This window comes from Acidocella sp. MX-AZ02, assembly GCF_000306035.1.
Classification (GTDB): domain Bacteria; phylum Pseudomonadota; class Alphaproteobacteria; order Acetobacterales; family Acetobacteraceae; genus Acidocella; species Acidocella facilis.
Window position 1 is genome coordinate 158,749 of the sequence record NZ_JH976207.1, and the last position, 40,846, is coordinate 199,594.

A 40,846-nucleotide genomic window follows, 5' to 3' on the forward strand; every position below is an offset into this window, starting at 1 on the left:
CTCTAAATCCGGTGACGAGCTCTCCAAAGGAAGGACAGCCTGCATCGGGAATGGCCGCGGGCAACACGAATAATCGTCTCGTGCAGCCTGCGGAGATGCGCACCGGATGCTAGGCTTTCATTTCGAATCTACGCGTCCAGATGCGGGCCGATCAGCACCAGATCGGCCGGTGAAAGCCGGTCGGACGCGGTGGCCTTCTGGTGCCAGTACGGATAGAGCAATGGCGGCCGGCTGACGGCCTCCAACGCCGCGATCTCGCCCGGTTCCAGAACCAGCGCGGCGGCTTGAAGATTATCCTCCAGCTGCGCCTCGGTGCGTGCACCGACGATCACACTCGAGACACCAGGGCGCGTCAGCAGCCAGGCCAATGCCACCTGCGCCGAAGTCACGCCCCGCTTTGCGGCAATCTCCACGATTTTCTCAATGATATCGTAGAGCGCCTCAACATCGCGCACAGGCGGCTCCTGCCATTGCGCGGCACGGCGCGTGCCGTCGGGCTCCGGCTTGCCGCGACGATATTTGCCCGAGAGCAGCCCGCCGGCGAGAGGTGACCAGATGATCGCGCCCACCCCCTGGTCCACCGCGATCGGCAGCAGCTCATATTCCGCATCGCGCGCTTGCAGGCTGTAATAAATCTGTTGCGCAATCGGCCGTACCAGCCCCTCCGTCTTGGCGGCGCCCAGCATCTTCATCACATGCCAGCCGGAGAAATTGGAAACGCCTACATAGCCGATCTTGCCTGCGCGGGTCAGATCGTCCAGCGCGCGCAATATCTCTTCCACCGGCGTCTGCCCATCCCATTCATGGCACCAATAGAGGTCGATATGGTCGGTTTTCAGCCGCTTCAGACTGTCCTCGCAGGCGCGGATGAGATGCTGGCGGGAAAGGCCACGGTCATTCGGCCCTTTCTCACGCATCGGAAACCGCGCTTTGGTGGCGAGCAGCAATTTGTTGCGCCGCCCGGCGATGGCTTGACCGATGATCTCCTCCGAGACGCCGTTGGAGTAGATATCGGCCGTGTCCAGCATGTTCACCCCCGCCTCCAGGCTCATGTCAATTTGGCGGCGCGCCTGTTCGAGGCCGGCATTTCCGACCTTGGAGAAATTGCCCTGGCCGCCGAAGGTCATCGTACCCAGAATGAGCGTTGAAACTTTCAGGCCGGAATGGCCCAGCACGCGATATTCCATCTTCCCTCTCCTCGAACTGAATGAATGGCGTCACTTGGACCAATATGTGTTTATCTTGACGCGGCAGCCTCAAGATAAAACACATGAAATTTCTCGCCGAAATAAAAGTTGGGGCATCAAGCTAAAAGCTTGAAGCGCTAAACCTGTTCCGGACGCTTGCGCGGCGGCGCCATGAATTCCGGGCCTACCGGAGACTTGATGCAGCGCGCGAGAATGGCTTCGATCTCCGTCTTGCCTTCGGCATCCAAAGTCCAGCCCATGGCATCCTTCGCGGGGTCGAGTTGGCTGGGATTGCGCGCGCCCCAGAGCGCGATGGTCGGCCCCTGGTCCAGCACCCAGCGGAGGGCCAGCGCCAGCACGGATTTGCCGTAACGCCTTTGCGCCAGCTCGCGGAGTTCCTCCACCGCCTGGAGATATTGGGTGAAACGCTCGCCATTGAATTTCGGGTCGTTACGGCGCAGATCGTCGCCTTCGAACACGGTATCCGCTTTCATCCGCCCGCTCAGCAGGCCGCGGCACAGCGCGCCATAACTCAGCACGGTCAGGCCGGTATTGGCGGCATATGGTAACTCAGCCGCCTCAATCCCACGCTCGAACAGATTATAGGGTGGTTGCATCGCGTCGAGCTGTGCGGCGGTACGGAACGCGTCCATCTGCGCGGGCGAGAAATTGCTGACGCCGATGGACAGGATCTTACCCTCGCGGCGCAATGTCTCCAGCGTTTCGGCGGTTTCCTCAAGCGGCGTTTCCAGGTCCGGCCAATGCACCTGGTAGAGGTCGATCCGGTCGGTGCGCAGGCGGCGCAGGGAGTCCTCGATTTCCTGGCGGATACGCGCCCGGCGCCCATCGCGGAACACCTTGCCGTCCTTCCAGGCCAGGCCGAGCTTGGTGGCGATCTGCACCTTATCCCGCAGCCCGCCCTCCGCAATGGCCTTGCCGACAATCTCCTCCGACCGACCGAAGCCATAGACGGGCGCCGTGTCGATCAAGGTGATCCCGCGCGCCACAGCGCTCTGGATGGTGGCGATGGACTCCGCCTCATCCGTGCCGCCCCACATCCAGCCGCCAATGGCCCAGGTGCCGAGCCCGATGCGCGAGGTGACGACGGCACTCTTGCCGATGGTGATGGTTTCCATGTCTCACTCCTGTCAGATTCAGTCCGGGCGCTCTGGCACCACCGGCACTGCGATGGGGTCCAGCCCACAAGATAGACCCCCATGCAGGATCTTCCACCGGGTTTGGTTGAACCTGGTTCAACGAGGCGTTGAATGGCCGGGTGTCAGCCAGACTGCGCGCCGTAATCCGAGAGGTGAGTGACGAAGGCCCGGGCGGGGGTGGACAGCGGATCCACGAAATATACATCCTGCGGAAAGCGGCGGGGGGTGTCGACGGCAAGGAAAATCGCCGGAGCACCGGGAACGGGCATGATCGCATGCACCGTCTCGCGCAGGAAGGTTACCATCTGGCCCGCGTGCAACCGCTTCGGTGCTTCATCGGCGATCACGAACTCCACCTCACCCTCCAGCAGCAGAAGATGCTCATCGCAGGTGAGATGATAATGGCGCGGCAGCGGATGATAGAGCCGGAAAAGCCGGGCGCTGGCGGAATCGTGGTCTGAGAGGTAGGCATCCATGATCATCGATTCCGCCGTGGCGGGAAACCGGGATTTGATTTCAGCCAGATCGAAGAAATGATAGCCGGTGCTCTGCATGTCGTGTTCCTCTGCATTTTGGCGTGAGAGCGTTTTTCATAGGGGGGCGGGGCCGGTTGCGCCATGTCAAGGGGTTGAGATTGACTCAAGGCAGGTTTGATCTCAATTCAACGTTGGAAACGCCATGTTGAACCGCTTCGACCTGCCCGATTTGCAAATCTTCGCCACCATCGTGCGGCATCGCAGCTTCAAGCGCGCGGCCATAGAGCTGGGGGTGACCACCTCCGCGCTCAGCCACGCGATGCGCAAACTGGAGATGAGGATGGGGGTGCGGCTTCTGCACCGCACCAGCCGCACGGTCATGCCCACGGCGCCAGGGGAGCAGCTCGCGCAACGCCTGGAGCAGGGGTTCGACCTCATCGGCGCGGCGCTTTCGGGCATAGAGAGCTACCGCCAGAACCCCTCAGGGCTGTTGCGTGTCAATGTGCCGCTGGACGCCGCGCGCTTGCTGCTCTCGCCCGTGCTGGCGGAATTCGCCTCGCATTATCCGCAAGTGGCACTCGTCCTGAGCGTGGAGGACAGGCCCGTTGATATCATCGCCGAGGGATTTGACGCCGGCATACGTTATGGCGGTACCGTGCCGCAGGATATGGTGGCCGTGCCACTGACCCGCCCGCTGCGCTGGGTGGTGGTGGGAGCGCCAGGCTTTCTGTCCAGGCATGGGCGGCCAGAAACGCCGCGGGCGCTGGCGCGCCTGCCATGCATCGGCGTTCGGCTGGGGAATAATACCTCCTATAAATGGGAATTGGGCGATGGTGAGCGTCAGCTCCGGTTGGATGTAGCCGGCCCATTGCAGGTCAATAATACCGAGACGACCATCGCCGCTGCCATTGATGGGCTTGGTTTGGCCTATGTGCTGGAACGGCGGGTGAAAGACGAGATCGAACGCGGCGCGCTGGAGGTTGTGCTGCCGGAATGGGCTTCCACGGGCCCAGGATTCTACGCCTATTTCGCCAGCAGGCGGCAGAATGAACCAGGGTTGCGGCCGCTGATGGAGATGATCCGTGCGCGTGAAGGAGTATAGGACGGCGCCAGGCGAGATTGTCGATTCTCCAGAGCTGGATGACATAAGATGGAATCGCTGCGCGATAGCATCTTATGTCTGAATCCGCCTCTAAATCATGAGTAGAGCGAGATGGGTTTACACCCCTCGCTCGACGCATGTTTTGGCCAGCAATTTCATGCATTCAGGGTCACGTTGTCGCGTCAACCTCAACGCCTATTACGCTCGCGAGGGAGGCAAACCAAAGCGACAAATCATATCTGCGATGCTAGCTGTTGCCGGCAACGTGAACGGGCAAGGTGAAGCGGTGTGGCCCGGCCGGCATGCCCGGCAGGAAAGCCGGCAAGCGCGCGGCGCGCAGCGCCGCCAGCGCCGCCTGATTGACGGCGCTCAGGCCACTCTTGGTCAACAGGCTGGCAGAGAGCAGCGTGCCATCCGGCGCCACCGTGAATTCCAGCACACAATCGCCTGACAATCCGGCATCGATCAGTATTTGCGGCACCGTCAGCTGTGCCAGCACGTCAGCGCGGACCTCGCTGGCATATCGCGCCATCACCGTGGGCGAGGCGATCGGCGCGGGAGGTGGTGCGGCGGGGGCCGGGGTGGGCGGAGCCGGCGGCGTCGGCATGGGGGATACAGGCCGGGCAGGCGGCGGCGGAATATGCGCAACGTGCCGGATCACCCGATGGCTGGGATGGGGAGCGGGCGGCGGAGGCAGTTGGGCTGGCACCGGGACCGGCGGCGGGGGCATTGGCGGCGGGGGCGGAGCCGGTTTTGGCGGGGGCGGCTGCACCACCGGCTTGGGCGCCGGGGGCGCGTCGATCTTCACCCGCACAACCACCGCAGCCACCGGCTTCGGCGCCGGCGGCACCAGCACGAAACCGCCAATGGCCAGGGCTTCCAGCAGGAAGCTGATCAGCAGGGCGCGGCCAAACCGGTCCGGCCCGGGCACGCTGATGAAAGCTTGGTCCTTCAAAATCGTTCCATTATCCTTTTCATCGCAAAGCGCGCCTGGACGGGATGACCACCGCCAGGCGCGCCGCAGCCCGCACTTCAGAACTTGACCGTGACATCACCATAGACCGCGCGGGGCGCGCCCATGATGGCTTCCTTATAATAATTGCCGTTGGCATCCTGGTTGATCTGCGACTGCGCATAATAGCGCACGCCGAACAGATTATCGATATGCAATGACAGCACCAGCGCCTTCATAAGCCCCGCATGAACCGGCACGCTGTCGCGCAGGGTAAGGTTGGTCAGCACATAGCCGCCCGCGCGGGTACCCGAAGGGATATTCGCCGCACCGGTGGAGGAGGCGTGGCTGTCATAGAAAATCTCCTGGCTGCCGACATAATTGGCGTCGAGCGCGGCGTAAAATCCACCCTTCGTCCAGTTCACACCGGCACTGATCAGATTGGCCGGCACGCCGCCCACACCTTCGCCCTTGCTGAATTCGAGCGCGCCATTCGTGTAGTAGTTTTGCGTATAGGTCGCGGTATTATGGGCGTAGTTGAGATAGCCGGCGAAGTCACCGGGGACGCCCCGCAGCCCGCCAAAATCGTCACCCAGCTGCAACTCCTCGCCCTCGAACACCGAGTTGCCGCCATTGGTGGTGTAGGAATTGCCGGAGGCGCTGTCAGTGTAGGTCTGGAAGGTATTGGTGAAATATTCGCGATAATAATTGCCTTCCACGGTCAGGCTGCCGCGCTCATAGCGCAGACCCGCCTCATAATCCTGAACATACTCGGGCAAGGTATGCGGCTGCACGATAGTGTTGAAATTCGCACCGGTATCGATATTTCCATAATAAGCGGTGATCTCTGGAAATTTTACGTTCTGGCCGTAGGCGGCGTAGGCGTCGAGGCCAGGCAGCACTTCGTAGCTGAGCCCCAGGGTTGGCGCCAGATAATGCTCAGTGTTGGAGACGCTGCCGCCGGTGGAGTAGTAATAAGCCGCCTGGTCGGTGTCCTTGGTGTTGGCCAGGAGATATTTCACGCCGGGCGTGATCTTGAGCTTATCATTGAGCAGGCTGATCTCGTCCTGGGTATAGATCGAGAAGAGCGAGCGGTAATCATGCTCGTTCCAGAAATCATTGCCGCTGCCATCGGGTTGCGGATCGGGCACGACCGGCGAGGTGGCTGAGAAATATTCCCGCGAATGCAGATGCGAGATGGTCAGATTGCCACCAAACTTGACGGTATTGAAGGGGAGATCCAGCGTCGCGCTGGGCTGCACGCCGAAGGTCTGCGCCGTATAAGCGTAAAGATGATAGGGGCGATGGCTGCAATCGCTAACGGGATACAGATAGCTTGCCGCGAAGCTCTTGTTGCAGAAGGAGTTGCGGTTATAATCATCGGTGGAGAAAAATCCCTTCAGGTCAGCGCTCAGATACGGCGTGATCTGCTGGGTGATCCCGGCAATGCCGGCGAAATTGGTTGAGTTGTTCTGCTTGAAATAATCTGAACTGGGCAGCTGAAAATTGTCGCCATATTGGTGCAGCAGCGCCACCGGCTGATACTGATTCACCAGGCCGGTGGCCTGGTTGAAAATGAACGAGCCATAGAGATTGGTGTTGCCGCCATTCAACGGCGCGTCCACCCCATAATAGACGTTGGAGCCGCTGTTCTTGTCCATCTGCGTCCAGCCATTGCTGGTCTGGCGGGCAAAGGAGAAAATCTGCTTTACACCGTGATACAGGCCGGTGTTCAGGGTGGCGTGCCAATTGGCGGTATCGAACGAGCCATAACCACCGCCGATTTCGGCATTAGCCTCGTTGCTTGGTTTGCGGGGGACGTAGTTGATGGTGCCGCCCAGCGAATCGTAGCTGTTATTGGCCGGATTATTGATGCCGCGGAAAAGCTGAACGCTTTCGAAATCGTTCGTCGTGATCAGCGTATTATTGTCATTATCCGCTTGCGCGGTGACGGCGCCGTTAAAGGCGTCATTGAGGCCGACACCATCATAGGTTTCCGAGAATTGCGAGGAATTGAAGGCGCGAAACGTCACCTGCTGGTTGACGCCGCCCGGGCCGTTATTGGTCACAAAGATCGACGGTTCACGCCGCAGAATATCCTGCGCCGTCGCCGCCGGGGATGCGGTTTCGACGGTTTTTTTGGAGATCACGCTGGCGGAGTAGGTTGATTTAAGCGGCACTTTCACGGGCGCCTTCGCGGCGGCGCTGGTGCCGCCGGCGGTTTTGCTGATCGCCTCGATTGAGGTTGAAGTGGTGGCGGTCTGCGCGGCGGCGGCGAAGGCAATGAAGCTGCAGGCGGTGCCGAGCAGCAGACGCGACTTGATCATTTCAATATCCCTGTTGAGTCGCCGGGGTATCTAGTGGCCATCCATGGCAGGCGAATGACAGGGGCATGCAGTTTTAATGACAATCATCGAGGCCATGATCCTGTCGCCTTCATCGCGTCGTGCAAATGCGCTCACGCAGCAGGATGGCGATGATCAACGCCACCTTCCCCTGCGAGCGGATGACGATGAGCCCGCTGCAGCTGGCGGGTGGCGTTGAGGGGCGGCATAACGGTCCCGGTGGGGGCATATATTCAAGACGGCCAGTGTCAGCTGCCCCGCCAGAGGCATGAATGAGATCAGGCTGGAGGCCCGCCGCCCCTTCGTGATAGAAGCGGCCTCCTCGATCTCGGCGCAGCTTGGTTACATCTGAACGACAATCCGCCAGAACAAGGCGGCCATCAAAAAGGAAACACCATGAAGAAGCTCATCAATGATCCGCGTGCGGTGGTCCGTGAAATGCTGGAAGGGCTGGTCGATCTGCATCCCGGCCAGGCCTTGCTCGAGGGCGAGGATGTGATCGTCCGCGCCGACCTGCCCGGCTTTTTGCAACGTCACGAGGTGGCGGTGATCTCCGGTGGCGGCAGCGGCCATGAGCCGGCCCATGCCGGCTATGTCGGGCATGGCATGCTGCATGCGGCGGTGTGCGGGGATGTGTTCACCTCGCCCAGCGCTGATGCGGTGCTGGCCGCCATTCGCGCCGTCTGCGGGCCGAAGGGCGCCTTGCTGATCGTGAAGAATTATACCGGCGACCGGCTGAATTTCGGCCTGGCGGCGGAGCTTGCCCGCGCCGAGGGGCTGCCGGTGGAGATCGTGGTGGTGGCGGATGATGTCTCGCTGCGCGACACGGTGGAGCCGGCCCGCCGGCGCGGCATTGCCGGCACCGTGCTGGTGCATAAGGTCGCCGGCGCCGCCGCCGCTGCGGGCAAGGAGCTGGCGGAGGTGGCCAGCCTGGCCCGCGCCGCCGCCGATGGGGTTGGCAGCATGGGGGTGGCGCTGGGGGCGTGCACGGTTCCGGCGGCCGGGCGCCCCGGCTTCACGCTGGAGGAGAGCGAGGCCGAGCTGGGGCTGGGCATCCATGGCGAGCGCGGGGTGCGCCGCGTGCCGATGGCATCTGCCGATGCGTTCGTCACCGCCATTCTGGACAGTATCCTGGACGATGCCGGGCTGCAGCCGGGCGCGCATGTGGCGCTGCTGGTGAACGGGCTGGGCGGCACCACGCCGATGGAGCTGGCCGTGGTGGCGCGCAAGGCCTTCGCGCTGCTGCGCGAACGCGGGCTGCAGGTTGCGCGCGCCTGGAGCGGCAATCTGCTGACGGCGCTGGAAATGCCCGGCTGCTCGCTCTCGGTGCTGGCTCTGGACGATGAGCTGCTGCAGGCGCTGGATGCGGCGACGGACGCCCCGGCCTGGCCAGGCTCCGGCGTGGTGGCGCCGCGCGTGATCGTGCCCGTGCCGTCAGAGCCGGATGCCCATGCGTTGGACGCTGATCGCCGCGCCCAACCGGCCTTGCGTGAGGCGGTGCTGGCCATCGCCGCCGCGTTCGAGGCGGAAGAGGAGCGGCTGACTGAGTTGGATAGCGCCGCGGGCGACGGCGATCTCGGCATCAGCTTCGTACGCGGCGCGGCGGCGCTGCGGGCCTTGCCAGAGGCGGCCTTTGCCGCGCCGGGCGTGGCGCTGAGCGCGATGAGCGGCGCGCTGCGCCGGGCGATCGCGGGGAGTTCCGGCCCGTTCTACGCCACCGCCTTGCTGCGCGCCGCGCGCTATTTGGGCGGCGCCGCTGAGCCCGCGCTGCAAGACTGGGCGCAGGCCTTCCTGATCGCGGTTGCCAGCGTGAGTGAACTCGGCGGCGCCAAACCGGGAGACCGCACCATGTTCGACGCGCTGCGCCCGGCGGCGGATGCGTTTGCCCAGGCGATCGAGGCCGGCAAGGATGGCGCCAGCGCCTGGCGCGCCGCGCTGGAGGCGGCCGAGGCCGGCACCGCGGCGACCGCACAGATGACACCGCGCCTGGGCCGCGCCAGCTATATCGGCGCGCGGGCGATCGGCATTCCAGATGCGGGGGCGAGCGCCGTGGTGGTGTGGATGCGGGCGATCGCTAGAGCATCAAGCTTTTAGCTTGATGCTCTAGCTTTTGTTTTTTCGAGCAATTTTATGTGCTTATCTTGACGCTACCGCGTCAACCTAAACACATATTGCTCTAAGCGGTTGGAGTAGTTTTTATCGTCACAACCGATGGGCGTTGAGGGCAACGGCGCAACGAAGCGGCGGACAGCGGTTCTGTGAGGAGTGATCATGCTGCCCTTTCCGCGTGTCCATTACGCACGGTCATTGCGGCGGCGCAGGCTCATGCCTGCCCCCGCTCATACCAGCCGCGCGAGCGCCGGACGATCTGCACCACCGAGAGCATCACCGGCACCTCGACCAGCACGCCGACCACCGTGGCCAGCGCCGCGCCGGACTGAAAGCCAAACAGCGCGATTGCCGTGGCCACCGCCAGCTCGAAGAAATTGCTGGCGCCGATCAGCGCCGAGGGCCCGGCCACGCACCATTCAACGCCGAGCCGCCGGTTCACCCAATAAGCCAGCCCGGCATTGAAATAGACCTGGATCAGGATCGGCACCGCCAGCAGCAGGATCACGGCGGGCTGTCTGACGATCTGATGGCCCTGCAGCCCGAACAGCAGCACCAGCGTGAGCAGCAGCGCCAGCAGCGAGAGCGGCCCCAGCCCGCGCAGCGTCGCCGCCAGCGCGGCTTGCCCGCCCGCTTTCAGCAGCGCCCGGCGCCAGAGCTGGGCCGCCACCACCGGCACCACGATATAGAGCAGCACGGAGATGATGAGCGTGTTCCAGGGCACGATGATCGAGGACAGCCCTAGCAGCAGCGCGACGAGGGGGGCGAAGGCCACGATCATGATGCTGTCATTCAGCGCCACCTGCGAGAGGGTGAAATGCGGCTCGCCCTCGACCAGGTTGGACCAGACGAAGACCATCGCCGTGCAGGGGGCGGCGGCGAGCAGGATCAGCCCGGCCATGTAGCCGTCGATCTGCGCCGCCGGCAGCCAGGCGCGGAAGAGATGGCCAATGAACAGCCAGCCCAGCAGCGCCATGGAAAACGGCTTCACCAGCCAGTTCACCCCGACAGTGGTGGCGATGCCGCGCCAATGCCGGCCGACCTGGCGCAACGCCGCGAGGTCGATTTTCAACAGCATCGGTACGATCATCAGCCAGACCAGCAGGGCGACCGGCAGATTCACCTGCGCCAGCGTCGCCGCGCCAAGAGTCTGGAACAGCGCTGGGATGAGCTGCCCCAGAAGGATGCCGGCGAGGATGCACAGCGCCACCCAGAGGGTGAGATAGCGTTCAAACACGCCCATGCGCGCCGGCTTACGCATGGCCGGGCTTGCCGACGCGCTGACCAGTTGCGTCGATCACCACCTCGCCATCCTCCTTGGCGAAGGCGGCGCGCTGCGGGGCGGGCAGAATCTCGAGCACCAGCTCCGAGGGGCGGCATAGCTTCACGCCCAGCTCCGTCACCACGATGGGGCGGTTGATCAGGATCGGGTGCGCCATCATCGCATCCAGCAACGCGTCATCGCTGAGCCCCGGGTCATCCAGGCCAAGCTCGTGATAGGGCGTGCCTTTCTCGCGCAACAGGGCGCGCACCGGGATGCCCATGCGGGCGATGAGGCCGGCCAGCGCCCCCCGGCTGGGCGGGGTTTTCAGATATTCGATGATCCGCGGCCGCGCGCCGCTATTCTCGATCATCGCCAGCACATTGCGGGAGGTGCCGCAGGCCGGGTTGTGGTAGATGGTGACGGTCATTATGCGCTCCTCATGGGGTTTGGCAGCAGGCGGCCAGGGCGTTGACGGCGGGGGCACAGACTTCCGGGCGCCCCTGGCAGCAATCGCGCATCAGGAAGGCGATCAGCCCGGACAGCGACTCATAGCGGGCGCTGTAGCGGATCGAGCGGCCCTCCCGCTGGGACTGAATCAGCCCCGCATGCTCCAGCTGCGACAGATGGAAAGAGAGCCGGGAGGAGCTGGCCGCCAGCGCTTCCCCAATCGCCCCGGCGGCCATGCCCTCCGGGCCGGCGCTCACCAGCAGCCTGACGATGCGCAGGCGGGTTTCCTGGGAGAGGGCGGCAAAGGCAGCGAGGGCGTGGGCTTCATCCATAACGGTTCAATATCTCAATATATATTGAAATGAAAAGAGGCGATGATCTGACCTATCGGGCGCATTCCGATGTGAGCGGCGCGGGGTGTTTGCAGCACCGTAAAACCCAACATTGGATTACGAAACCGCCACATAGGTTCATTTCATGCCCCCCGGGCTTATTTCCGAAAGGGTTGTGGACGGATGCGGCATGGCGGATTTGGGCATTTTTTCTCGCGGAAAAGCGATGGTGCTGCATGGAGCGCGGCAGGCTCGCCCCGGGCTTGCGGGCATTGTCCTCACGCTTTGTCTGCTGCCGCTCAGCGGGTGCGGCGCGCTCTCAGGAGGGTTTCTCGGCGGGGCGGCCGGGCGCATCGCCAATCTCGAGCATCATGAATTTCTGATTGTCAGCGCCATTCTCGTCCTGGTCTGGCTTCCGGTTTTCATTCTGGTGCCGTTGATCGCCTGGCATTATCGCATCTCCAACGAACGCGCCGCCTATCGCCCGCAATGGGGGTTCAGCTGGATTCTCGAAGGGCTGATCTGGATTCCTCCCACCTTGGTGGTGGTGGCGCTTTCCGTTCTGCTGGTGCGTTACACGACCCGGCTTGATCCCTACAAACCCGTGGCCAGCACCTTGCCGGCTTTGCAGGTGCAGGTGGTGGCGCTGGATTGGAAATGGTTGTTTCTGTATCCGGCTCAGCATATCGCGACGGTCAATCAGTTGGTCGTTCCCGCCGGCACGCCGGTGGAATTTCAGCTGACCAGCGGCACCGTGATGCAATCGCTGTTGATGCCGCGCCTGGCCGGGCAGATTTTCGCGATGGCCGGCATGCGCACAAGGTTGAATTTCGAAATCGACAAGCCCGGCAGCTATTTCGGCGAAAACACCCAATATAACGGCGACGGATTTCATGCCGATAAATTCACCATCCAGGCGATGACGGCCCCGGATTTCAGCAGCTGGGTGGCGCAGGCGCAGACGAGCGGCACGAGCATGGATGCGGCCGCCTACCAAAATCTCTCCCGGCAATCGCTGGTCGATCATCCCTTGGTCTTTGGGCAGCTCGCCCCGGATCTGTTCAAGGATATTTTGGCGCAGAAAATCCAGCCCGGATATCTCGCCCAGCATCACGAGGCCGGCGCACATGGATAGCATGGTTTGGCATAGTCTCTTCGGCCGTTTCGTCTGGATCGATCTGCCGGTGGTGAAGGCCTGGCAGGATCCGACGATCAGCAACATCATCGCCGGCGCGGCTGCGATGATCGCCGTGTTCGGCGCGCTGGCGGGGCTCGGGCTGGTCACCTGGCTGCGCAAATGGCGCTATCTCTGGAGCGAATGGTTCACCAGCCTCGATCATAAGCGCATCGGCATCATGTATGTCTGCCTCGCGGTGGTGATGATCGTGCGCGGCGTCATCGAAGGGGTTTTGATGCGCGTTCAGCAGGACCTTGCGGTGAACGCGCCGGGTATCCTCGCCCCGGATCATTTCGCGCAATTCTTCAGCACCCATGGCACCATCATGATTTTCTTCGTGGTGATGCCGTTGATCTCCGGCCTGGTGAATTTCGCCATGCCCTTGCAGATCGGCGCAAGGGATGTCGCGTTTCCGTTCCTCAACTCGGTCGGGCTGTGGCTGTCGGTCGGCGGCGCGGTGCTGGTGATGGTCTCGCTGGTCATCGGCGAGTTTTCCACCGGCGGCTGGAGCGGCTATCCGCCCTACACGGAGCTGGCTTTCAATGGCGGGGTCGGGCCGGATTACTGGATCTGGGCGGTGACGATGAGTTCCCTCAGCGCGATGCTGACAGGGCTGAATTTCGCTGTCACCATCTACAAGCTACGCGCGCCGGGCATGAGCTGGATGCGCCTGCCGCTGTTCAGCTGGACCGCCTTGTGCACCGCCATTCTGATGATCTTCGCGATGCCGCCGCTGACCGTCGCCACCTTGCTGCTCGCCGCCGACCGCTATCTGGGCATGCATTTCTTCACCAATGATCTCGGCGGCAACATGATGAATTACGTCAATCTGTTTTGGCTGTTCGGCCATCCGGAGGTGTATATTCTCATTCTGCCTCCGTTCGGCGTCTATTCCGAAGTGGTCTCGGCCTACTCGTCGAAAGAGCTTTACGGCTATGTGTCCCTGGTGATCGCGACGATGGCGATCGCGGTCCTGTCCTTTACCGTCTGGCTGCATCATTTCTTCACCATGGGCCAGAGTGCGAATGTGAACGCGTTTTTCGGCATCGCCACGATGTTGATCGGCATTCCCACAGGGGTGAAACTTTATAACTGGACCTGGACGATGTTTCGCGGCCGCGTGCGCTATACCGCGCCGATGCTGTTCACGCTGGCCTTTCTGATCACCTTCGTCATTGGCGGGTTGAGCGGCATCATCCTCGCCACGCCGCCGCTCGACTACATGATGCACAACACCCTGTTCCTGGTCGCGCATTTTCATAACATGCTGATCCCAGGCACGTTGTTTGGCATGATCGCCGGCTGCCAATATTGGTTCCCGAAAGCCTTCGGTTTCCGGCTGGAAGAAAAATGGGGCAAGCGGGCGGTGTTTTTCTGGGTGGTCGGCTTCTATATGGCCTTCATGCCGCTTTATGTTCTGGGGGCGGATGGCGCCACCCGGCGCACGGTGGAATTCAGCAATCCGGCCTTTCAGCCCTGGCTGCTGTTGGCGATGTGCGGCGGGTTCCTGATCCTGGCCGGTCTCGCCAGCCTGTTCATTCAGGTTTGGGTGAGCGTGAAAAAACGCGATATGCTGGCGGTGCCCGTCGGCGATCCCTGGGATGCGCGCGGGCTGGAATGGTCGATCAGCGCGCCGCCGCCTGAATATAATTTCGTCTCCATCCCGCAGGTTGGCCATCGCGATGCGTTTTATTGGCGCAAGCGCAATCACGGCGCCTACAAGCCGGCGGATCATTACCGCGACATCGAGATGCCGAAAAATACCGGCTGGGGGCTGATCTTTGGCCTTGGCATGGCGGTGTGCTTCTTCGGGTTGGTCTGGCATATCTGGTGGATGGCCATCCTTTTCGGGCTGCTCAGTATCGCCGCCGGCCTGGTGAGAAGCTTCCAGCGTGATCTGCACAAGATCATTCCCGCCGCTGAGATCGAGGCGCAGGATCGCCATTGGCTGGCCATCGCCGCCGCGGCGACGCCGGTGTCGCGCCATCTTGAGGAAACACCGAGCAATGAGGGGCGCGCGATATGGCCGGAGTGAATGAACCGGAATTGCTGCATGCCGGGCTGAATCTTGCAAACCATCCGCCGGAAAAACAGGCGCAGGTGGAAAGCGACGTGTTCGGCTTCTGGGTGTTCCTGATGAGCGATGCGATCTTGTTCGCGCTGCTCTTTGCCATCTACGGCACCATGCTGGATGCGACGGCTGGCGTGCCGGCACCGCATACGGACTTCAAATTCAGCTCCTGTTTTCTGGAAACCTTGGCGCTGCTCAGCAGCAGCTTTGCCTACGGCATGGTGTCGCTGAATCTGAAACTCGGCGCCTCCCGACGCTGGATATGGGGCTGGCTTGGCGTCACCTTCCTGCTCGGCGCCTGGTTTCTACGCCTGGAAATCGGCGATTTCACCGACATGGTCGCGCATGGCGAAACCGCGCAGGCGAGCGGCGCGCTCTCGTCTTTCTTCGTGCTGGTCGGCACGCATGGGCTGCATGTCACCTGCGGGTTGATCTGGATTGTCATCATGGCGGTGCAGCTCGCCATTCACGGTATCGATGAACGGGTCAAGATCAATCTGATCCGGCTCGGCCTGTTCTGGCATTTCCTCGATGTCGTCTGGGTGGCGATTTTCACCATCGTCTATCTGCGGGGGCTGCTGGCATGAACCGTTTGCGCCCGGTCCTCGGCGATCTTCTCACCTACGCGCTGGGCTATGCCCTGGCCCTGGCGCTGACCTTCACCGCCTTCGCGCTGGTCTATTTCCGCCTGGCCGCGCCGCAGACGATCTTCGCGATCATCCTGGTGCTGGGGCTGGCGCAGATCATCGTGCATATGCGCTGTTTCCTGCATCTCAGCCTTCAGCGCTCGGCCCGGGCCGATCTGATGCTGGTGCTGTTCTCGAGCTTGATCATCGCGTTGATGGTGGGCGGCACGCTGGTGGTGCTGTTCAATCTGCGCGCCAGGATGATGTAGGGAGGCGCTGTTCATGGCCAAACGCATCGAGGATTACGCGATGATCGGCGACGGCCAGAGCCTGGCGCTGGTCGGCTTGAACGGCGCCATCGACTGGCTCTGCCTGCCACGCTTCGATAGCGATGCCTGTTTTGCCGCCCTCCTCGGCCGGCCGGAGCATGGCAGCTGGGAGCTTTGCCCGCAGGTGCCGGCAGAAGAGACGCGCCGGCGCTATGCCGGCGATACGTTGGTGCTGGAAACCGAATTCCGCACGGAGGGCGGGGCCTGCCTGGTGACGGATTTCATGCCGATCCGCGAGGGCAAACATTCAAGCCTGGTCCGCATCGTCTCCGGCTTGTCGGGAGTGGTGGAGATGCGCACGACGCTGCGCGCCCGTTTCGATTATGGCCGGGTGGCGCCCTGGTATAGCCGTGAGGAAGGCGTTCTGGTCGGGCGGATCGGGCCGGATCTGCTGGTGGTGCGCGCCGATATCCCGCTGCGGGAAGAGGATGGTACGATCAGTGCCGCGTTTCCTCTCGCCGCTGGGCAACAGGTCGTGTTCTGCATGCAGCATGGCGATTCCACCGCTTCCTTGCCCCCAGCCCTGGATGCGCACGCGCTGCTGCGCCAGACCAAGAGCTGGTGGCTGGACTGGATTTCAGCCTTCACACGCGAAACACCCTGGCCGGATCTGGTTCGCCGCTCGCTGATCACGCTGAAAGCGCTCACCTACATGCCAAGCGGCGGCATCCTCGCCGCCGGCACCGCCGGGCTGCCGGAAAAGCCGGGCGGACGGATGAACTGGGATTATCGCTATTGCTGGCTGCGTGATTCCACCTTCACACTCACCGCCTTTCTCAATGCGGGCTTCGACGGCGAGGCCAAGGCCTGGCTGCAATGGCTGCTGCGCGCCATCGGTAATTCGCCGGAGCATATCCGCATTGCCTACCGGGTGGATGGCGGGCGGCATATGCAGGAAAGGTGGGCGAAATGGCTACCGGGATTTGAAGGGGCGTTGCCGGTGCGTATCGGCAACCAGGCCGCGGGGCAGCGGCAGCTCGATATTTTCGGGGAAATTGTTGATAGCTCCCACCTCGCCGAGCAAGCCGGGCTTGACCGCAATGGCTGGGAGATGGAGATCGAGCGCCGGCTGGTCGAGCATGTCGAGAAAAGCTGGCGGACTCCGGATCAGGGCTTCTGGGAGTCGCGCGGGCGGCCGCGCCATTATGTCTATTCCAAGGTGATGGCCTGGGTGGCGGTGGACCGGTTCCTGAAGCTGAAAGCCAGTGCCGCGCAGAGCGATCCGGCTTTGCGCACGCGGCTGGAGCGCTTGCGTGCGGCGATGCACGCGGAGATCTGCGCGCGTGGCGTGGCGCCGAAATCCGGGCATTTCACTGCCTATTACGGCACCAGGCGGGTTCAGGCGGAGTTGCTGCTTTTGCCGTTGGTTGGGTTTCTGCCGGTGGAGGATCCGCGCATCAGCGCCACCATCGCCGAGATTGAGCGTGTGCTGGTGCAAGGCGGGCTGGTGCGGCGCAAGCGCGCACCGCTGTTCGGCGGCGAGGAAGGCTGTTTCATCGCCTGCGCCTGCTGGCTGGCGAGTTGCATGGAAATGCAGAATCGTCATCAGGAAGCCCGCGCGATGATGCAGCGCGTGGCCGATATCGCCAATGACGTCGGGCTGCTGGCCGAGGAATATCATGTTCCCAGGCAAAGGCTTTATGGCAATTACCCGCAGGCCTTGTCGCATCTGGCCTTCATCAATGCGGCGCTGGGGCTGAGCGGCGGCACCTACCAGCGCGGCGGCGGCTGAGGCCCTAGCCCGGTTCATGACCCTGATCTCATCTCGAATATACCAGGCCCGCCCTTTGATTCTTCGGATCATGTCGCATCTCAAGCGCAGTGAATAAAGCCTGCCTCTCGGGGCAAAAGCAAAAGGAGATGCGCATGGACGCCAGCGCCGGCCAGTTTGGCCCTATCGATGAGTTCCCGGAAAATGGCCTGAAAGAGATCGAGCTGAATGGCGAGACGCTGCTGCTGGCCAAAACCGCTGGCGGGATCAAAGCCCTCTCCGGCCATTGCCCGCATAACGGCGCGCCGTTGAAAAAGGGCGTGCGGGCCGGTGATAAAATCATCTGTCCCTGGCATAAGGCAGCGTTTTCGCTGGGTTCAGGCAAATGCCTGGCACCGCCGGCGATCGATGATTTGCAGCGCTACGCGGTGGAGGTGCGGGATGGCATCATTCATGTCCAGGCGCTGCCCGTGCCTGCGCCACAGCGCATCCAGCCGGACAGCACCCAATCTTTCGCAATCATCGGCGCCGGCGCCGCCGGGTTTTCCGCGGCGCAGACCTTGCGTGCCGAAGGGTTTTCCGGCCGGATCGTGATGATCGACGCGCCAGGGCGTCTGCCTTACGACCGGACCGCGCTCAGCAAGACGTTTCTGGCAAAGCCGGAGGGCGCGCATCCGCCGACCCTGCGCGATGAAGCCTTCTATGACCAACAGGCCATCGAGCGGCAGAGCGGCCTTGTCGAAGCGTTGGATGTCGAGCAGCGGACAATCCGCCTGCGTGGCGGCACGGCGCAGCGTTTCGACGCGATCTTCATCGCCACCGGCGGCCAGGCAAAGACGCTGGATGTGCCAGGCGCCGATCTGGCCGGGATTTATACGCTGCGCAGCGCCGACGATGCCGAGGCGATCAAGCAGGCGGCCAGCAGCGCCAAACAGGTGGTGATCGTCGGCTCCAGCTTCATCGGCATGGAGGTGGCCGCGGCGCTGCGCCAGCGTGACCTTGCGGTGACTTTGGTCAGCCCGGAAGCGGTGCCGTTCGAGGCGCATCTGGGCCGTGAAATCGGCGCGGTGATCCAGAAGCTGCATGAATCCAAGGGCGTGGTGTTCAAATCCGGCGAGGAGGTGGCGGGCTTTTCGGGCGAAAAAGCGGTCAATCTGGTCAGGCTGAAAAGCGGCGGGCATCTGCCGGCGGATCTGGTCATACTCGGCCTCGGCACGCGCCCATCCACCGCGTTTCTCGATGGGGCCTTCACCCAGAAGGATGGCGGCGTGCCCGTGGACTCCAGCCTGCGCGTCGCCGATGGCGTGTTCGCCGGCGGTGACATCGCCGCCTTCCCGCTCTGGGGCCAGGGTGAGCGCGTGCGGGTGGAACATTGGCGTGTCGCCGAACAGCAGGGGCGGATTGCCGCCTTGAACATGCTGCAGCGCCCGGCCCGCTTCGCGCAGACGCCGTTTTTCTGGACCATCCAATATGGCCAGCGTTTCGACTATGCCGGGCTGGGCCGCGGCGATGATCGTTTAAGCGTGCGCGGGGATCTGCAAGGCGATGGCTTCATCGCCTATTATGTCCGTGACGGCAAAGTGGTTGCCGCCCTTGGCCATCAACGCGACCAGGAGATGGCGGCGATCATCGAGCTGCTCGACCGCCGCCAGGATTGGAGCGTGGAGGCGTTGCATCCGCAAGGCCAGTCACCCCGCCAGGTACTGGACAAATTGTTGAAGGCTTAACGCACCCGCCAATGGCGCTCCAGCCCGCGCGGGCCGGGGCGCAGGCGGAACAGCCCGCCGGCATGCGGCTCCCGGGCCAGGGCGTCATCGTCCAGCCCGTCCCGGGCGCTGGTGATATAGAGCCAGTCCAGCGCCTTGCCGGCGAAGCAGCATTTGGTCGGCTGGCTCACCGGCAGCGCGATGGTCGCCACCAGCGCGCCATCCGGCGCGTAGCGGTGCAGGCAGCCGCCGCCATGATTGGCGCACCAGAGATACCCCTCCTCATCCATCGCCGCGCCATCAGGTATACCGGGGCCGGGCTGGCGCGCGAACATCTGCCGTTCGCCCAGCGCGCCGATCTCGCGGTCATAGAGGTAGCGGTAGATCACCCGCTCCTCGCTATGGGAGAGATACATGCTCTTCTCGTCTGCGCTCCAGGCCATGCTGTTGGTGATCTCGGCGAAGTCCGGGTAGGCGCGCAGCCCTTCTTCTTTCATGTAGCTATAGAGCGCGCCTTTGCGGTCGCTCTGGCGCCCGCCCAGCGGGTCCGTCATCACCCCGACCCAGAAGCGCCCGGTGGACTCACAGCCGCTTTCATTGAAGCGGATCAGTTGCGGGTCGAACGGGGCAGGGGCGGCGAGGGTGAGGCGGCCGGTCTCCAGGCTCAGCCAATGCAGCCCGGTGCGCAGCGCCACCAAGGCGCGCCCCCGCCCATCCAGCGCGAAGCCGCCGATATCGGCAGGCAGATCCCAGCGGCGCTGGCTGTCATCCGTCAGCTTGCGGGCGAACAAGGCAGGCGCCTTGATATCCGCCCAGTACAGCGTCTCTTCCTCCGGCACCCAGAGTGGCGATTCGCCGATGGTGGCGCGGGCATCTTCGACAAGCTCGATCTTCACAGCTCCCCCCTTTGCGCCATGGCCTTGATCCGGTCCGCGGTGCGCAGCGCGATGGCCTGGATGGTCAGTGACGGATTGACCCCGCCGGTGGTGGGAAACACCGAGCCGTCGCAGATCCAGAGATTGGGAATGTCCCAGCTCCGGCAATCGGCATTCACCACGCTGTCCTGCGGGGTGAAGCCCATGCGGGCGGTGCCGGCGAGATGGTTGGCATCCTCGGTCTGGGCGAAGATGTCCTCCGCGCCGATGGCCTCCATGCTGCGTGTCATCTGGCCGATGGCGTGCTGGATCAGCGCCTTGTCATTCTCGCCCCAGGAGAAGCTGATGCGCGGGATTTTCAGGCCATATTGGTCGGTCTCTTCCGCCAGGGTCACCGTATTGCGCGCATCCGGCAGCGTCTCGCCGACCATTTTCAGCCCGACCTGATGGTTATACTGCATCATCTCCTGGCGCAGCGCCTCGCCCCAGATCCCGCGCGCGCCGGTCTGGATGAAAGCCCATTCGATCGGCAGCGGCCCTTGCGCCATCCAGCAATAGCCGCCGAAGAAATCTTTTTTGTCCTCGTAATTCCAATGTTCGGTGAGGGTGAGGGAGGGCGGGCCCTTGTACCAGCGCACCTCTTCCTGCATGCGCCCGAACACCGCCTGGTTGCTCTGGCTCATCAGATATTTGCCGACCAGACCGGAGCTGTTGGCCAGCCCCTGTGGGTGGCGCTGGGTGGCGGAGTTGAGCAGCAGACGCGGCGTCTCCACCGCATAGCCGGCCACCACCACATTCCGCGCCGTCTGGAAATGCCAGGCGCCGTCACGGTAAAATTGCACGCCGGTGACGCGGTCGGCCGCGTCGACCTCGATCCGCCCGGCCATCGCAAGATCGCGGATCTCCGCGCCGGCCTTGATCGCGCGGGGGATCCAGGTGTTCAGCGTGCTTTGCTTGGCGTTGGTGGAGCAGCCAAACCGGCAGAAGCCGCGATAGACGCAAGGCGGCGCCTCGCCGCGCGGGGCGGAAACGGTGGCCAGCGGCGTCTCCGTCCATTTGATCCCCAGCGCCTCCGCGCCTTTTGCCAACAGCTTGCCGGCGGCGTTGATTTCATGGGCGCGGTAGGGGTAGCGCGGGCGCTTTGGCCCCCAGGGGTAGGTTACGGGGCCGGAGATGCTCAGCGCCTGCTCGGCCTGGCGGTAATAGCCCCACATCTCCCGCCAATCGAGCGGCCAATCCGCGCCATAGCCGAGCAGGCTGCGGCTCTTGAACCATTCCGGGCGGAAGCGCAGCGAGACCATGGCGAAATGCACCATCGAGCCGCCGACCGCCTTGCCGCTATTCTTGCCGCCCATCTGCAGCGGGTTTTCGCCGGTGCAGATGCGCTTATCCTGCCAATAGAGCTTGCCCTGCTCGGTCTCATCCGAGGCGAAATCCTCCAGCGGGCGGAAATACGGGCCGGCATCCATGGCCACCACGGAAAAACCGTGCTCGGCCAGCTTTCCCGCCAGCGTGCCACCGCCGGCCCCGGTGCCGATGATGAGGAAATCCACCTCCTCATCCAGCCCGTACTGGCGCATCGGAATCCAGCCGCCCTCGCGGAACACATCCGGCGCCCGCCCGCCGGTGGCGCGCAGCCCCTCAGGCGACATGGCGGTTATGGCGCAAGGCGCGCGCCTCCTCGCCGGGCTTGGCTTCCGCCGCCTCCCACGGGTCTTTCCGGTCGGCCTCCATGCGCACATAGCCGCGCGGGCTGGCCGGGCCGCCAAAGCCGATCTCGCTCCAGGCGGTGGGGTGGCTGTAATAGGCCTCGACAATGTCCGGCAGCAGCCGCTTGGCGAAGAATAGCTTCGGCGGCACGCGCGTCCAATGCGGGCCGTCGCAGGTGCCGTCCTGCATCGCGTGCAGCAGCGCATCGGCGGAGATGTCGTTGAGCGCGGCAAAGCCGGCCCCGTGGCGGTTGTGCGCCTCCTGGTCCAACGCCGCCAGGGCGCGCGTCCAGGCCTCGCCATCCCAGGGCATCGGCTCGACCCGGGTGCCGATCTCGCCGGCGCGCCGCATTTTCGCGTCGATCAGCGCGGCAACCGCCACTGGCGGGCGATCTTTCGGCTGCGGGATGATGCGCGCGCAAAGCCGCTCCAGCACCGCGAAGCTGGGCGCATCGAAAAAGCCAGGCTCCCGGGAGACCGCCAGCCGCGCATCCACGGCGGCGCGGGTGGCATTGTTCCAGGACAGGCCGGCGCGTTTGTTCAGCACATCATAGCCGGGGAAGCGCTCATTCATGCGCCTATTTCCCGTTCGGCAGCACGGAGGCCAGCATCTGCCGGGTGGAGTTCTTCACCACCGAAGCCCGTTCCGGCTCGTGCCAGAGCGAGGCGAGGAAATTCCGCGCATCCTTGGCGGTGATATGCGGCGGCAGCGGCGGCACATTCGGGTCGGTGCGCATTTCCAATATCACCGGCCGGTCCGCCGCCAGCGCCTCGTCCCAGGCCGGGCCGATCTGCTCGGGCTGATCGACATAAATGCCTTTCAGCCCAAGCAGCTCGGCATATTTGGCGTAGGGGAAATCCGGGATGGACTGGGTGGAGAGCGTCTTCGCCTCGCCCAGCTGCACGCGCTCCTCCCAGGTGACTTGGTTGAGATCCTGGTTGTTGAGCACCATCACGATGAAATGCGGGGTTTTCCATTGCCGCCAATATTTCTTCACGGTGATCATCTCGCAGATGCCGTTCATCTGCATCGCCCCATCGCCCATGAAGGCGATGACGCTGCGCTCCGGAAAGGCGAATTTCGCCGCGATCGCGTAGGGCACGCCAGCCCCCAGCGAGGCCAGCCCGCCGGAGAGCGAGCCCTTCATGCCCCGGCGCATCTTGATATCGCGCGCATACCAATTGGCGACGGAGCCGGAATCCCCGGTCATGATCGCGTTTTCAGGCAAACGCGGGGAAAGCTCCCAGAATACGCGCTGCGGGTTGATCGGGCTGGCCGGCTGCATGGCGCGGTCTTCCATCAGCTTCCACCAGGACGCGACGCTTTTCTCAATGCTGTTGCGCCAGCCAAGATCCTGCTTCTGCGTCAACAGCGGCAGCAAGGCGCGCAGCGTGGCGGCGCTGTCGCCGATCAGATTGACCTCCATCGGATAGCGCAGGCTGAGATTGGCGCCGTCGATGTCGATCTGCACGCCGCGCGCTTTGCCGGGTTCGGGCAGGAATTCCGAGTAGGGAAAGGCGGAGCCGACCATCAGCAGCGTGTCGCAGCCTTTCATCATGTCCCAGGTCGGCTTGGTGCCGAGCAGCCCGATGCCGCCGGTGACGAAAGACAGCTCATCCGGCAGCGCCGCCTTGCCGAGCAGCGCCTTCGCCACCCCGGCGCCGAGCCGGTTGGCGATCTCGATCACCTCATCGGTCGCATGCAGCGCCCCGGCGCCGACCAGGATCGCGACTTTCTTGCCCTCATTCAGCACGGCGGCGGCTTTCTGCAAGCCATCAGCCTCCGGCGTGCACGCCGGGGTGGCGAAGCCGATGCCGGTATGGGTGGCGCCATGCGCCATCGGCGGGTCGCTGTAAGGCAGCTCCTGCAGATCATTCGGCAGGATCACGCAGGTCACGGTGCGCTTCTCATGCGCGATGCGCACCGCCCGGTCGATCAGATGCCGGACCTGCTCGGGCACGCTTGCCGTCATCACGAATTCGCCGGCCACATCCTTGAACAGATTTTGCAGGTCGATCTCCTGCTGATAATGCGCCCCCAGCGCCGTGCGCGCCTGTTGGCCGACGATGGCGACCACCGGCGTATGGTCCAGCCTGGCATCATAGAGCCCGTTGAGCAGATGCACCGCCCCCGGGCCGGACGTGGCGTAGCAAAGCCCGACCTGGCCGGTGAATTTCGCATGCGCCGAGGCCATGAAGGCGGCCATTTCCTCATGCCGCACCTGCACATAATCCATGTAGGGGAGGGCTTTTTCGAGCGCGATATCCAACCCGCCGACGCCGTCCCCCGGATAGCCATAGACCCGGTTCAGCCCCCATTCGGAGAGGCGCTTCCAGACGAATTCAGATACATTCATGCTCATTGCAAAACTCCGATCAATCCTCGGGATGGTCGCGCAGCAGCGCCAAAGCGGCGAGGCCCGCCAGGGCCAGGCCGGTGAAGCTGGGCGGGGCGGGGATGGGCGGGCCATCAACCGCGTTCTGCCGCCAGTTGCGCCAGCCGCCCATGGCGCGCGAGACGCCGTAAATGTGAAACCCGACGCCGGCGATGCCGAGCAAAGCGGTCATCCGCAGCCAGAGCCGCGAAAACCAGCGATTCTTGCGGCCATCGCCGAGGGCAGCATTGGCCATCATCGCGGCGGCGGCCGGCGGCATCGTCACCGGCAGCAGCATTGCGGGGTTTTGGAAGGCGCCGCGAAAATGCAGCAACCCGGCCTCGCCGCTGGTGCCAAGCAGGCCGATGGAGGTGACCAGAGACGCCACCCGCCCGGCATTCAGCCCACAGATTTTCGGCGTGGTCCCTGGGTCCGCATCGCGCACACGCTCACCCAGCAGACCGAACAGGCCGGAGAGCAAGATCGCCGCCGGCGCGCCGACCGGGCCGGAATAGAACAGATTTTGCCAGCTCAGCCCGCCAGGCTTTTTCATCGCGTTGTAAATGTGAAAGCCGGTGCCGGCGAGGCCGGTGGCGGCGGTGAGCGCGAAAATCGCTTCCCGCTTGGCATGGCGCTGCTGTTTGTCATCGCCATGGCCATGCAGCGATCCCGCCAGCGCCGCCAGCGAGGTCGCGATCGGCGTCAGCATCGCCGGATTGTGAAACGCCCCGCGATAATGCTCGACCGCGCTGTCCAGCAGCACGGAAGTTGCCAGCATCGCCGCGCCACGGTTGAGACGTTTGGCGGCGAGGACAGCGGGTGTATGGCGCTTGCTTGGGACGGGCGGTTTCATCCGGCCTCCGGCTTGGAAATGGTCCAGGGGATATGGCGCCGAGGAGGCGTGAGAAAATAGACGCGGCCGTTAACATCCGGCCATTTTTGCGGCTTTCGCCCATGCCCCGGTGTGGCGGCTGCCGCAACACACCATCTTCGTAAAAGCCCGCCGCTGTGCAGGCGGCGATCAAGTTCAATTAAAAGGAGATGTCCATGCCAGCGAAATTGCTGCACGAGGCAAATGGTTTGCGGGTTTTCTCAATCGTTCTGAAGACGGGCGAGGACATCATGGAGGCGCTGAATGCGTTCGTGCGCGAGGAACAGGTGGCGGCGGCGCAGATCACCGCCATCGGCGCGTTCAGCGCCGCGATGCTCGGCTATTATGACTGGGCCTCGAAATCTTATTTGAAATTGCCCGTGGATGAGCAGGTCGAGGTCGCGGCTTTGCTGGGCGACGTGGCGTTGGGCGAGGAGGGGGCACCGGTTCTGCATCTGCATTGCGTGCTGGCGCGGCGCGATGGCAGCACCAAGGCCGGGCATCTGCTCTCTGGCACCGTGCGGCCGACACTGGAAATCGTGCTGACCGAAAGCCCCGCGCATCTGCGCAAGACACATGATCCTGAGAGCGGTCTGGCGCTGATCGATCTGCCGCATTCGGATTAAAGCCAGGGCATGAAATGTGACGCGCTGACATCTGTAGTCCCATGCGCGTTCGCGGCTGCTTCGCTTGAGGTGGCTCTCCCTGGCGAAGCGTGATACAGGCCGCCGCGCATTCGAACGGGATGAAGATTTATGCAGGCGATGATCCAACCGGCGGCCTCCTTCAAGAGCAATTTGGCGCAATTGCCCGGCATCGAGGGGGTGAAGCGCATCGAGCTGTTCGATGCCGCCGGGGCGCTGGTGGGCAGCATCGAGAACCAGCCGGGCAAGCAGGGCTCCCTGGCCGTCTATCTCTATCTGCGGCAGCTATTCGGGGCGCTGGATGCCAAGGCGGCGGCGCACGGGCTGGCGGTGTTTGCCGAACATACCGAGGATGCCCGCCAGCGCCCCGGCGCGCATCCGAATATCGACCGGCTGCTGGCGCTGGCGCAGGGCGCGGCCCCGCTGCGCATCGAGGTCATCGCCGCCTGAGAGGCCCTACCGCGCGGCGGGCTGGCTGAGAATATCGCCGATCCGGCGTGACAGCTCTTCCAGACTGAACGGCTTGCTGAGGATTTCGATGGCGTTTTCCAGGCTGCTGTTCAGCACGGATTGCTCCGCATAGCCGGTGATGAACAAGGCCTTCAGCGTCGGCCGGAAGGCGCGCGCGGCATCCACCAGCTGGCGGCCATTGATGCCGCCCGGCAGCCCGACATCGGTGATCAGCAGATTGATTTTCAGATCGGAGCTGAGCATCGCCAGGGCGCTCACCCCATCGCTCGCCTCCAGCGCCTTGTAACCGAGATCGTTCAGCACCTCGGCGACCAGGATGCGCACCGAGGGCTCATCATCCACCACCAGCACGGTCTGGCCGGCGCCGGCGGTCGGGCTGTCCTCGGCCGGGGGGGCGTTCTCAGACGGCAGCGCGTGCCCTTCATGCACCGGCAGATAGATGAACAGCGAGGTGCCGCGCCCGAGTTCGGAGGCGATGTCCACCTGGCCGCCGGATTGCTGCACGAAGCCATAGACCATCGAAAGCCCCAGCCCGGTGCCCGAGCCTTGCGGCTTGGTGGTGAAAAACGGGTCGAACACCCGGCAGAGAAGATCCTCGGGAATGCCAGAGCCGGTATCCGCGACACGCAGCACGATATAGGCCCCAGGGGAGAGCGATTTCGCCTTCGCCGCGTCCTCCTCCAGGACCAGGCTGGAGATATCGATCAGGATCTCGCCGCCCCTGGGCATCGCATCGCGGGCATTGATGCAGAGATTGAGCAGGGCGTTTTCCATCTGCCCGGGGTCGATCAGCACCAGCGGCCCGCCCGGGGCGGCGTTGGTGTGCAGGGTGATTTCGGGGCCGACCGTGCGCTGGATCAGATCCATCATGTCGCCGACCAGATCGGCGAGGTCGGTCGGTTTCGGCGCCAGGGTCTGGCGGCGGGAGAAGGCCAGCAGCCGGTGGGTGAGGGCGGCGGCGCGCCGTGCCGCGTCCTGGGCGATGCCGACATAGCGGTCCACACCCTGCAGCCGCCCCTGGCGCAGCCTGGTCTGCAGCATCTCCAGCCCGGCGGTGATGCCGGTGAGCAGATTGTTGAAATCATGTGCGAGCCCGCCGGTGAGCTGGCCGACCGCTTCCATCTTCTGGCTCTGCCGCAGCGCTTCCTCGACACGCTCGCGTTCCTGGATCTCGGCGCGCAACCGGCGATTGGCCTCCGCCAGCGCCTCGATATGCTGCTTGTGCTGGGTCAGGTCCGTGACCACGCCGCAGAGCAGGTTGAAGCCGCCATCGCTGGGCAAGGGGCTCAGCGACAAGGCCACGGGGACAGGCTGCTCGGGGCGGACCGCGATGGTCAGTTCGCGCCGCGCCCCCTGGCGCAGCGCCTCACCCAGCAGGGCGGGAAACAAAGCGGCATCGGCCGCCAGCGGCACCAGCGTCGCCAGATTGCGGCCGATCAGCGCCTGCTGGTCCGCCGCCAGCATGTCCGCCAGGCGGCGGTTGCAATAGAGAATGGTGCCGGTCTCGTCGAGGGTGAGCGCGCCTTCCTGGATCTCCTCGATCAATACCCGATAGGGCCGGTCGGCGGCGCCGATGGTGTAGACCTCATGCCCCTTGCTTGCATTGGCCATGACGAAGGCATCGATCTCGCCGCGACGGATCGCATCGAGCGTCTCCTCGCTCTCCTGCAGCCTCGCTTCCAACGCCCGGATGCGCGCGGTGAGAGCGGCATGGGCCGGCTCGTGAGCGGGGGGCGCGCCTGTCATCAACCAGCGCTCTTCGGCCTTACATCCAACCCAACCAGAACCTTATCCGTGTTCGACAGATCGCCGATGATGCGCTTCAGCGGCGCCGGCAGCTTCCTGACCAGCGTGGGGATGGCGAGGATCTGGTCCCCCGCCGCCAGGCGCGGATTCTGGATCAGATCGATCACCTCGATCTCATAGCGCCCGGACAGATGCTCCTCGCACACCTTTTTCAGGTTGGAGAGCGCGGTCAGGGATTTGCTGGTCTGCCCGGCGACGTAAAGCCGCAGATGATAATGTTCCGGATCGTCCAGCATCGGGTTGGTCTCGTCGTCATGTTCCATTACGAATATCCACGCATATGGGCTTGAATTTCGCGGTCCAGCCGCAGCTTGTCCTCGCGCGCATCGGCTTCGGAGAGCCGGATGGTCTCCTCCAGCTCCTCGCTCTCCAGGGCCGCGCGCAATTCCTCGATCTGGCTCTCCAGCGCGGCCCGCCTTCGGACCACCTCGCGGCGGCGCTGCTCGGTCTCCTGCTCGCGGCGCAGCTTGGCGGCGGCCTCGCGCGCCACCTGGGTGATCCGCGCGGTGCCGGTCATTACACCTTCAGGACCGACATAGGGTTCGATCAGCGCGATGCCAGCATGGCTGATCTGATATTCGCGCACCTGGTTGGAATGGCCCATGCCGCGCGCCTTGATCACGTAGAGCGTGCGGTTCAGCTCGCCATTCGCCTCGTCATTTTCGAGCTTGACCCAGGCATCCATCAGCGAGGAGAGGCCGGTTTCGGTATCATCCATCATCCCGCCATCGCTGCGCAGCGTGGTGAATAGCCCGGTGATGCCGCGGCTCTTGAGCAGATCGATCATCCGCAGCAGCGTCGCGTGCACTTCGGCGAGGGGGCCGCGAAAGGCGCTGATCGGGTCGATGATGACGACATGCGGGTCGAATTGCTGCAAATCCCGGTTCATCCGCGCCAGATGCATCTCCAGCCCGAACAGGCTGGGGCGGGAAGCCTCGAAGCGCAGCAGCCCCGATTGCACATGCTGGCCCAGCTCCAGCCCGTAGGAGCGGGCATTGCGCAGGATCTCGTCAGCACTTTCCTCGAAGGCGAAATACAGGCAGCGCTCGCCGCGCGCGCAGGCGGCGGCGGCGAAATGCGCGGAAAAGGCGGTTTTGCCGGTGCCGGCGACGCCCGAGACCAGCACGCTGGAGCCACGGTAAAACCCATTCTTGCCCAGCATCGCATCCAGCCCGGGCACGCCGGAGGAGGCGATTTCATCCGAGGCCGGGCGGTGCAGGCCCGAGGAGGTGACCGGCAGCACGCTGATCCCGCCAGTATCGATCAGGAATGGATATTCATTGGTGCCATGCGCGGAGCCGCGATATTTGACCACACGCAGCCGGCGGGTGGTGATCTGATCGACCACCCGGTTATCCAGCAGCACCACGCAGTCGGAGACATATTCCTCCAGACCCTGGCGGGTGAGCTGGCCATCGCCGCGCTCGCCGGTGATGATGGCGGTCAGCCCGCGCTCCTTCAGCCAGCCAAACAGCCGGCGTAGCTCGGCGCGCAGCAGGGCCTGGTCGGTAAAGCCGGAAAACAGCGTCTCGATCGTATCCAGCACCACCCGCTTGGCGCCGATGGACTCCACCGCGAAGCCGATGCGCAGGAACAGCCCTTCCAGGTCGTATTCGCCGTTTTCCTCGATCTCGCTGGGGTCGACCCGGATATGGTCGATGGCGAGCTTGCCCTCCTCGATCAGCGTCTCCAGCTCATAGCCGAGCGAGGCGACATTGGCGGCGAGATCCTCCGCGCGCTCCTCGAAGCTGACAAACACGCCCGGCTCGTCGAACCTCGTGGCGCCATTGACCAGAAAGGTGGTGGCGAAGAGCGTCTTGCCGCAGCCGGCGGCGCCGCAGACCAGGCTCGGCCGTCCCGTCGGCAAGCCGCCCAGCGTGATCTCGTCGAACCCGGAAATGCCGGTCCGTGTCTTGGCCAGGCCGGCCGGCATGGCGGCGTGATCGGAGGAAGGCATGCTCGGCGTGGTCTCCACCTGAAGGGTTAAGCGTGACTCATGCTGCTGAACCGGCGGCCGCGTGACGTTTCTGCGCACAAAGGTAAGTCATACTGATGTTCATGAAGCTTGGAAATATAGCGTTTCGATAAGTTAATTCCGATGCAATTTGCCCGCTTCGCCGCGACATGGCGCAACGGGAGCAATGTCAGCGCCGGCCCTTTGGACGGGTAGCCAGGACGTTCTTGATCGAAAAGCTGGAATGGATGCGCAGCACCCCCGGCAGGGTGGAGAGAATCTCTTTATGGATCCGCTCGAACTCGCCGGCATTGGCGACCTCGACCCGCAGGAAATAATCCGAGCCGCCGGTCATCAGATAGCATTCCTGGATTTCGGGATGTTTGCGCACCGCCGCCTCGAAGCGGTTGAGATAATCCTCGGTCTGGCGCTCCAGCGTGATATTGATCAGCACCGCGATGCCCTGATGGGCGGCCCCGGGCTCGACCAGCGCGGTATAGCCGCGAATGACCCCCGCCGCCTCCAGCAGCTTCACCCGGCGCAGGCAGGCGGAGGCGGAGAGCCCGACCTCCTGCGCCAGCTGGGCGTTGCTGATGCGGGCATTCACCCGCAGCAGGCGAAGGATATTGCGGTCGATGGCGTCTTGGGTGGACATGCAGAACCTTCCATTTCTTCGTCGATTCTATCAAAAATTCGCAAATCGCAAAATATTCCGGCGCAATATGGCGGGAAGCGGCATGATTGTTGCGTTAAGCTCCACAGCTCATTCCAACCTTTCGGCGGATGCACGATGGACAGTCTCGGATGGACCAGCGCCCAGGCGGCGGACGCGACCGGATATCCCGGTCTGTTGACGATCGATCTTGGCGCCCTGCGCCGGAATTATGAGCAGCTTTGCGCGCTGGCGGCCCCGGCCGAGGTGGCGGCGGTGGTGAAGGCCAATGCTTACGGGCTGGGGGTGGCGCCGGTGGCGCGCACGCTGCTGGCGGCCGGATGCCGGCAGTTCTTCGTCGCCCAGCTGGGCGAGGCGCTGGCGCTGCGCCCGCTTTTGCCCGAGGCGGCGCGCCTGTACGTGCTGAACGGGCTGCTGCCGGGCACCGCCTCCATTTTTGCCGCGCACAATCTCATCCCGGTGCTGAACGCGCCGGAGCAGCTCGAAGCCTGGCAGGCCCAGGCCCGCGCCTGCGGGCGGCGGCTGCCGGCGATCTTGCAGTTCGATACCGGCATGTCGCGCTTCGGCGTGGCACCGCAGGCGCGGGCTTCGTTCCGTGCCGCGCTGGCGGCGGCGCCGGAGATTGAGGCGCTGTATGTGATGAGCCATCTCGCCTCGGCGGATGAGCCGGATGCCGCGCAAAATGCCAGCCAGCGCGCCGAGATGCTGAAAATCGCCGCCGAGTTCGCGCCGCTGCCGGTCTGTTTCGGCAATTCCGGCGGGGTGCTGATGGGGGCGGATTTCCATGGCGCGCTGGTGCGCCCCGGCATCGCGCTCTATGGCGGCGCCCCGCATGCCGGGCGGGTGGGGCCGATGGCGCCGGTGGTCGGGCTCTCGCTTTCTGTCGCGCAGATCCGCGAGGTGCCAGAGGGCGCCTTGATCGGCTATAGCGCCACCTACCGCGCGGCGGCGCCGATGCGCCTGGCCGTGCTCGCCGCCGGCTATGCCGATGGCTTGCCGCGTGCCTTGAGCGGGCGCGGCGCCGCCTATTATGGCGGGATCCGGCTGCCGATGGTCGGACGGCTCTCGATGGATAGCCTGATCGTCGATATCACCCACCTGCCCGAGGGCGCGCTCGCCCCTGGCGATCTGGTCGAGATGATCGGCCCCCATCAAAGCCTGGAGCAGCTCGCCGCCGATGCCGGCACCATCTCTTATGAAATCCTCACCAGCCTCGGCCAGCGTTATCGCCGGGTCTATCTCTGAATCGCGAAACGGAAGAACGGCATGAAGATCACTGTTCTCGGCGCCGGCGTTGTCGGCGTCACCACCGCCTACCAGCTGGCGAAATCCGGCCATGAGGTCACGGTCATCGACCGCCAGCCCGGCCCGGCTCTGGAAACCAGCCATGCCAATGCCGGCCAGGTCTCCTTCGGCTATTGCGGCCCCTGGGCGGCGCCAGGGATTCCGCTGAAGGCGCTGAAATGGCTGTTCCAGGAACATGCCCCGCTGATCCTGCGGCCGAAGGCGGACCCGGCCATGCTCTCCTGGCTGGTGCAGATGCTGGCCAATTGCTCCACCGGCCGCTACGCCGTGAATAAAGGCCGCATGCTGCGCCTGGCCGATCTCAGCCGCGAGGCGCTGGCGCAGGTGCGCGCCGAAACCGGCATTGATTACGATGCACGCATGCGCGGCACCGTGCAGCTTTTTCGCACCGATGAGCAGATGGAAGCCTCGGCCAAGGATGTGAAGGCGCTGAAAGCCGATGGCGTCGCCTTCGAGATTCTCGATGCCGAAGGCTGCGCGCGGGTGGAGCCGGCGCTGGCGGCCGTGCGCCACAAGATCAAAGGCGGGCTGCTCACCCCGAATGACGAAACCGGCGATTGCTTCAAATTCACCAACGCGCTGGCCAAGCAGGCCGAGGCGCTGGGCGTGGTGTTCCAGTATAACACCGAAATCAAGGATGTGCTGACGGAAGCTGGCAAGATTACCGGCGTGCTCACCGGCGCCGGCGCCCAGAAGGCCGACAGCGTGGTGATGTGCATGGGCAGCTTCTCGCCCTTCATGGTCAAGCGCTTCGGCATCAAGCTGCCGGTCTATCCGGTGAAGGGCTATTCGCTGACCATCCCCATCATCGATGAAAGCCGCGCGCCGGTTTCAACCGTGCTCGATGAAACCTACAAGATCGCGATCACGAGGCTGGGCGAGCGGATCCGTGTCGGCGGCATGGCGGAGATTTCCGGCTACACCACGGACCTGCCGGAAGCGCGCCGGCGCACGCTGGAGCTCTCAGTCACCGATCTGTTCCCCGGCGGCGATCTGTCGCGGGCGCAATTCTGGACCGGGCTGCGGCCGATGACGCCGGATGGCACGCCGGTGATCGGCAAGACCAGGATCGAGGGGCTGTATCTGAATACCGGCCATGGCACGCTGGGCTGGACGATGAGCTGCGGCTCCGCCCGCCACATCGCCCAGCTGGTCGGCAACGGCAAGACGGATCTGGACGCCGCCGATTACGAGGTGGCGCGCTACGGCTGACAAAGCGCGATCGCCTCGGGATGCGACCAGATATGCAGCGTCGCGTAGCTGCGCCAGGGCCGCCAGCCCGCCGCCGCCGCTTCGATCTGTTTCCAGGGTTGCCGGCCGAATTGATTGCGGATCGCGATATCCTCGTGCGGAAACGCGTCCGGCCAATGCAGCGCGCGCATCGCGATATATTGCGCCGTCCAGGGGCCGATGCCGGGCAGGGCGCTCAAGGCGGCGATGGTTTTTTCAGCCGGCAGGCCGGATCGCAGATCGAGCCCGCCAGCGGCGATCGCGCGTGAGAGCGCGATCAGGCCGGCGGCGCGGTTGCGGATGATGCCGAGTGCTGCGATGTCATCGATCGTCGCGTCGCCCAGGGTCTGTGGCGTCGGCGCCAGCAAATTCAGTGCCTCGAACGGGGTGGCGAGTGGCGTGCCGAAGCGCGCCGCCAGGCGGCCGGCCAGGGTGGTCGCGGCTTTCACGGTGATCTGCTGGCCGAGGATCGCGCGCAGCGCCATCTCATGGCCATCGAAGGCGCCGGGCACGCGCAGGCCGGGATTGCGCGCCACGATCAGCGCCAGCCGCGCATCGCGCAGCAACTGGCCGGAAATGATGTCCGGCCGCGCATCGAGGTCGAACAGATCCCGCAACCGCCCGAGCAGGGCCGGCAGCACGGGGGTGAGGCTGTGCGGGAATTCGACCAGCAGCTCATCGCTTGGCGCGCGCTGCGTCACCTTGACCCAGCCGACAGAGCCGCCAAGCCGCACGGTGCGGGCATAAAAATCCGGGGTGACATGCTCCACCCCCTTGATCATCCGCCCGGCGAGGAAGGCGAGCACGCCGTGCCAATCATAAGGCGGCCGGTAGGCGAGGCGCAGCCGCGCGCAGGCCTGCGCCGCGATGCCGGGGGAGGGCGTGGCAGCCTCCCGGCGCAGGCGCGAGGGCGGCATGCGATAATGCCGGCTGAACGCATCGTTGAAGCGCCGCAATGAGGAAAAGCCGCTGGCGAAGGCGATCTGGGTCACCGGCAGGCTGGTTTCCGTCAGCAATTGCTTGGCCAGCAGCAGGCGCTTGCTCTGCAGCAACTCCATCGGCGAGAGGCCGAGCTGGGCCTGCATGATCCGCCTGATCTGGCGCGGGCTGAGCTCGAATTGCGCGGCAATCTGCGCCAAATTTGTACCAAGCCCGATATCGCCGGTTTCGATCCTCTGCGCGATCAGATGCGCGATGCGCTGCGCGTCATCCACCGGCGCCGCCCCCGGCGCCAGCTCCGGGCGGCAGCGCAGGCAAGGCCGGAAACCGGCTTTTTCCGCCTGCCCGGCGGTTTGGAAAAAGCGGCAATTGCGCGCGGTTGGGGTTTTGGCCGGGCAGATCGGCCGGCAATAGATGCGCGTGGAGGTGACGCCGACATAGAAGATGCCGTCGAAGCGTGGGTCGCGCGTGGTCAGCGCCTGGTAGGCCGCCTGGTTTTCGATCATCCTCTCCACCCGGATTGGCTTGAGCGGGAAGCATAGCGCGCCAAGCGCCGGCCGCTAGCCATTTTCGGACATCGCGCCGGCCCCCGCCACGATGTCCGAAAATGGCCAGCCTGATCGCGCCTGGGGCGGTAGGAAGGCGGCGTGATGCAGGAAAGGGCAGGAGAGATGGGCTATCTGTTCAGCGTGATCGACTCACCGGTCGGGGCGTTGCGGCTCGTCGGCAGCGCGGCGGGGCTGGCGGGCGTGCTGTGGGCGCGGGAGCTGCCGGCGCGGGTGCCGCATCTGCACGCCGCGCGGCAGGACGCAACGCATCCGCTGCTATGCCGCGCGGCGGTGCAGCTGAACGAATATTTTCAAGGACGCCGCACCATATTCGACATTCCCTTGGATTTCGTCGGTACGCCGTTTCAGCTGCGGGTCTGGACCGCGCTGACCCGCATCCCCTTTGGCGAGACCCGCAGCTATGGAGACATCGCCCGCGCCATCGGCGCGCCCGCGGCGGTGCGGGCGGTGGGGGCGGCGAATGGCCGCAACCCGGTTTCGATCATCGCCGCCTGTCATCGTGTCATCGGCGCCAATGGCAGCCTGACAGGCTTCGCCGGCGGGCTGGAGGCGAAAGCCTATCTGCTCCGCCATGAAGCCACCCGGCTTGCCGCCGCCAGCCTTAAACCGCACTTAACCGGCCAGGCTTAGAACCCTCTCAGTCTTTACCGAGGGAGGAATTCATCGATGTCCATACCGGCAATCTCCGATCCGAAATGGCGGAGCGCGCTGACGGGGGCCGAGCCGAAGGTCAATTCGCTCGCCACCAAATTGCTGCTGTCGCGGCTTCGCGAGGAGGTGCGGCACAATCCCTCCGGTATCGGCCGCGCGGCCGCGGAACTCCATGAATTTTTCGCCAACAACGCCTTCGCGGCGCGCGATCTCGTGAATCTTTAAGGAATCAAGCCGATGTTGAATCAATTCATCTCAACCGCGCAGGCGGGCCGGCTGATCGAAAGCGGCGCCGTCCTGTTCGTGGCCGGCAGCGGCCAGGCGCTGGCCAGCCTGCCCAAGGGCCGTTGGATCGGCGGGTCGACCCCGTATTTCATGACCCCCGATGGCGGCATGGTGGATCACGAGCATGTCTTCTGCACGGTGGTGGAGGGCGCGCAGGATATGCGCATCGCCGTGGTGCGCGAGGATGATCTGCAGGCGATTGTCAGGGACCGGCTGCCATCCAGCTTTTCCTATGTGCTGATCCCGGCCTTCACCGGCGTGCATAAACGCTTCGCGCTGGAGGCGCCGGGGCTGCCGAAGCTCTATGAGCAGCCGCTGGTCGGCTGGGTGACAGGGGTGGAGCTGACCGAGCTGGGCAAGGTCCGCCCCTCGGTCGTCGATGGCGCCACCGGTCAAATCCATGAGGATGCCGGGCTGGTCATGCATGTCGGGCTGAGCCAGGATGCCTTCGCCGAGGCGGATATCGTCAATCTGTTCACGCAAGGCTCTGGCCCGGACATCGTGTTTCCCGAAACCGGCTTTTCCGCTTCGCAGTGCGAGGTGGATGGCAAGCGCGTGGATTTCGCCAGCTGGCTGCGCGAGCAGGAGGTCGATACCAGCCTGCCGCTGGTCTCCTCCTATGCCGGGGCGATGATCAATGTCTCCTTCCAGGCGCTGTTGCCCGATCAGGTGGAGTTCTACGCGCCGGTGGTGGCGGGGCGGGCCTACCGGCTGGCCGCGCCGGTCGGGGATTATGCCGAGGCTTATGGCAGCTATTGCACCGGCCTGCATGCGCAGGGCGCCGGCAAGGCGCTCTCCTTCAACTGCATCCTGAATTATCAATATGCGGCGTTGCAGGGGCGCACCACGGGCGGCTTCATCGGCCCGGTGACGTTCGGGGAGATCGCCTATATCCTGCTCAACCAGACGCTGGTGCGGCTGGATCTGGGTTCGGCGCAACTCGGCGCCGCCGCCTGAGACGATGACCGGCCGCCCTCATGACGGGGGCGGCCTGGCGTGCTAGGGGCGGCGGATGGCAGATATGGTTCAGCCCCACCCCGTCCCGCCCGCCGGTACTGACCTGCCTGTCAGCGTCGCGGCCTTGTATAAATTCGCGCCGTTCGAGGATTGCGCGTCCATCCGCGATGAAGTGCTGGCGCGCTGCCTGGCGCTGGGTATCAAGGGCACGCTCATCCTCGCGCCGGAGGGGATCAACGGCACCATCGCCGGTGAGGATGCGGCGCTGGCCCAGGCCGTGGCCGCGTTGCGGGCCTTGCCGGGCTGCGCGGAGATGGAGGTGAAGTTCGCGCGCGCCGCCACCATGCCCTTTCACCGGATGAAGGTGCGGATCAAGCGTGAAATCGTCACCATGGGCGAGAAGGGGATCGATCCGCGCGCCAGCGTCGGCCGCTATGTCGCGCCGGCGGACTGGAACGCGCTGATTTCCGAGCCGGATGTCATCTTGATCGACACCCGCAATGATTACGAGGTCGAGATCGGCAGCTTCAAAGGCGCGATCAATCCGCGCACCCGCAGCTTCAGCGATTTCCCCGCCTGGTTCCGGGCGCAGCGCGACCGGCTGCTGGGCGAGGGGCGGACGCCGAAAGTCGCGATGTTCTGCACCGGCGGTATACGCTGCGAGAAATCCACCGCCTTCCTGAAACAGGAAGGCGTGGAGGCGGTGTTTCATCTGCAGGGCGGGATTCTGAAATATCTGGAAGAGGTGCGCGCGCAGGATAGTCTGTGGGAAGGCGAATGTTTCGTGTTCGACCAGCGCGTGGCGGTCGGCCATGGGCTGGCGCCGGGGCGCTTTGGCCTCTGCCATGCCTGCCGCCGCCCGGTGAGCGCGGCGGACCAGGCCTCGCCGCTGTTCGAATCAGGGGTGAGCTGCCCGCATTGCCATGCCGAACGCAGTGACGCCCAGCGCGCCCGCTATCGTGAGCGGCACCATCAGGAAGCCTTGGCGCAGGCGCGTGGCGCGGCGCATGTCGGCGCCAGTCTGGCGCCTCAGGCCGCCCGTTTCACCCCGGAATAGACCCGGAACACAGCGCCCGCGCCATTGACGCCCTGGGCGTGATTAGCGTGCGCGACGGCCAACGCCCAGGCTCCAGGGCCCCAGGCGGCGTGAGGTGGCGTGGCGGGGCTGGTCGTCCGGTTCAGGGCGTGGCGGCGTTGCTGCTGGCCGCGCCGGTGCTGGGGGCGCTGCTGGTGGTAGCGCTGGAGCTGGAACTGCCCGTGCCGGTGCTGGCGGCCGGCGCGGTGGCGCTTCTGCTTGGTGTCGCCGTGCTGCTGGCCGGGGCGGGCTGGGTTGGGCTCGTCGCATCGGGCAGCGCCGAGCTTGAGGTTGTCACCGCACCATTATTGCTGGGCTGAGGGACGGGCTTAGGGGAGCTGGCGCTGCCCGTTGCCGCCGCGCCACCTGCCGCCATGTTCGCCGCTGTCGCACTTGCGGGCGTGGCGCTGGTCGGCGTGGCGCTGGCCGGGCTGGTGCCGGTGGAGGAAGTACCGGCGGGTGTCGGGGTGGCGGTGCTGGCCGTGCCGGTGGCCTGCGCCGGGCTGGCTGCCGTTGCTGGCACGGGTGCTGACGTGGCTGCTGGCGTGGGCGCTGCCGGGAGCGCGGGGAGCGGCGTGGCGGTGATGGTGGCGGGTTTCGGCGGGGTGGCGGCGGGTTTTGCCGGGGCGGGGCTGGGCACCGGCACGGTATAATCCGGCACGATGCGCGCCTGCTTGCTGCCATTGATCACCAGCACGTGCTGCCCGATGGCCAGCGCCGTCTTGCTGGTCTGGGTGACCGACACCAGCGCGTTATTGGTCTCCTGGACGATATATTCCCAGCCTTTGGTGGCCTGCACCGCCTGCTGCGCCGCGGCGCCGCCAACCCCGCCGACCAGCGCGCCGCCGATGGCGCCCAGCGCGTTCAGCCCGGCCGAGTTGCTGAATTGCGTTCCCGCGACCCCACCGGCGGCGGCACCGGCGGTGGCCCCCACCGTGCCGTCGGGCGAAATCACCACCTGCCGCACCCCGATGATCACCCCGCGCTGCACCTGCGCCTCCTGCTGGGCGGCGGCGGCGGCATAGGTATTGGGGGAGTAGCTCTGATGGCACCCGGCGAGGGGCAACAGGATGAGGCCGGGCAGAAGACGGGACTTCGATATCAGACGGCGCAAGGCTGAGATCCATGGTTTGAGGGGGCTTGAGGGCGGAGCGCCCGCCAATTTAGCCGCTGCGGCGTGGCCTGTCACGCGGGCCGGGCGGCGGCGGGCCCCGGCCGGCGCTCGTCCCGCCCGCCACATTAACGCGCCGTTATGACGGAAATGGTCAGCAGACGCGCCTTTTTCCTGTTTTCCGTTCAAGCTGATCCAGCTAAGCGACATTTTCTGTCTTGTGTCATTTTGTAAACCCTGCCTTCGCGGGGTCTTGGTTGGAGAGTCCGATGCGTGCCGTCACCCGCCTGTTTCCGCTTTGGGCGATCCTGATCGCCGCCGCCGCCTTCCTGGCTCCGTCCTCCTTCACCCCGATCCTGCCTTGGGTGACGCTGCTGCTCGGGCTGATTATGTTCGCCATGGGCGTGACGCTGACCCCGGCGGATTTCCGCCGCGTGGCGCAGAAGCCCGGGCCGGTGCTGGCCGGGCTCGGGCTGCATTACCTCATCATGCCGCTGGCCGCCTTCATCATCGCCAAGCTGCTCGGGCTGCCGCCGCAACTCGCCATCGGCATGATCCTGGTCGGCTCGGTCGCCAGCGGTACCTCCTCCACCGTGATGGTCTATCTCGCCGGCGGCGATGTCGCGCTTTCGGTGACGATCAGCGCCGTCTCCACCCTGGTCGGCGTCGTCGCCACGCCGCTGCTGGTGCAGCTCTACGCCACCCATGGCATCCAGGTGAATGTGATGGGGCTGCTGATCAGCATCGTGAAAATCGTGCTGGTGCCGGTGGCGCTGGGTGTGGCCGTCAACGTGCTGGCGCATCGGCTGGTGCGGCGGGTGGAGCCGGTGCTGCCGCTGTTTTCCATGGTTGCCATCCTGCTGATCATCGCCGCCGTGGTGGCGGGCACCGCGCATGCCATCGCCGCGGTCGGGCCGATCGTGCTGCTGGCGGTGGTGCTGCATAACGGCACCGGCTATCTCGGCGGCTATTGGGGCGGGCGGCTGCTGGGCTTCGATGAGAGCGTCTGCCGCACCTTGGCCTTCGAGGTGGGGATGCAGAATTCCGGCCTCGCGGCGACATTGGGCAAGCTCTATTTCACCCCGCTGGCGGCGCTGCCCGGGGCGATCTTCTCGGTCTGGCACAATATCTCCGGCTCGCTGCTGGCGGGCTTTTGGAGTGCCAGGCGGGCGCGCCAGGAGAGGCTGGCGCCAGCGCCGCAGGCCTAAGCAAGCGCCGCAGACCTGAGTCAGCGCGTCAGGCCTGAAACCGCAAAAGCCCGGGCAGTGCCCGGGCTTTTTTGTGGTCACGCCTGGCGCAGCACCCAGCGATAGAGCCAGAACAGCGCGCCGGCGAAAACGATCCCGCCCAGCCAGAGTGCCGGCGTCGCAAACCCGGCCCCCACCAGCGCCACCGGCGCCTGATTGCCGCTGAACGCCACCAGCCCGGCAAACAGCACCGCCAGCAGGCTCTCGCCCACGATCAACCCCGAGGCCAGCAGCACGCCGAGCTGGCGCGCCATCTGCGGATTGCGGCTCTTGCCGGCTTTGCGGTCGAACACTGCCCCGGCGATGGCGCCCAGAATGATCATCAGCGTCGTCGAGACCGGCAGATAGATGCCAAGCCCCACCGCCAGCGGCGGCAGGCGCGGCCCCTTCGCCACCGCCCCCAGCAGCTCGTCCAGAATGATGATGGCGACGCCGATGCCCGCCCCCAGCGCGATCAGCCCCCAGGGCAGCGAGCCGGTGATGACGCCCTTGGCCAAGGCCGAGATCAGCCCGGCCTGCGGGGCCGCCAGAGCCGTCGCCGGATTGGCCCCCGGCGCGCCGAGGAAGCCGTAAGTATGCTGCAGCAGGTTCAGCACCGGCGGAATCACCACCGCCCCGGCCAGCACGCCGATCACCAGCGCCCATTGCTGCAAGGCCGGGGTGGCGTCCACCAGCTGCCCGGTTTTCAGATCCTGCAGATTATCGTTGGAGATGGTGGCCACCGCGAAGACGATGGTGGTGATGAACAAGGCGAACCCGACCAGCGCCTGCGCCGCCCCCGGCGGCAGCAAGGGCTTCACCCCGACCACCAGCAGCAGGGCCGCCATCAGCACCACCAGAATCCCAACCCCCGAGAGCGGGCTGTTGGAGGAGCCGATCAGCCCGGCCATATAGCCGCACACCGCCGCGACGACGAGGCTGAGCACCAGCACGAACACCACCCCGCCCAGCACCAGCGGCAATGTAGCCGCCCCCAGCCCGCTGGCGATGGCGAAATGCCAGAGCAGATAGGCGATCGGCAGCAGGCAGAGCAGCGCGATCAGCCCGACCATGGCGATCGGCATGTCATGCTCGCTGCGCGGCAGATCCTGCAGCCTGCCTTCGCGCC

37 protein-coding genes are annotated in these 40,846 nt (G+C 64.7%); 17 read left to right on the plus strand and 20 right to left on the minus strand.

Translation table 11 applies throughout. The features are described 5' to 3' along the window. Positions 1-128 precede the first annotated feature (128 nt). From MXAZACID_RS00795 to MXAZACID_RS00805, 3 genes are all read right to left on the minus strand, one after another. Positions 129-1,187 (minus strand): aldo/keto reductase, encoded by a 1,059-nt coding sequence (locus MXAZACID_RS00795; RefSeq protein ID WP_008492089.1) that lies wholly within the window; start codon positions 1,185-1,187, stop codon positions 129-131. Positions 1,188-1,324: 137 nt separating this feature from the next. Next, the gene (locus tag MXAZACID_RS00800) at positions 1,325-2,323 is read right to left on the minus strand and encodes an aldo/keto reductase (protein ID WP_008492090.1); all 999 of its coding nucleotides are present in this window, start codon (positions 2,321-2,323) and stop codon (positions 1,325-1,327) included. 143 nt (positions 2,324-2,466) lie between these two features. After that, the gene (locus MXAZACID_RS00805; RefSeq protein WP_008492092.1) at positions 2,467-2,898 is read right to left on the minus strand and encodes a cupin; all 432 of its coding nucleotides are present in this window, start codon (positions 2,896-2,898) and stop codon (positions 2,467-2,469) included. A gap of 124 nt (positions 2,899-3,022) precedes the next feature. On the opposite strand from MXAZACID_RS00805, the gene MXAZACID_RS00810 reads away from it, so the two are divergent. Then, positions 3,023-3,922, plus strand: coding sequence for a LysR substrate-binding domain-containing protein (locus MXAZACID_RS00810; RefSeq protein ID WP_008492094.1), 900 nt, complete (start codon positions 3,023-3,025; stop codon positions 3,920-3,922). A 247-nt stretch (positions 3,923-4,169) separates the two neighbouring features. Here MXAZACID_RS00810 and MXAZACID_RS19055 read toward each other — a convergent pair whose 3' ends face one another. Both MXAZACID_RS19055 and MXAZACID_RS00820 read right to left on the minus strand, forming a co-directional pair. Further along, complete coding sequence (locus MXAZACID_RS19055; protein WP_008492095.1) at positions 4,170-4,877, minus strand: TonB family protein; 708 nt, start codon at positions 4,875-4,877, stop codon at positions 4,170-4,172. A gap of 77 nt (positions 4,878-4,954) precedes the next feature. After that, positions 4,955-7,201: a TonB-dependent receptor domain-containing protein gene (locus tag MXAZACID_RS00820; protein ID WP_008492096.1), complete on the minus strand. Its 2,247-nt coding sequence runs from the start codon at positions 7,199-7,201 to the stop codon at positions 4,955-4,957. Between the two features lie 414 nt (positions 7,202-7,615). Between MXAZACID_RS00820 and MXAZACID_RS00825 the strand changes: the two genes are divergently transcribed. Continuing rightward, complete coding sequence (locus MXAZACID_RS00825) at positions 7,616-9,313, plus strand: dihydroxyacetone kinase family protein (RefSeq protein ID WP_008492097.1); 1,698 nt, start codon at positions 7,616-7,618, stop codon at positions 9,311-9,313. A gap of 229 nt (positions 9,314-9,542) precedes the next feature. On the opposite strand, the gene arsB is transcribed toward MXAZACID_RS00825, so the two are convergent. The 3 genes from arsB to MXAZACID_RS00840 are packed head-to-tail and all read right to left on the minus strand — an operon-like array spanning position 9,543 to position 11,371. Then, on the minus strand, positions 9,543-10,571 hold the full coding sequence (arsB, locus tag MXAZACID_RS00830) for an ACR3 family arsenite efflux transporter (RefSeq protein WP_008492098.1): 1,029 nt from the start codon (positions 10,569-10,571) through the stop codon (positions 9,543-9,545). Between the two features lie 10 nt (positions 10,572-10,581). After that, positions 10,582-11,019, minus strand: a complete 438-nt coding sequence (gene arsC / locus MXAZACID_RS00835) for an arsenate reductase (glutaredoxin) (RefSeq protein WP_008492099.1) — start codon at positions 11,017-11,019, stop codon at positions 10,582-10,584. 10 nt (positions 11,020-11,029) lie between these two features. After that, on the minus strand, positions 11,030-11,371 hold the full coding sequence (locus MXAZACID_RS00840; RefSeq protein WP_008492101.1) for a helix-turn-helix transcriptional regulator: 342 nt from the start codon (positions 11,369-11,371) through the stop codon (positions 11,030-11,032). A gap of 226 nt (positions 11,372-11,597) precedes the next feature. Here MXAZACID_RS00840 and MXAZACID_RS00845 point away from each other — a divergent pair, with 226 nt between their 5' ends. The 6 genes from MXAZACID_RS00845 to MXAZACID_RS00870 all read left to right on the plus strand — a co-directional run bounded on the left by MXAZACID_RS00845 (position 11,598) and on the right by MXAZACID_RS00870 (position 19,012). After that, positions 11,598-12,506, plus strand: a complete 909-nt coding sequence (locus MXAZACID_RS00845) for a ubiquinol oxidase subunit II (protein WP_051060239.1) — start codon at positions 11,598-11,600, stop codon at positions 12,504-12,506. After that, positions 12,499-14,583: a cbb3-type cytochrome c oxidase subunit I gene (locus MXAZACID_RS00850; RefSeq protein WP_008492103.1), complete on the plus strand. Its 2,085-nt coding sequence runs from the start codon at positions 12,499-12,501 to the stop codon at positions 14,581-14,583. The genes MXAZACID_RS00845 and MXAZACID_RS00850 overlap by 8 nt, the downstream gene beginning before the upstream one ends. Beyond that, the gene (locus MXAZACID_RS00855) at positions 14,571-15,206 is read left to right on the plus strand and encodes a cytochrome c oxidase subunit 3 (protein ID WP_008492104.1); all 636 of its coding nucleotides are present in this window, start codon (positions 14,571-14,573) and stop codon (positions 15,204-15,206) included. Before MXAZACID_RS00850 ends, MXAZACID_RS00855 begins: the two co-directional genes overlap by 13 nt. Next, positions 15,203-15,514 (plus strand): cytochrome o ubiquinol/quinol oxidase subunit IV, encoded by a 312-nt coding sequence (locus MXAZACID_RS00860; RefSeq protein WP_008492105.1) that lies wholly within the window; start codon positions 15,203-15,205, stop codon positions 15,512-15,514. The genes MXAZACID_RS00855 and MXAZACID_RS00860 overlap by 4 nt, the downstream gene beginning before the upstream one ends. A gap of 13 nt (positions 15,515-15,527) precedes the next feature. Next, a complete protein-coding gene (locus tag MXAZACID_RS00865) occupies positions 15,528-17,306 on the plus strand; it encodes a glycoside hydrolase family 15 protein (protein WP_008492106.1) in 1,779 nt (592 codons plus the stop codon). 134 nt (positions 17,307-17,440) lie between these two features. Further along, positions 17,441-19,012, plus strand: a complete 1,572-nt coding sequence (locus MXAZACID_RS00870; protein ID WP_008492107.1) for an FAD-dependent oxidoreductase — start codon at positions 17,441-17,443, stop codon at positions 19,010-19,012. Here MXAZACID_RS00870 and MXAZACID_RS00875 read toward each other — a convergent pair. Genes MXAZACID_RS00875 through MXAZACID_RS00895 form a run of 5 tightly spaced genes read right to left on the minus strand, consistent with a single transcriptional unit; the run spans position 19,009 to position 24,803 of the window. After that, positions 19,009-19,887 (minus strand): SMP-30/gluconolactonase/LRE family protein, encoded by an 879-nt coding sequence (locus MXAZACID_RS00875; protein ID WP_008492108.1) that lies wholly within the window; start codon positions 19,885-19,887, stop codon positions 19,009-19,011. The genes MXAZACID_RS00870 and MXAZACID_RS00875 overlap by 4 nt on opposite strands. Then, positions 19,884-21,518 carry a GMC family oxidoreductase gene (locus MXAZACID_RS00880; protein ID WP_008492109.1) on the minus strand — a complete coding sequence of 545 codons (1,635 nt, stop codon included), beginning with the start codon at positions 21,516-21,518 and terminating at the stop codon, positions 19,884-19,886. The genes MXAZACID_RS00875 and MXAZACID_RS00880 overlap by 4 nt, the downstream gene beginning before the upstream one ends. Further along, positions 21,508-22,149, minus strand: a complete 642-nt coding sequence (locus MXAZACID_RS00885; RefSeq protein WP_008492111.1) for a gluconate 2-dehydrogenase subunit 3 family protein — start codon at positions 22,147-22,149, stop codon at positions 21,508-21,510. The genes MXAZACID_RS00880 and MXAZACID_RS00885 overlap by 11 nt, the downstream gene beginning before the upstream one ends. 4 nt (positions 22,150-22,153) lie before the next feature. Further along, entirely contained in the window at positions 22,154-23,932 is a 1,779-nt protein-coding gene (locus MXAZACID_RS00890) for a thiamine pyrophosphate-requiring protein (RefSeq protein ID WP_039884838.1), read from the minus strand. Between the two features lie 19 nt (positions 23,933-23,951). Continuing rightward, positions 23,952-24,803 carry a hypothetical protein gene (locus tag MXAZACID_RS00895; RefSeq protein ID WP_008492114.1) on the minus strand — a complete coding sequence of 284 codons (852 nt, stop codon included), beginning with the start codon at positions 24,801-24,803 and terminating at the stop codon, positions 23,952-23,954. A 194-nt stretch (positions 24,804-24,997) separates the two neighbouring features. Here MXAZACID_RS00895 and MXAZACID_RS00900 point away from each other — a divergent pair, with 194 nt between their 5' ends. Both MXAZACID_RS00900 and MXAZACID_RS00905 read left to right on the plus strand, forming a co-directional pair. After that, positions 24,998-25,447 (plus strand): PPC domain-containing DNA-binding protein, encoded by a 450-nt coding sequence (locus MXAZACID_RS00900; RefSeq protein ID WP_008492115.1) that lies wholly within the window; start codon positions 24,998-25,000, stop codon positions 25,445-25,447. 129 nt (positions 25,448-25,576) lie between these two features. Continuing rightward, positions 25,577-25,915 (plus strand): DUF2322 family protein, encoded by a 339-nt coding sequence (locus MXAZACID_RS00905; protein WP_205619713.1) that lies wholly within the window; start codon positions 25,577-25,579, stop codon positions 25,913-25,915. A gap of 6 nt (positions 25,916-25,921) precedes the next feature. Here the strand turns inward: MXAZACID_RS00905 and MXAZACID_RS00910 are convergent, their stop codons facing one another. The 4 genes from MXAZACID_RS00910 to MXAZACID_RS00925 form a co-directional block, all read right to left on the minus strand. Next, positions 25,922-27,682, minus strand: coding sequence for a PAS domain-containing hybrid sensor histidine kinase/response regulator (locus MXAZACID_RS00910; protein WP_008492117.1), 1,761 nt, complete (start codon positions 27,680-27,682; stop codon positions 25,922-25,924). Further along, positions 27,682-28,005, minus strand: coding sequence for a circadian clock KaiB family protein (locus tag MXAZACID_RS00915; protein WP_008492118.1), 324 nt, complete (start codon positions 28,003-28,005; stop codon positions 27,682-27,684). Before MXAZACID_RS00915 ends, MXAZACID_RS00910 begins: the two co-directional genes overlap by 1 nt. Then, a complete protein-coding gene (gene kaiC / locus MXAZACID_RS00920) occupies positions 28,005-29,699 on the minus strand; it encodes a circadian clock protein KaiC (RefSeq protein WP_008492119.1) in 1,695 nt (564 codons plus the stop codon). The genes MXAZACID_RS00915 and kaiC overlap by 1 nt, the downstream gene beginning before the upstream one ends. A gap of 187 nt (positions 29,700-29,886) precedes the next feature. Continuing rightward, positions 29,887-30,351, minus strand: a complete 465-nt coding sequence (locus MXAZACID_RS00925) for an Lrp/AsnC family transcriptional regulator (RefSeq protein WP_008492120.1) — start codon at positions 30,349-30,351, stop codon at positions 29,887-29,889. Positions 30,352-30,486: 135 nt separating this feature from the next. Here MXAZACID_RS00925 and alr point away from each other — a divergent pair, with 135 nt between their 5' ends. Together alr and MXAZACID_RS00935 are read left to right on the plus strand one after the other, a co-directional pair. Next, the gene (alr, locus tag MXAZACID_RS00930) at positions 30,487-31,614 is read left to right on the plus strand and encodes an alanine racemase (protein WP_008492122.1); all 1,128 of its coding nucleotides are present in this window, start codon (positions 30,487-30,489) and stop codon (positions 31,612-31,614) included. A 21-nt stretch (positions 31,615-31,635) separates the two neighbouring features. Further along, a complete protein-coding gene (locus MXAZACID_RS00935; protein WP_008492123.1) occupies positions 31,636-32,886 on the plus strand; it encodes a D-amino acid dehydrogenase in 1,251 nt (416 codons plus the stop codon). Here MXAZACID_RS00935 and MXAZACID_RS00940 read toward each other — a convergent pair. Continuing rightward, on the minus strand, positions 32,877-34,349 hold the full coding sequence (locus MXAZACID_RS00940; RefSeq protein ID WP_008492124.1) for an AlkA N-terminal domain-containing protein: 1,473 nt from the start codon (positions 34,347-34,349) through the stop codon (positions 32,877-32,879). The genes MXAZACID_RS00935 and MXAZACID_RS00940 overlap by 10 nt on opposite strands. 144 nt (positions 34,350-34,493) lie before the next feature. Here MXAZACID_RS00940 and MXAZACID_RS00945 point away from each other — a divergent pair, with 144 nt between their 5' ends. From MXAZACID_RS00945 to MXAZACID_RS00960, 4 genes are read left to right on the plus strand one after another with little or no spacing between them, the layout of a single operon-like run. Beyond that, positions 34,494-35,042 carry a methylated-DNA--[protein]-cysteine S-methyltransferase gene (locus tag MXAZACID_RS00945; RefSeq protein ID WP_270184248.1) on the plus strand — a complete coding sequence of 183 codons (549 nt, stop codon included), beginning with the start codon at positions 34,494-34,496 and terminating at the stop codon, positions 35,040-35,042. 36 nt (positions 35,043-35,078) lie between these two features. After that, positions 35,079-35,288, plus strand: coding sequence for a hypothetical protein (locus tag MXAZACID_RS00950; RefSeq protein WP_008492126.1), 210 nt, complete (start codon positions 35,079-35,081; stop codon positions 35,286-35,288). 12 nt (positions 35,289-35,300) lie between these two features. Continuing rightward, entirely contained in the window at positions 35,301-36,305 is a 1,005-nt protein-coding gene (locus MXAZACID_RS00955) for a hypothetical protein (protein ID WP_008492127.1), read from the plus strand. Between the two features lie 55 nt (positions 36,306-36,360). Further along, on the plus strand, positions 36,361-37,362 hold the full coding sequence (locus MXAZACID_RS00960) for a rhodanese-related sulfurtransferase (RefSeq protein WP_039884639.1): 1,002 nt from the start codon (positions 36,361-36,363) through the stop codon (positions 37,360-37,362). A 121-nt stretch (positions 37,363-37,483) separates the two neighbouring features. Here the strand turns inward: MXAZACID_RS00960 and MXAZACID_RS19610 are convergent, their stop codons facing one another. Next, complete coding sequence (locus tag MXAZACID_RS19610; RefSeq protein WP_008492130.1) at positions 37,484-38,494, minus strand: hypothetical protein; 1,011 nt, start codon at positions 38,492-38,494, stop codon at positions 37,484-37,486. A 266-nt stretch (positions 38,495-38,760) separates the two neighbouring features. Here MXAZACID_RS19610 and MXAZACID_RS00970 point away from each other — a divergent pair, with 266 nt between their 5' ends. Continuing rightward, complete coding sequence (locus MXAZACID_RS00970) at positions 38,761-39,699, plus strand: bile acid:sodium symporter family protein (protein WP_008492131.1); 939 nt, start codon at positions 38,761-38,763, stop codon at positions 39,697-39,699. 77 nt (positions 39,700-39,776) lie between these two features. Here the strand turns inward: MXAZACID_RS00970 and MXAZACID_RS19945 are convergent. Next, the coding region (locus MXAZACID_RS19945; protein ID WP_008492132.1) for an OPT family oligopeptide transporter at positions 39,777-40,846 on the minus strand (1,070 nt) is incomplete at its 5' end.

Excerpts from the sequence above, each read along its gene's own strand:
- MXAZACID_RS00795 (WP_008492089.1), bottom strand. The coding sequence starts at position 1,187 with ATGGAATATCGCGTGCTGGGCCATTCCGGCCTGAAAGTTTCAACGCTC.
- MXAZACID_RS00800 (WP_008492090.1), bottom strand. The coding sequence starts at position 2,323 with ATGGAAACCATCACCATCGGCAAGAGTGCCGTCGTCACCTCGCGCATC.
- MXAZACID_RS00805 (WP_008492092.1), bottom strand. The coding sequence starts at position 2,898 with ATGCAGAGCACCGGCTATCATTTCTTCGATCTGGCTGAAATCAAATCC.
- MXAZACID_RS00810 (WP_008492094.1), top strand. The coding sequence starts at position 3,023 with ATGTTGAACCGCTTCGACCTGCCCGATTTGCAAATCTTCGCCACCATC.
- MXAZACID_RS00820 (WP_008492096.1), bottom strand. The coding sequence starts at position 7,201 with ATGATCAAGTCGCGTCTGCTGCTCGGCACCGCCTGCAGCTTCATTGCC.
- MXAZACID_RS00825 (WP_008492097.1), top strand. The coding sequence starts at position 7,616 with ATGAAGAAGCTCATCAATGATCCGCGTGCGGTGGTCCGTGAAATGCTG.
- arsB (WP_008492098.1), bottom strand. The coding sequence starts at position 10,571 with ATGGGCGTGTTTGAACGCTATCTCACCCTCTGGGTGGCGCTGTGCATC.
- arsC (WP_008492099.1), bottom strand. The coding sequence starts at position 11,019 with ATGACCGTCACCATCTACCACAACCCGGCCTGCGGCACCTCCCGCAAT.
- MXAZACID_RS00840 (WP_008492101.1), bottom strand. The coding sequence starts at position 11,371 with ATGGATGAAGCCCACGCCCTCGCTGCCTTTGCCGCCCTCTCCCAGGAA.
- MXAZACID_RS00845 (WP_051060239.1), top strand. The coding sequence starts at position 11,598 with ATGGTGCTGCATGGAGCGCGGCAGGCTCGCCCCGGGCTTGCGGGCATT.
- MXAZACID_RS00850 (WP_008492103.1), top strand. The coding sequence starts at position 12,499 with ATGGATAGCATGGTTTGGCATAGTCTCTTCGGCCGTTTCGTCTGGATC.
- MXAZACID_RS00855 (WP_008492104.1), top strand. The coding sequence starts at position 14,571 with ATGGCCGGAGTGAATGAACCGGAATTGCTGCATGCCGGGCTGAATCTT.
- MXAZACID_RS00860 (WP_008492105.1), top strand. The coding sequence starts at position 15,203 with ATGAACCGTTTGCGCCCGGTCCTCGGCGATCTTCTCACCTACGCGCTG.
- MXAZACID_RS00865 (WP_008492106.1), top strand. The coding sequence starts at position 15,528 with ATGGCCAAACGCATCGAGGATTACGCGATGATCGGCGACGGCCAGAGC.
- MXAZACID_RS00870 (WP_008492107.1), top strand. The coding sequence starts at position 17,441 with ATGGACGCCAGCGCCGGCCAGTTTGGCCCTATCGATGAGTTCCCGGAA.
- MXAZACID_RS00880 (WP_008492109.1), bottom strand. The coding sequence starts at position 21,518 with ATGTCGCCTGAGGGGCTGCGCGCCACCGGCGGGCGGGCGCCGGATGTG.
- MXAZACID_RS00885 (WP_008492111.1), bottom strand. The coding sequence starts at position 22,149 with ATGAATGAGCGCTTCCCCGGCTATGATGTGCTGAACAAACGCGCCGGC.
- MXAZACID_RS00890 (WP_039884838.1), bottom strand. The coding sequence starts at position 23,932 with ATGAATGTATCTGAATTCGTCTGGAAGCGCCTCTCCGAATGGGGGCTG.
- MXAZACID_RS00895 (WP_008492114.1), bottom strand. The coding sequence starts at position 24,803 with ATGAAACCGCCCGTCCCAAGCAAGCGCCATACACCCGCTGTCCTCGCC.
- MXAZACID_RS00900 (WP_008492115.1), top strand. The coding sequence starts at position 24,998 with ATGCCAGCGAAATTGCTGCACGAGGCAAATGGTTTGCGGGTTTTCTCA.
- MXAZACID_RS00905 (WP_205619713.1), top strand. The coding sequence starts at position 25,577 with ATGCAGGCGATGATCCAACCGGCGGCCTCCTTCAAGAGCAATTTGGCG.
- MXAZACID_RS00910 (WP_008492117.1), bottom strand. The coding sequence starts at position 27,682 with ATGACAGGCGCGCCCCCCGCTCACGAGCCGGCCCATGCCGCTCTCACC.
- MXAZACID_RS00915 (WP_008492118.1), bottom strand. The coding sequence starts at position 28,005 with ATGGAACATGACGACGAGACCAACCCGATGCTGGACGATCCGGAACAT.
- kaiC (WP_008492119.1), bottom strand. The coding sequence starts at position 29,699 with ATGCCTTCCTCCGATCACGCCGCCATGCCGGCCGGCCTGGCCAAGACA.
- MXAZACID_RS00925 (WP_008492120.1), bottom strand. The coding sequence starts at position 30,351 with ATGTCCACCCAAGACGCCATCGACCGCAATATCCTTCGCCTGCTGCGG.
- alr (WP_008492122.1), top strand. The coding sequence starts at position 30,487 with ATGGACAGTCTCGGATGGACCAGCGCCCAGGCGGCGGACGCGACCGGA.
- MXAZACID_RS00935 (WP_008492123.1), top strand. The coding sequence starts at position 31,636 with ATGAAGATCACTGTTCTCGGCGCCGGCGTTGTCGGCGTCACCACCGCC.
- MXAZACID_RS00940 (WP_008492124.1), bottom strand. The coding sequence starts at position 34,349 with ATGATCGAAAACCAGGCGGCCTACCAGGCGCTGACCACGCGCGACCCA.
- MXAZACID_RS00945 (WP_270184248.1), top strand. The coding sequence starts at position 34,494 with ATGCAGGAAAGGGCAGGAGAGATGGGCTATCTGTTCAGCGTGATCGAC.
- MXAZACID_RS00950 (WP_008492126.1), top strand. The coding sequence starts at position 35,079 with ATGTCCATACCGGCAATCTCCGATCCGAAATGGCGGAGCGCGCTGACG.
- MXAZACID_RS00955 (WP_008492127.1), top strand. The coding sequence starts at position 35,301 with ATGTTGAATCAATTCATCTCAACCGCGCAGGCGGGCCGGCTGATCGAA.
- MXAZACID_RS00960 (WP_039884639.1), top strand. The coding sequence starts at position 36,361 with ATGGCAGATATGGTTCAGCCCCACCCCGTCCCGCCCGCCGGTACTGAC.
- MXAZACID_RS00970 (WP_008492131.1), top strand. The coding sequence starts at position 38,761 with ATGCGTGCCGTCACCCGCCTGTTTCCGCTTTGGGCGATCCTGATCGCC.